The sequence below is a fragment of the Ruegeria marina genome, from assembly GCF_900101475.1.
GTDB classification, from domain to species: Bacteria; Pseudomonadota; Alphaproteobacteria; order Rhodobacterales; family Rhodobacteraceae; genus Ruegeria_B; species Ruegeria_B marina.
Map to the genome: position 1 here is coordinate 1 of NZ_FMZV01000021.1, position 56,986 is coordinate 56,986.

Annotated in this window: 54 protein-coding genes and 2 pseudogenes (1 of these 56 cut by a window edge); 34 read left to right on the top strand and 22 right to left on the bottom strand. The window is 61.8% G+C overall.

Features of this window, described 5'->3' with window-relative positions; genetic code table 11:
* Positions 1-247 (top strand): annotated as a pseudogene (locus BLT75_RS20950) (IS5/IS1182 family transposase); the annotation flags it as partial.
* A gap of 68 nt (positions 248-315) precedes the next feature.
* Here the strand turns inward: BLT75_RS20950 and BLT75_RS20955 are convergent.
* Positions 316-738 carry a MarR family winged helix-turn-helix transcriptional regulator gene (locus BLT75_RS20955; RefSeq protein WP_093036760.1) on the bottom strand — a complete coding sequence of 141 codons (423 nt, stop codon included), beginning with the start codon at positions 736-738 and terminating at the stop codon, positions 316-318.
* A gap of 100 nt (positions 739-838) precedes the next feature.
* Here BLT75_RS20955 and BLT75_RS20960 point away from each other — a divergent pair, with 100 nt between their 5' ends.
* The 8 genes from BLT75_RS20960 (at position 839) to BLT75_RS20995 (ending at position 11,942) form a co-directional block, all read left to right on the top strand.
* Complete coding sequence (locus BLT75_RS20960; RefSeq protein WP_245706606.1) at positions 839-1,960, top strand: substrate-binding domain-containing protein; 1,122 nt, start codon at positions 839-841, stop codon at positions 1,958-1,960.
* Positions 1,961-2,096: 136 nt separating this feature from the next.
* Positions 2,097-3,734, top strand: a complete 1,638-nt coding sequence (locus BLT75_RS20965; protein WP_093036763.1) for a flotillin domain-containing protein — start codon at positions 2,097-2,099, stop codon at positions 3,732-3,734.
* Positions 3,735-3,795: 61 nt separating this feature from the next.
* Positions 3,796-5,019 (top strand): urea ABC transporter substrate-binding protein, encoded by a 1,224-nt coding sequence (locus BLT75_RS20970; RefSeq protein WP_093036766.1) that lies wholly within the window; start codon positions 3,796-3,798, stop codon positions 5,017-5,019.
* Between the two features lie 111 nt (positions 5,020-5,130).
* Positions 5,131-5,997, top strand: a complete 867-nt coding sequence (locus BLT75_RS20975; RefSeq protein ID WP_093036769.1) for an ABC transporter permease subunit — start codon at positions 5,131-5,133, stop codon at positions 5,995-5,997.
* Complete coding sequence (locus tag BLT75_RS20980) at positions 5,997-7,034, top strand: branched-chain amino acid ABC transporter permease (RefSeq protein WP_093036772.1); 1,038 nt, start codon at positions 5,997-5,999, stop codon at positions 7,032-7,034. The genes BLT75_RS20975 and BLT75_RS20980 overlap by 1 nt, the downstream gene beginning before the upstream one ends.
* On the top strand, positions 7,027-7,743 hold the full coding sequence (locus BLT75_RS20985) for an ATP-binding cassette domain-containing protein (protein WP_093036775.1): 717 nt from the start codon (positions 7,027-7,029) through the stop codon (positions 7,741-7,743). The genes BLT75_RS20980 and BLT75_RS20985 overlap by 8 nt, the downstream gene beginning before the upstream one ends.
* Before the next feature lies 1 nt (position 7,744).
* Positions 7,745-10,135 carry an amidase gene (locus BLT75_RS20990; protein WP_093036778.1) on the top strand — a complete coding sequence of 797 codons (2,391 nt, stop codon included), beginning with the start codon at positions 7,745-7,747 and terminating at the stop codon, positions 10,133-10,135.
* Positions 10,136-10,184: 49 nt separating this feature from the next.
* The gene (locus BLT75_RS20995; RefSeq protein WP_093036781.1) at positions 10,185-11,942 is read left to right on the top strand and encodes an AMP-binding protein; all 1,758 of its coding nucleotides are present in this window, start codon (positions 10,185-10,187) and stop codon (positions 11,940-11,942) included.
* 160 nt (positions 11,943-12,102) lie between these two features.
* Here BLT75_RS20995 and BLT75_RS21000 read toward each other — a convergent pair whose 3' ends face one another.
* A complete protein-coding gene (locus BLT75_RS21000) occupies positions 12,103-12,738 on the bottom strand; it encodes a TetR/AcrR family transcriptional regulator (protein WP_245706607.1) in 636 nt (211 codons plus the stop codon).
* A gap of 400 nt (positions 12,739-13,138) precedes the next feature.
* Between BLT75_RS21000 and BLT75_RS21010 the strand changes: the two are divergent.
* A pseudogene (locus BLT75_RS21010) lies at positions 13,139-13,368 on the top strand (ATP-binding protein); the annotation flags it as partial.
* Positions 13,369-13,510: 142 nt separating this feature from the next.
* Here the strand turns inward: BLT75_RS21010 and BLT75_RS24480 are convergent.
* Positions 13,511-13,648, bottom strand: coding sequence for a hypothetical protein (locus BLT75_RS24480; RefSeq protein ID WP_176828157.1), 138 nt, complete (start codon positions 13,646-13,648; stop codon positions 13,511-13,513).
* A gap of 213 nt (positions 13,649-13,861) precedes the next feature.
* A complete protein-coding gene (locus tag BLT75_RS21015; RefSeq protein WP_093036790.1) occupies positions 13,862-14,299 on the bottom strand; it encodes a MarR family winged helix-turn-helix transcriptional regulator in 438 nt (145 codons plus the stop codon).
* Positions 14,300-14,444: 145 nt separating this feature from the next.
* Between BLT75_RS21015 and BLT75_RS21020 the strand changes: the two genes are divergently transcribed.
* Positions 14,445-16,376: an FAD-binding monooxygenase gene (locus BLT75_RS21020; RefSeq protein ID WP_093036793.1), complete on the top strand. Its 1,932-nt coding sequence runs from the start codon at positions 14,445-14,447 to the stop codon at positions 16,374-16,376.
* Positions 16,377-16,892: 516 nt separating this feature from the next.
* Here BLT75_RS21020 and BLT75_RS21030 read toward each other — a convergent pair.
* Positions 16,893-17,366 carry an enoyl-CoA hydratase-related protein gene (locus tag BLT75_RS21030; protein WP_245706608.1) on the bottom strand — a complete coding sequence of 158 codons (474 nt, stop codon included), beginning with the start codon at positions 17,364-17,366 and terminating at the stop codon, positions 16,893-16,895.
* A 144-nt stretch (positions 17,367-17,510) separates the two neighbouring features.
* Here BLT75_RS21030 and BLT75_RS21035 point away from each other — a divergent pair, with 144 nt between their 5' ends.
* From BLT75_RS21035 to BLT75_RS21055, 6 genes are all read left to right on the top strand, one after another.
* The gene (locus BLT75_RS21035) at positions 17,511-17,768 is read left to right on the top strand and encodes an AMP-binding protein (protein WP_093036796.1); all 258 of its coding nucleotides are present in this window, start codon (positions 17,511-17,513) and stop codon (positions 17,766-17,768) included.
* A complete protein-coding gene (locus BLT75_RS21040) occupies positions 17,722-18,030 on the top strand; it encodes an AMP-binding enzyme (protein WP_093036799.1) in 309 nt (102 codons plus the stop codon). Before BLT75_RS21035 ends, BLT75_RS21040 begins: the two co-directional genes overlap by 47 nt.
* 388 nt (positions 18,031-18,418) lie before the next feature.
* Positions 18,419-20,416 carry an NAD-dependent DNA ligase LigA gene (gene ligA / locus BLT75_RS21045; RefSeq protein ID WP_093036802.1) on the top strand — a complete coding sequence of 666 codons (1,998 nt, stop codon included), beginning with the start codon at positions 18,419-18,421 and terminating at the stop codon, positions 20,414-20,416.
* Positions 20,417-20,465: 49 nt separating this feature from the next.
* Positions 20,466-20,834, top strand: coding sequence for an SLC13 family permease (locus BLT75_RS24185; protein ID WP_143028617.1), 369 nt, complete (start codon positions 20,466-20,468; stop codon positions 20,832-20,834).
* A 368-nt stretch (positions 20,835-21,202) separates the two neighbouring features.
* Positions 21,203-21,586: an Hsp20/alpha crystallin family protein gene (locus BLT75_RS21050; protein ID WP_093036805.1), complete on the top strand. Its 384-nt coding sequence runs from the start codon at positions 21,203-21,205 to the stop codon at positions 21,584-21,586.
* Between the two features lie 90 nt (positions 21,587-21,676).
* A complete protein-coding gene (locus BLT75_RS21055) occupies positions 21,677-21,922 on the top strand; it encodes a BON domain-containing protein (RefSeq protein WP_218128985.1) in 246 nt (81 codons plus the stop codon).
* Positions 21,923-22,026: 104 nt separating this feature from the next.
* Here BLT75_RS21055 and BLT75_RS21060 read toward each other — a convergent pair whose 3' ends face one another.
* The 5 genes from BLT75_RS21060 to BLT75_RS21080 all read right to left on the bottom strand — a co-directional run bounded on the left by BLT75_RS21060 (position 22,027) and on the right by BLT75_RS21080 (position 26,569).
* Entirely contained in the window at positions 22,027-23,988 is a 1,962-nt protein-coding gene (locus BLT75_RS21060) for a sensor histidine kinase (RefSeq protein ID WP_093036811.1), read from the bottom strand.
* Positions 23,989-24,132: 144 nt separating this feature from the next.
* Positions 24,133-24,612, bottom strand: a complete 480-nt coding sequence (locus BLT75_RS21065; protein WP_093036814.1) for a DUF6505 family protein — start codon at positions 24,610-24,612, stop codon at positions 24,133-24,135.
* Complete coding sequence (locus tag BLT75_RS21070; protein ID WP_093036816.1) at positions 24,609-25,310, bottom strand: biotin/lipoate--protein ligase family protein; 702 nt, start codon at positions 25,308-25,310, stop codon at positions 24,609-24,611. The genes BLT75_RS21065 and BLT75_RS21070 overlap by 4 nt, the downstream gene beginning before the upstream one ends.
* Positions 25,307-26,374 carry an Mrp/NBP35 family ATP-binding protein gene (locus tag BLT75_RS21075; protein ID WP_093036819.1) on the bottom strand — a complete coding sequence of 356 codons (1,068 nt, stop codon included), beginning with the start codon at positions 26,372-26,374 and terminating at the stop codon, positions 25,307-25,309. Before BLT75_RS21075 ends, BLT75_RS21070 begins: the two co-directional genes overlap by 4 nt.
* Positions 26,375-26,377: 3 nt before the next feature.
* On the bottom strand, positions 26,378-26,569 hold the full coding sequence (locus tag BLT75_RS21080) for a DUF6494 family protein (RefSeq protein WP_093036822.1): 192 nt from the start codon (positions 26,567-26,569) through the stop codon (positions 26,378-26,380).
* Positions 26,570-26,625: 56 nt separating this feature from the next.
* On the opposite strand from BLT75_RS21080, the gene BLT75_RS21085 reads away from it, so the two are divergent.
* Positions 26,626-27,369: a cytochrome c family protein gene (locus BLT75_RS21085; RefSeq protein WP_093036825.1), complete on the top strand. Its 744-nt coding sequence runs from the start codon at positions 26,626-26,628 to the stop codon at positions 27,367-27,369.
* Between the two features lie 18 nt (positions 27,370-27,387).
* Here BLT75_RS21085 and BLT75_RS21090 read toward each other — a convergent pair whose 3' ends face one another.
* A complete protein-coding gene (locus tag BLT75_RS21090; RefSeq protein ID WP_093036942.1) occupies positions 27,388-29,334 on the bottom strand; it encodes a 4Fe-4S binding protein in 1,947 nt (648 codons plus the stop codon).
* Between the two features lie 371 nt (positions 29,335-29,705).
* On the opposite strand from BLT75_RS21090, the gene BLT75_RS21095 reads away from it, so the two are divergent.
* From BLT75_RS21095 to BLT75_RS21135, 10 genes are all read left to right on the top strand, one after another.
* Positions 29,706-30,242 (top strand): DUF3305 domain-containing protein, encoded by a 537-nt coding sequence (locus BLT75_RS21095; RefSeq protein WP_093036828.1) that lies wholly within the window; start codon positions 29,706-29,708, stop codon positions 30,240-30,242.
* The gene (locus BLT75_RS21100) at positions 30,239-30,814 is read left to right on the top strand and encodes a DUF3306 domain-containing protein (RefSeq protein WP_093036831.1); all 576 of its coding nucleotides are present in this window, start codon (positions 30,239-30,241) and stop codon (positions 30,812-30,814) included. Before BLT75_RS21095 ends, BLT75_RS21100 begins: the two co-directional genes overlap by 4 nt.
* A complete protein-coding gene (locus tag BLT75_RS21105) occupies positions 30,811-31,425 on the top strand; it encodes a TorD/DmsD family molecular chaperone (protein WP_093036834.1) in 615 nt (204 codons plus the stop codon). The genes BLT75_RS21100 and BLT75_RS21105 overlap by 4 nt, the downstream gene beginning before the upstream one ends.
* Before the next feature lie 76 nt (positions 31,426-31,501).
* A complete protein-coding gene (locus BLT75_RS21110; RefSeq protein ID WP_093036836.1) occupies positions 31,502-31,687 on the top strand; it encodes a twin-arginine translocation signal domain-containing protein in 186 nt (61 codons plus the stop codon).
* 121 nt (positions 31,688-31,808) lie between these two features.
* Positions 31,809-34,718 (top strand): formate dehydrogenase subunit alpha, encoded by a 2,910-nt coding sequence (locus tag BLT75_RS21115; protein ID WP_093036839.1) that lies wholly within the window; start codon positions 31,809-31,811, stop codon positions 34,716-34,718.
* Positions 34,719-34,733: 15 nt separating this feature from the next.
* Positions 34,734-35,330, top strand: coding sequence for a formate dehydrogenase FDH3 subunit beta (fdh3B, locus tag BLT75_RS21120; RefSeq protein WP_093036842.1), 597 nt, complete (start codon positions 34,734-34,736; stop codon positions 35,328-35,330).
* Positions 35,331-35,463: 133 nt separating this feature from the next.
* Positions 35,464-36,687 (top strand): formate dehydrogenase subunit gamma, encoded by a 1,224-nt coding sequence (locus BLT75_RS21125; RefSeq protein WP_093036845.1) that lies wholly within the window; start codon positions 35,464-35,466, stop codon positions 36,685-36,687.
* A complete protein-coding gene (locus tag BLT75_RS21130) occupies positions 36,684-37,955 on the top strand; it encodes a c-type cytochrome (protein ID WP_093036848.1) in 1,272 nt (423 codons plus the stop codon). Before BLT75_RS21125 ends, BLT75_RS21130 begins: the two co-directional genes overlap by 4 nt.
* A 6-nt stretch (positions 37,956-37,961) precedes the next feature.
* Positions 37,962-38,087: a hypothetical protein gene (locus BLT75_RS25120; protein WP_281243194.1), complete on the top strand. Its 126-nt coding sequence runs from the start codon at positions 37,962-37,964 to the stop codon at positions 38,085-38,087.
* Between the two features lie 7 nt (positions 38,088-38,094).
* Positions 38,095-39,441 carry a sigma-54-dependent transcriptional regulator gene (locus tag BLT75_RS21135; RefSeq protein WP_245706609.1) on the top strand — a complete coding sequence of 449 codons (1,347 nt, stop codon included), beginning with the start codon at positions 38,095-38,097 and terminating at the stop codon, positions 39,439-39,441.
* A 189-nt stretch (positions 39,442-39,630) separates the two neighbouring features.
* Here BLT75_RS21135 and BLT75_RS21140 read toward each other — a convergent pair whose 3' ends face one another.
* Positions 39,631-40,527, bottom strand: coding sequence for a LysR family transcriptional regulator (locus BLT75_RS21140; RefSeq protein ID WP_093036945.1), 897 nt, complete (start codon positions 40,525-40,527; stop codon positions 39,631-39,633).
* Positions 40,528-40,655: 128 nt separating this feature from the next.
* On the opposite strand from BLT75_RS21140, the gene BLT75_RS21145 reads away from it, so the two are divergent.
* The 5 genes from BLT75_RS21145 to BLT75_RS21165 all read left to right on the top strand — a co-directional run bounded on the left by BLT75_RS21145 (position 40,656) and on the right by BLT75_RS21165 (position 45,098).
* Positions 40,656-41,078: a DoxX family protein gene (locus tag BLT75_RS21145; protein WP_093036948.1), complete on the top strand. Its 423-nt coding sequence runs from the start codon at positions 40,656-40,658 to the stop codon at positions 41,076-41,078.
* Positions 41,079-41,138: 60 nt separating this feature from the next.
* A complete protein-coding gene (ygiD, locus tag BLT75_RS21150) occupies positions 41,139-41,960 on the top strand; it encodes a 4,5-DOPA-extradiol-dioxygenase (RefSeq protein WP_093036950.1) in 822 nt (273 codons plus the stop codon).
* A 12-nt stretch (positions 41,961-41,972) separates the two neighbouring features.
* Entirely contained in the window at positions 41,973-42,941 is a 969-nt protein-coding gene (locus BLT75_RS21155; RefSeq protein WP_093036854.1) for a glutathione S-transferase family protein, read from the top strand.
* Between the two features lie 331 nt (positions 42,942-43,272).
* On the top strand, positions 43,273-44,103 hold the full coding sequence (locus BLT75_RS21160; RefSeq protein WP_093036857.1) for a peptidyl-prolyl cis-trans isomerase: 831 nt from the start codon (positions 43,273-43,275) through the stop codon (positions 44,101-44,103).
* Positions 44,100-45,098 (top strand): HupE/UreJ family protein, encoded by a 999-nt coding sequence (locus BLT75_RS21165; protein WP_093036860.1) that lies wholly within the window; start codon positions 44,100-44,102, stop codon positions 45,096-45,098. Before BLT75_RS21160 ends, BLT75_RS21165 begins: the two co-directional genes overlap by 4 nt.
* Positions 45,099-45,298: 200 nt before the next feature.
* Here the strand turns inward: BLT75_RS21165 and BLT75_RS21170 are convergent, their stop codons facing one another.
* Genes BLT75_RS21170 through BLT75_RS21180 form a run of 3 tightly spaced genes read right to left on the bottom strand, consistent with a single transcriptional unit; the run spans position 45,299 to position 48,744 of the window.
* Positions 45,299-46,315: a TAXI family TRAP transporter solute-binding subunit gene (locus tag BLT75_RS21170; protein WP_093036863.1), complete on the bottom strand. Its 1,017-nt coding sequence runs from the start codon at positions 46,313-46,315 to the stop codon at positions 45,299-45,301.
* A 28-nt stretch (positions 46,316-46,343) separates the two neighbouring features.
* Complete coding sequence (locus tag BLT75_RS21175; RefSeq protein ID WP_093036866.1) at positions 46,344-48,239, bottom strand: TRAP transporter permease; 1,896 nt, start codon at positions 48,237-48,239, stop codon at positions 46,344-46,346.
* Positions 48,232-48,744, bottom strand: a complete 513-nt coding sequence (locus tag BLT75_RS21180) for a MarR family winged helix-turn-helix transcriptional regulator (protein WP_176828159.1) — start codon at positions 48,742-48,744, stop codon at positions 48,232-48,234. The genes BLT75_RS21175 and BLT75_RS21180 overlap by 8 nt, the downstream gene beginning before the upstream one ends.
* Positions 48,745-48,815: 71 nt before the next feature.
* Here BLT75_RS21180 and BLT75_RS21185 point away from each other — a divergent pair, with 71 nt between their 5' ends.
* Complete coding sequence (locus tag BLT75_RS21185; protein ID WP_143028618.1) at positions 48,816-50,486, top strand: amidohydrolase; 1,671 nt, start codon at positions 48,816-48,818, stop codon at positions 50,484-50,486.
* A gap of 310 nt (positions 50,487-50,796) precedes the next feature.
* On the opposite strand, the gene BLT75_RS21190 is transcribed toward BLT75_RS21185, so the two are convergent.
* The 7 genes in view from BLT75_RS21190 to BLT75_RS21220 are tightly spaced (at most 14 nt apart) and all read right to left on the bottom strand, a layout consistent with a single transcriptional unit that may run on beyond the window.
* Entirely contained in the window at positions 50,797-51,549 is a 753-nt protein-coding gene (locus BLT75_RS21190; protein WP_093036875.1) for an aspartate/glutamate racemase family protein, read from the bottom strand.
* The gene (locus BLT75_RS21195; protein WP_093036878.1) at positions 51,549-52,202 is read right to left on the bottom strand and encodes a flavin reductase family protein; all 654 of its coding nucleotides are present in this window, start codon (positions 52,200-52,202) and stop codon (positions 51,549-51,551) included. Before BLT75_RS21195 ends, BLT75_RS21190 begins: the two co-directional genes overlap by 1 nt.
* Positions 52,202-53,197, bottom strand: a complete 996-nt coding sequence (locus BLT75_RS21200) for an ABC transporter ATP-binding protein (RefSeq protein WP_093036881.1) — start codon at positions 53,195-53,197, stop codon at positions 52,202-52,204. Before BLT75_RS21200 ends, BLT75_RS21195 begins: the two co-directional genes overlap by 1 nt.
* Positions 53,194-54,213: an ABC transporter ATP-binding protein gene (locus BLT75_RS21205; protein ID WP_245706611.1), complete on the bottom strand. Its 1,020-nt coding sequence runs from the start codon at positions 54,211-54,213 to the stop codon at positions 53,194-53,196. The genes BLT75_RS21200 and BLT75_RS21205 overlap by 4 nt, the downstream gene beginning before the upstream one ends.
* Before the next feature lie 14 nt (positions 54,214-54,227).
* On the bottom strand, positions 54,228-55,712 hold the full coding sequence (locus BLT75_RS21210) for an amidohydrolase family protein (protein ID WP_093036884.1): 1,485 nt from the start codon (positions 55,710-55,712) through the stop codon (positions 54,228-54,230).
* A complete protein-coding gene (locus BLT75_RS21215) occupies positions 55,709-56,905 on the bottom strand; it encodes an amidohydrolase family protein (protein WP_093036887.1) in 1,197 nt (398 codons plus the stop codon). The genes BLT75_RS21210 and BLT75_RS21215 overlap by 4 nt, the downstream gene beginning before the upstream one ends.
* 14 nt (positions 56,906-56,919) lie before the next feature.
* Positions 56,920-56,986 carry the final stretch of an ABC transporter permease gene (locus BLT75_RS21220; RefSeq protein ID WP_093036890.1) on the bottom strand. The gene runs 884 nt beyond the window's last position, so the window shows 67 of its 951 coding nt (coding positions 885-951); the start codon falls outside the window, past its right edge — the gene reads right to left on this strand; its stop codon occupies positions 56,920-56,922.

Here is a 56,986-nt window from a genome sequence, read left to right on the forward strand (position 1 = left end):
CCCGGGCGCCGTCGCACGCAACGAAGCTCTGCGAGCCTCAAAGTACCTGGGTCGCGCTATCTGGCGACGATGGAGCGGTTATCACCGCAGGAGCCGTGTCGAGTCCAGGATGAACTGCATCAAGCTGCTTGGTCAGTCACTGATGGCTCTAGACTTCGATCGCCAGGTCGTGGAATTGCAGGTCCGCATTGCCGTGCTGAACGGCTACACCGCGCTTGGCATACCCGTCACCGTGCCCGTAGAGTAAATCCGTCCGGGGAAAGGGGACGTCCGCCCCTTGGCTGATTTATGCAACAACGCCTATGGTCCTGCGCCTCACGTGATACCTTGCAACAGGCTGATCAGTTTCTGCGAGTCGCTTTCGCCGAGCTGCCGTTGAATGCTGGCATCCTGATCTTCGATCTCACGCCGGATCTGCATCATGCGCTTGCGCCCAAGTGCGGTGGTCAGCACGTTGATCTTGCGATGATCGCTCTGGGCGACCTGGCGATGGACCAAACCGTCCGAGACCATGCGGTCAACCAGTTTGGTCAGCGCCGGCGGGTTCATCAGCACGATCTCGGCCAATTCGCCCATGGTAAAGCGTTGACCCGATTCCAACGCTTCGAGCAGGCGCCACGCCTCGATCTGGATGCCGTGCCCGCGCAGCCGAGCATTGAGAGAGGCATTGATCCTGCGATGCGCGGCAGCCAGCGCATAGGACAACTGGTTGGTCATTGGTCTGTCGGGCTGATCCATGGGGCACTCGCTCGGTCTTTTGCCAGAATTTAATTGACTTGGAAAATAAATTCAAATGCAATGTGCGAATTCCCTGTCCGCGTGGAGGGGCGTGATCGACATGAACAGGTTTGCTGCCGAACTTTTCGTTCCGACCGAGCTGGCCGAGTTACGTGACGGCCCAATGGCCGCCTCACGCAGCAGCTATCGCATCGCCTTGCTGATCCCGCTTTGCGGGGCGGCCGGACTGTGGGCGCCGTCTTGCATCTCCAGCGCCCAGGCGGCGGTTGAGGAACTGAACCGCGGCCACGGGCTGAACGGGCGCAAGGTGCAGCTGATCATGATCGACGCCGCACAGGAATCGAGCCTGCCGATCGAGGAAACCGTCAATGACCTGATCGAAAGCCGGTCGATAGATGCCATCGTGGGGATGCATATCAGCGCGATCCGCCAGCGGCTGAGCAAGGTGGTGCGCCAGCGCATCCCCTATATCTACACGCCGCTTTACGAGGGTGGGGAGACGACCGCCGGGCTGTTTGCCATCGGCGAGACGCCGGACGAACAGCTGGGCCCGTCGATGGAATTGATGCAAAGCCAGTACCGCCCGAAAAGCTGGGCCCTGATCGGCAACGATTATGTCTGGCCACGGATGTCGCATCTGAATGCAAAGGCCAAGCTGAAGCAATTGGCGGTCAACCTCGCCTATGAGAAATACCTGCCCTTTGGGCTGAGCAACATGGCGCGGCATGTCGATGATATCGCCATGTCAGGCGCCGAGGCGGTGCTGATATCGCTGGTCGGACAGGACGCGGTTGCGTTCAACAGGGCCTTTGGCGCGGCCGGACTGCACGACCGGATCGTGCGCCTGTCCTGTGCGGTCGACGAAAACGCTCTGTTGGCCAGTGGTGCGCGCAACAGCAAGCGGATGTTCGTGGCGTCCTCCTATTTCGCATCGCTGCCGACCGAGGCGAATGCCGCCTTCAAAGAGGTTTACTACGGGCTTCACGGCGACCAGGCGCCGGTGCTGAACGCGCTGGGGCAATCGACCTATGAGGGCGTACATTTCCTGGCCGGATTGCTGCAGGAACAGCCTAGGACATGGCAGAACAAAAGCCACGGTGCCATCCCGCCAGTGATTCACCGCAGTGCGCGCCAACGCCAGGGGACAGCCCGCCCGAACCGCGCACAGATCTATCTGGCCAGAGCCGATGGGTTGAAATTTGAGGTCATTAACTCATTCTAAAACAAAATCTTAGGCGAAAACATTTTCCATTTCAATTTTTTACTTGAATTGGAAAATAAAATCTCTCACCGTTCAGGTAACAATTTCCGGCGTCCGTCGTGAGGTCAGGAAAACTGTATAACCGGGGAGAGAAACCGTGCTCTGGATCGCCATTCTGGTGCTTGCCGTACTTGTCCTGCTTGTCGGCATCTGGTTCCTGCAACGCTATTACGCCAAATCGACGCTCGACAGCGCACTGGTGCGCACCGGATTGGGTGGACGGAGGGTGGTGATCGATGGCGGCTGCATCGCGCTGCCGATCCTGCACCGGGTGCAGCGGGTGTCGATGGGAACGCTGAATTTCCGAGTTTCCCGCACCGGCCGCGATGCGGTTCTGACGCGCGACCAGATGCGCGCCGATCTAAGCTTTGATTGCGAATTGCGGGTGGCGCCGACCGAAGAGGGGATCGCCACGGCGGCGCAGGCCCTCGGCCACCGGATTGCCCGTGGGACGGACGGGCTCGAGGATGTGATGTCAGGTACGCTGGTCAATGCGATCCAGAACGCGGCAGCAACGCGCAGCCTTGCTGAGATTCACCTCGATCGGGCGGGGTTTGCCGCCGACGTGGCTGCGGCGATCGAGACACAGGCGGCAAGGCAGGGCCTGATGCTCGTGTCGGTCTCTCTCATTCATGTCGATCAGAGTGATCTGACCCAGTGGAACGAGAACAACGCCTTTAACGCGCAAGGGATGCGGCGTCTGGCCGAACTGGTGGCCGACCAGCGCAAGGCCCGCGTCAAGGTCGAGACCGAGGCTGATATCGCTGTACGTGAAAGCCAGCTCGCGCAGCATCAGCGGGCGCTGGAGCTGAAACGGGCCGAGCGCGAGGCCGAAGTGGCGCAGCAGGAATATCTGGTCAAGCTCGAAGCAGAGGCGAAATCGCGCGAGGAACAGGCCCGCGACGTCGCGCGGCTGGTGGCCGAGACCGCAAGGATCGCAAACGACGGGCGGGTAAAGACCAGCCAGGTCGAAAATGATGAGGCGCTGCGCAAGGCCGAGATGGCGGCGATCCTGTCGCTGGAGGAGGTCAAGATCGCCAACGGCATCCAGCTGGCCCGCAGGCGCGCCGAAGAGGCCGAGGCCAAGGCCGCCGAAGAAGAGGCGCGAGCCAAGGTGCTGCTGGCGGCCGAGCATGTGCAGGCCCAAAAGGAACGCGCCCAGGCCGAACGCGAGCGCGAGATTTCCCGGCTGAAACAGGAAAAGGACAGCGAGTTGGAGGAGGCCCGCGTCAAGCGAGAGGTCGACACCCTGTTGTCGCGCGCTCAGGCCGAGGCGACAGCGGCGACCAAGACGGCCGAGGCCGAGCGGACCCGGATGGAAGCTGAAGCTGCCGGCCGCATGGCGCTGAACTCGGCCGAGAACACGCTGTCGGATGCTGTAATCCGGATGCGGCTGGAAGAACGCAAGCTCGACCGCATGCCCGAGATCATGACCCAGATGATGAAGCCGGTGGAGAAGATCGACTCGATCCGCATCAACCAGATTGGCGGTATGGGTGGAGGCGGAACCGGAGAGGGCGGCGTGGACGGCGCCTTTGGTGCGGCGATGGACCAGATTTTGGGCATGGCGGTGCGGCTGCCTGCGATGAAACAGATGGGCGAGGAAATCGGCCTGGATTTCGACGCCAATCTGGCCGGACGGACGGCGGACTACGCCAACCGGATCAAGGGCAAGACCGGCGAACGCCCGAGCCAGCGCGAAATCGAACGCGACGACCGTGACAACGGCAAATGAAGCAAGGACGCGGAATACATCCGCGCATGACACCAAGACAGACAACACGGAGGTAAATGGGATGACACTTAACAGACGGAAATTCCTGGGCGCGACGGCGGCGATGACGGGTGCGGCAATGTTACCTCGGGCGGTGCTGGCGGCCGACACGATCAAGCTCGGCTCGATCGTCGACACCTCGGGCATCTTCGACGCCTATGGCAAGCCGATGGACATGGCGCTGCGCCTGGCGGTGAACGAGATCAACGGCGCAGGCGGGCTGCTGGGCCGCAAGATCGAGGTGATGGCCTATGACACCCAGTCGGACATGGCGCTGTATTCACAATACGCCCAACAGCTGACCCGTCAGGACAAGGTCGATGTGGTGCATGGCGGCATCCTCAGCGCCTCGCGCGAGGCGATCCGCCAGACCATGCGCAAGACCGGGACGCTCTATTTCTACAACGTCCAGTATGAGGGTGGCGTCTGCGACCGCAACATCTTCTGCAATGGTCTCACCCCCGCGCAGCAGGCCGAGGTGCTAGTGCCTTGGGCGATGAAAGAGGCGGGCGGCAAAAAGGTTTATACGCTGGCCGCCGACTATAACTATGGTCAGATCACCGCGCGGTGGATCGAGAAATACGTGCGCGATGCCGGGGGCGAGGTGCTTTCGACCGATTTCTTCCCGCTTGACGTGGCCGATTTCGGGGCGACCATCGCCAAGATCCAGACCGCCGCGCCCGATCTGGTGATCGCACCGCTGGTGGGCGGCGCGCATCTGAGCTTCTTCCGGCAATGGGCGGCCTCGGGGATGAAGGACAAGATCCCGCTGGCCTCGACCACGCTGGGCGTCGGCAACGAACACAAGGTGCTGACCCCCGAAGAGGGCAATGGCATCATGGTGGCCTATTCCTATAGCCAGGACCTCGACACACCAGCCAACACCGCCTTCAAGGAGCGATGGAGCGCTGCCTATGGCGATCCCAGCGCGCTGCACGAACTGGCAATCTCGACCTATTACGGTGTTCACACCTGGGCCAAGGGCGTGGAGATGGCCGGCTCGGTCGAGCGTGACGCGGTTGTTGCGGCGCTGGAAACGGGCGTGTCGTTTGATGGACCGGCGGGAAAATACACCGTCGATCCCAAGACGCACCACGCCACCGTCGACGTGCATCTGATGAAGTTCAAGGACCAGAAGATGGACGTGGTTGAAACCCTGTCTCAGCGCCCGCCGATTGACACCCAGACGGTGTGCGATCTGGAGGCCAACCCGGACGACAACACCCAATACGAAATCCAGATCTGACGTTTCTGCGGATCTGAGGCGGGGCGGCATGTGCCACCTCGCCCCCTAACTCCCCTCCGGTGCCTGCGCCGGGGGACAGCCCCTGCACGCGCGAAGAGAACGAAAGACAAGATGGACCTTTCATTCGTCATACTGGTGGAGATGCTTTACGCCGTCGCCTCGCTCATCCTCATCGGGGCGGGGCTGGCGGTAGTTTTCGGCATGATGAAGGTGATCAACCTGGCGCATGGCGAATTCATGATGATGGGCGGCTATGCCACCATCACCGCCGTGAACCTAGGCGTGAACGTCTTTGTCGCCATGTTGGTCATCGCGCCGCTGATCGTGGGCCTCATCGGACTGGTTGTCGAGCGACTGGTGATCCGGCACCTATATGGAAGGCTGGTCGACACCATGCTGGCGACATGGGGGCTTAGCCTGTTCTTCATCGGCATGACCACGATGATATTTGGCAATACCACCACCGGGATTTCAACGCCGATCCCCGGTTTCGCGGTCGGCGGTTACCAGATCAACGGCTACAACTTCTTCATCATCGTGGTGTCGGTGCTGCTGCTGATCGGCATTCTTGCCGTACTCAAGACTACCCGCGCCGGGCTGGTGGCGCGGGGGGCAATGCAACGCGCCGATATGGCGGCGTCGCTGGGTTACAGCCCCGACCGGATCTATATGGCGACATTCTTCTGCGGCTCGGCGCTTTCTGGTCTGGCGGGCGCGGTGCTGGCGCCACTGGTCGGCCTGGTGCCGACATCAGGCGGGGCCTATATCGCCAAGGCCTTTATTACCGTCATCGCGGGCGGGCCGTCGCTGGTGGCCGGCCTGCTGTCGAGCGCCGGGTTCTTCGGCATCGTGAGCCAGGTCTTTACCTTTGCCATATCGCCGGTGATCGGCGAGGTCGCGTTGCTGGTGGCGGCTGTCATCCTGCTGCGCCTGCTGCCGCAGGGCATCACCGGGCGCTTCCTGAAGGGGAGGCTGTGATGACCGGCAGCCTGTCGCGCGACGTGATCCTGACGATCCTCGTTTCGGCCATCCTGATCTGGATCATGCCGCTGATGATCGCGACCTATACACTCACGGTGCTGGTGATCTACGGCATGCTGGGTTTGAGCCTGGGGCTGATCTGGGGCTTTGGCGGCATTCTGTGTTTTGGCCAGGCGGCGTTTTTCGGGCTCGGCGCCTATACCTATGCGATTGCCGCGATCAACATCGGCGAAAGCACGGTGCCGATGATCCTGGCCGTGCTGGTGCCTGCGGTCTTTGCCGCCCTGTTGGGCGCGATGATGTTCTATGGGCGGCTCACGGATGTCTATCTGGGTGTGATCACGCTGGTGGTGACGCTCATCCTCTTCAAGTTCATGAACTCTACCGCCGGGCCGCAATACGTGATTGGCAAGGCGCGGATGGGCGGGTTCAACGGCATTCCCGGCTTTCAGACATTGAACGTGCCGGGTGACCCGTCGGCCTTTATCTGGGGCGACGCCTATTTCTATGTCTGCGCGGTGGCGCTGGCGATTGTCTTTGTGCTTGTCTCGGCACTGCTCAGGTCGAGCTTTGGGCGCGTCGCGGTCGGCATCCGCGAGAATGAGACCCGGATCGCGCTGATGGGCTATGACGTGCGGGCGCGCAAGACGGCGCTGTTTGCCGTGGGCGCGGCGATTGCCGGGCTGGCGGGTGCGCTGTTCGCCAACTGGGGCGAGATCGTCACGCCGAATCTCTTTTCCCTGAGCCAATCGGCCGAGATCATCATCTGGTGCATCGTCGGGGGCCTGGGTACCCGGTTGGGGCCGATCCTGGGGGCGGCTGGGTTGGCCTATCTCAAGTTCCTGCTGGGACAGCAAAGCATGATCGACAACACATTGATCATGGGGCTGATCCTGGTTCTCTTCGTGCTGTTCCTGCCGCGCGGGATCGTGCCGGCGCTGGCCTCGCTCTGGCGGATCAGCTTTGGCCGCCGCCCGCTGGGACGCATCCATCAGGTCCGCCGGACCCGCAACCGGGAGCGGCTCAATGGCTGAGATCGTTCTGGAAACCCAGGCGCTGACCATGCGCTTTGGCGGGGTAACCGCCGCCGACAACGTGAATTTCAAGCTGCGCGCGCGCGAACTGCGGTGCCTGATCGGGCCCAATGGCGCGGGCAAATCGACCTTTTTCAAATGCGTGACCGGCCTGCAAACCCCGACCGAAGGTCAGGTGTTCATGCGCGGGCATGAAACCACCCACTGGATGCCGCATCAGATCGCCTCGCTGGGGGTGGGCATCAAGATGCAGACGCCCAGCGTGATGGATAACCTGAATGTCTTCGAGAATATCTGGCTGGCGGCCCGGCGGTTTTATCCCTCCGACGAGGCAGGCCGGAAGACCACCGAGATGATCGAGCGGCTGGCACTGGGATCAATTGCCCGCAGTAACCTGGGCCAGCTTGCGCATGGCGAGCGGCAGCGGGTTGAACTGGGCCTGGTGGCGGTGGCCGACCCGTGGCTTGTGCTGCTCGACGAACCGGCGGCGGGGATGAGCGCCGAGGACGTGGACAGGATGACCGATATCATCCGCGAACTGAACAAGACCGCCGCGATCGTTATCGTCGAGCATGATATGCAATTCATCCGCTCGATCGCGGAACAGGTGACGGTGTTCCACCAGGGCGCGGTGCTGATGGAGGATCATGTGGACCGGGTGATGGCCGATCCACAGGTGCGCAATGTCTATCTGGGAAAGAAGGCCTGAGATGGCGGAAGACGTAACCATGACGCTGGAGGTCAAGGGCTTGTCCGGGGGCTATGGAAAGGTGCCGATCCTGCACGGCATCGACTTTGCCGTCGCCGAGGGCGAGGTGGTAGGCATTCTGGGCCACAACGGCATGGGCAAGACCACGCTCTTGAAAACGCTGATGGGGTTCTTGCCCGCGACGTCGGGCAGCGTGCGGTTCCATGCCGCCGAGATCACTCGCATGGCACCCTATGAACGCGCCGGGCTGGGGTTGGGCTATGTGCCGCAGGGGCGCGGGATTTTCCCGCAGCTTTCGGTGCGCGACAACCTGCGCTTTGCCTGGCACGATTATTCCGGCGCCTCGGAACAGGACGTGATGGAAAGCGTGCTGGCCGATTTCCCGCGCCTGCGCCCGCTGTTGGATCGCGACGGTGGCGCGCTGTCGGGAGGCGAACAGCAGTTGCTGGCGCTGGCGCGCTGCCTCATGGGCGATCCGGATTTCCTGCTATTGGACGAGCCGACCGAGGGCATCCAGCCCTCGATCATCGAGGAAATGGCCGAAACCCTGCTGAAACTGCGCCGCAGTCGGGGCTTTTCGGTGCTGCTTGTGGAACAGAACTTCGATTTCATCGCCGATCTCAGCGACCGGGTTCTGGTGCTGGAACGAGGCCGGATCGCGGGCGAATTGAGCCGCGCCGAACTGAGTGATCAGAGCAAGGTGGATCAGTTCCTTGGCTTTGGTGCAGCCCGGTCGACACGGGCACAGGGTACGGTCACCAGATCCGCCCCGCCATCGTCGCCGCGATCCGTAGCCGAGATGCCCTCGTTCCCGGCTGGCACCGGGCCGCGCCGCGACCCGGCCAAACCACAAACCCATATCACCTCAGCGGGGACCGCAATGAGTATCAGACGCCCTACGCTTGCCCAGATGCGGGCCATGGCAGACCGTTTCCGGATGAGCCTGTCGGATCAGGACCTGATGGAATACACCCAGATCATCGAACCCTATATGCAGGCCTATGACCGGCTCGACGCGATGCCCGATTACTTGCCCGAGGTGCGCTATCCACGGTCTCCCGGGCATTTCCCGGACTTGTCGGAGAACCCGCTGAATGCATGGTATGTGAAGACCGAGGTGCGCGGCGCGCCCGATGGGCCACTGCGCGGCAAGCGGATCGCGATAAAGGATACTATCTGTCTGGCCGGGGTGCCGATGATGAACGGCTCGTCGATCATGGAGGGCTATACGCCCGAGATCGACGCAACCATTGTCACCCGGATGCTGGATGCCGGCGCGGTGATCGCCGGAAAGGCGCATTGCGAGAACTTCTGCCTGTCGGGCGGGTCGCATACCAACGCCAAGGGCCCGGTCCACAACCCGTGGAAGCGCGGCTACATGGCGGGGGGATCATCCAGCGGCTCGGCGGCCTTGGTGGCGGCGGGCGAGGTCGACATGGCCATCGCCGGGGACCAGGGCGGGTCCATCCGCATCCCGTCGTCCAACTGCGGGGTCTATGGCATGAAGCCGACCCATGGGCTGGTGCCCTATACCGGTGCGATGCCGATCGAACAGACGATCGACCACCTTGGCCCGGTAACCAACAACGTGGCGGACAATGCGCTTTTGCTGGAGGTGCTGGCCGGGGAAGACGGGCTTGACCCGCGGCAATACAAGCCAAAGGTCTACCGCTATACCGAGGCACTGGGCCGAGGGGCGCAGGGGATGCGGATCGGCGTGTTGAAAGAGGGCTTTGCCCATCCCAATTCCGAGCTGGACGTGAACCAGAAGGTCATGCAAGCCGCCGAGCGGTTCCGCGAACTGGGCGCACGGGTCGAAGAGGTGTCGATCCCCGAGCACTATACCGCGATGGATGCCTGGACCGCGATCACGCTCGAAGGGCTCCAGGACCTGATGATGTGGGGCAACTCGACCGGCACCAACTATCGCGGCCTGTTCCTGCCATCCATGACGGATCACATGGCGCAATGGCGCAACCGTGCCGACGAGCTGAGCCATTCGCTGAAGGCCTGCATGTTCGTGGGCGAGCATTTCCAGAGCCAGTATCGCGGGCGGTTCTATGGCAAGGGTCAGAATATCATGCGCAAGGTGAACGAGCGCTACCTTGCTGCGCTGAAACAATACGACCTGCTGCTGATGCCGACCCTGCCGATCAAACCGCAGGAGATCCCGCCGCCCGACTGCTCGATCAGCCTTTATGTTCAGCGGGCATTCGAGATGGTTCCCAATACCGCGCCGTTCAATGGCGGCCTGCCCGCTATGAGCGTGCCCTGCGGGCTGAGCGAAGGGCTGCCTATCGGGATGATGCTCGTGGCGGCGAATTACGGCGAGATGAAGATTTATCAGGCGGCACATGCCTTTGAGCAAAGCGGCGATTGGCGTGCCATGTGACCAGACGGGGTGATACTGACTCATCCGGGCCATTCAAGGGAGGCGGAGAATGTCGATCCTGAGCGAAAGTCTATCCAGCCGGATTTCCGGCTGGGATACAACCACCGAAGTGGGGCCTGAAACGCTCGCCCCTCAGGGCGGGATGTCCTATGTCCGGGGGCCGTCGAGCCCGCCGCTGACCTATATCACCATCCCGCAGCTGCTGCGCGAGGCGGTGTCGCGCTTTGGCCCGCGCGAGGCGATGGTGTTTTGCGAGCAGGGCAAAAGGCTGAACTATTACGACCTGGACCGGGCGGTGGATGAACTGGCCTCGGGTCTGCTGGCCCTGGGGCTGGAGAAGGGCGACCGGGTCGGCATCTGGTCGCCTAACCGGTTCGAGTGGGTGCTGACGCAATTCGCCACGGCGCGGATCGGGGCGATCATGGTGAACATCAACCCGGCCTACCGGTTGGCCGAGCTGGAGTATGCGCTCAACAAGGTGGGCTGCAAGGCGCTGATCTGTGCCCGGGCGTTCAAGACATCGGATTACGTGGGCATGGTTCGGCACCTGGCGCCCGAGCTGGAGAGCTGCGCGCCGGGGCGGCTGCATTCGGCCAAGTTGCCACATTTGCGCAGCGTCGTGGTGATGGGCGAGGAGCCGGTTGCCGGCACCTTTTCCTTCGAAGCGCTGCGCCGGTTGGGCGGGCCGGCCCAGCTGTTGCGCCTGCCGACGGTCGACCGGACGCTCAACCCCGACGACGCGATCAACATCCAGTTCACCTCGGGCACCACCGGCAGCCCCAAGGGCGCGACGCTCTCGCACTACAACATCGTCAACAACGCTCGCTTCGTGACCGGGCGGATCAACCTGACCGAGACCGACCGGCTCGCCATTCCGGTGCCGCTTTACCACTGTTTCGGCATGGTCATGGGCGTGATGGGGGCGATCAGCAAGGGGGCCGCCATGGTGTTTCCGGGCGAAGGGTTCGACCCGGTGGCAACGCTCGATGCACTGGAGCGGGAGCACTGCACCGCCGCTTATGGCGTGCCGACAATGTTCGTCGCCATGCTCGAGGCGTTGGAAGCCCGCCCGCGCGATCTGAGCGCGATGCGGACGGGTATCATGGCCGGGGCGCCGTGCCCCATCGAGTTGATGCGGCGGGTCAATTCCAAGATGAACATGAGTGAGGTCACAATCTGTTATGGCATGACCGAAACCTCGCCGGTGTCATTCCAAAGTTTCGTCAACGATCCGATCGACAAGCGTTGCGAAACGGTGGGCCGCGTGCATCCGCATCTCGAGGTCAAGCTGGTCGGGCCGGATGGCGATATCGTTGCCGTGGGCGAAAAGGGAGAGCTGTGCACCCGCGGCTATTCGGTGATGAAAGGGTATTGGGACGATGCGGCCAAGAGCGCCGAGAGCATCACGGACGGCTGGATGCATACCGGCGATCTGGCGGTGTTCGATGACGAGGGGTTCTGCACAATCGTCGGGCGGGTGAAGGACATGATCATCCGCGGAGGCGAGAACATCTATCCGCGCGAGATCGAGGAATTCCTGATCCGCCATCCCAAGGTCAGCGATGTGCAGGTGTTCGGCATCCCCGACGAGAAGTTCGGCGAAGAGGTTTGCGCCTGGGCCACGGCCCGGCCCGGAGAGGCGCTGAATGCCCAAGAGTTGCGGGCGTTCTGCCAGGGCCAGATCGCACACTACAAGATCCCCCGCCATTTCCGCGTGGTCGAGGAGATGCCGATGACGATCACCGGCAAGGTGCAGAAATTCGTGATGCGAGAAAAGACAATGGAGGAACTTCGGCATTCGCGCTAAGACCAGCCCGGTGCGACATTGGACCTCTGAATTGTCGGAAATCGGCGACCCCTCAAGGCCGGGTCGCCAAACACCTTCCCGATAGCACCCTCGGCCCAGGTAACTGATCGGGTCAGTATATGCCGCCATCCGTGCCGGACAACCGAGCCTTGGATGACATTCAGGGATCTATGCAAACCATGCGCATGATGGTTTCGATGTTGAAGGCCAACCGTTCCTCCAATGCCTCTGGTGCCATCAGATCGCGCTGGAAAACGATGGAGCCTGTAAATCGGTTGGTCAGGTAATAATACCCGATGGCCGCGATCGTGATGTTGAGTTGTACGGGATCGATCCCGGGGCGGAATGTGCCTTCCTCCACGCCCCGATCCAGGAGCGCGCCGACCATACCGACAAACCGTTTGAACAGATTCTCGATCTTGTCCGACTTCTTGAGATGGCGCGCTTTGTGGAGGTTCTCGCTGTTTACCAAAGTGATGAACTCAGGGTTTTTCAGGTAGTATTCCCAGGTGAACCTGATCAGCTTTTCAAGTGCCTCGCGGGCAGGAAGGTGCTCCAGCTCCAGGGCCTGTTCAGCGGTTCGGATGTCGGTATAGGCCTCTTCCAGAACGATTCGAAACAAGTCTTCCTTGTTACCGAAGTAGTGATAGATCATCCGCTTGTTGGCTTTAGCCCGGTCGGCGATTTCATCAACGCGGGCTCCACCCAGACCACTCTTGGCAAACTCCTTTTTCGCCGCCGCCAGGATCCGCGCTTGCGTTGCATCGGCATCGCGAACTTTCTTTGTTGTTTTCACTACCATGTCTCCACCGGGCCTTGTGACTTTCTCTATGCTTGATGTCCATTCTCGCCCGGTCAGTCAAAATCCGGTTCTCAAGCAGCACTTTATGCGACGACGCGTCTTTATCATAGGCTTGACGGAGTGATGCACAAAGAAGTAACTAGTTAGTGCGTTATTTGTCTTTTGGTCGCTGTCAGTCGGATTCTAACTGGTTTCAGTTTCCCTGGAACCGCAGGAATTTAGGCGGAGCAAAGCTGACACCACTCGGCCAAACCGTCTGCATCCACGACCGCATCATCGAGCGGTCGCACCACAAACCTGGCAGGGTTATCTATGATTGGCGCCATTATCTGGCGGTGATCCAGCGCAAACCCGGGGCCCTGCGCAATGGCGCGCCGTTCACGGAAATCCCGAAAACGTTGTCCTGATCGGCGGCCCTGGGGCGCGCAAAAGCCACATCCATTGCCCGGCAGGCTTTTGCGCAGCAATCTGCCAGGAGGGGCAACGGTCATCGGCGTTCAGGCTATCGAGCATCACAGATGCAAAGTGCGCTTCAACTCGACCGTGGAACTCGCCGATGCACTGGAACAGGAAAAGGCGCTCGGAAAGGCCGGCAGAATGACCGAGATGCTCACCAAGGTTGACTAGGTCATCCTCGACGAACTCGGCTATTTGCCGTTCAGTTCATCAGGCGGAGGCTCGATGCGTTTCCTGGATGTTGTCAATCGGCACGACGTTGGTAGACGGTGTCATGAAGGATGCGCTCCCATCACCGAAATCGCTTCCCTCACGCAGGACGCGCATTGGCCTGATCTTGAAGATCCATCAGACGCGCCATTAAATCATCGAAAGCGATTGCGTCTGACTCAAGCAATCCCGCTTCCTGCATTTTCCGGTAATCTTGGGCGACCGCCTTGTTCTCCATAGCCCTTGCAGCGACACCCACGGCCTGCAGGCGTTCAAGATCGTACCAGTGACGTGCGTAACGGTCGCCGCCTCGAAACGTGCCCCGCAGCTAATATGCTGGATTCACAAGATGAATCTCTCACAGGATTTGTGGAACAGAGCCGCTGCACATGTCGAGGTCCAATAGAGAAGTTTATTTTAATAATGTGGCTTCTTTGTTGTTTCTGTGTAACTACTGCGGGTCGCGCGAACCAGCGTGGATCGCCTTCGTGGCCAGCATCAGAAACTGTTCTTGTTCCGCCGGTTCGAGACCCGAGAGTATCTCCGACTGCAACTCTGCAACGATCGGCAATAATTCCTCATACGTCTTTCGGCCGTTGTTTGTGAGCCTGACCTCTCTTGCACGCCGGTCGGATTTGCTGACGGACCGCTCGACATAGCCCTTTTGTTCCAACCGGTCGATAACGCCTCCGATTGTCGCCTTGTCATAAGCGATCCTCGCCGCAACGCGCGCTTGGTCCAGTCCTGGATTCGCATGAATGGTGTCGAGTGCAGCGAACTGAACCGGTGTGAGGTCAAATCCCGCTTGCTGCATGCGATGCGTGAACACTTGGGTCGAAAGCTGGTTCAGTCGGCGGATCAAATGTCCTGCCATGCCAGTGACATTCATCTGTGGATACTCCTGAATGCGCGTTCCGATACGGCTATCACATATCGTTAGTACAACCGAAAAGGTATGTATGCATACCTTTTTTGATTCAATATAGTAAGTATATATACTATAGTTCGACGCGACACAGCACTCGGAGAAAACAATGCAGTACTATGTTGACGGGTTCAGACCCGGAGATCCGGATCTCAAGGCCCCCGCCCCCGGTCGAGAGCAACCCCACGGTGGTGCGGTGCCTCAGACAGTCGACGTGCTGATTGCCGGCTGCGGTCCTGCGGGGCTGTGCCTTGCGGCGCAACTTGCGGCCTTTCCCGGGATCACAACGATGATCGTCGAGCCAAAGCATGGCCCCATGGAAAAAGGACAGGCCGATGGCGTGAATGTGCGGTCGATGGAGATGTTCCAGGCCTTTGGCTTTGCCGACAAGGTCAAGCGCGAGGCCTACTGGGTGAACCAGACCACGTTCTGGAAGCCCGATCCCGCGAATACGGACCACATTTGCCGGGTCGGAATCGCGCAGGATGTGGCGGATGATCAGTCCGAGATGCCGCATACCATCGTCAATCAGGCGCGCATTCACCAGCTTTTCCTGGACGTGATGAAGAAATCCCCGACCCGGTTGGAGCCGCATTACGGGCTGCGGGTCGTGGATCTCGAAATCGACACGGGCACCGAAGATCACCCGGTGAGCGTCACGCTGGAACGGGTCAAGGAAGACGGCAGCGCGGGCGAAACGGTGACCGTTCGCGCGAACTACGTCGTTGGCTGCGACGGGGCACGCAGCAACGTGCGCAAGGCGATCGGTGGCAAACTGCATGGCGACGCCGCGCATCAGGCCTGGGGCGTGATGGACATTCTCGCGAATTCGGATTTCCCGGACCTGCGCCGCAAATGCCTGATCCAGTCGGCCCGCGAAGGCAACGTGCTGATCATCCCGCGCGAAGGCGGCTACCTGTTCCGGATGTATGTGGAACTCGATAAGCTCAACCCCGATGAACGCGTCGCGAACCGGAACCTGACGTCCGAACACATCATCGCGGCGGCGAACCGGATTATGCGGCCCTATACCGTGGACGTAAAGGAAGTGGTTTGGTGGTCGATCTACGAGATCGGGCACCGCCTGACGGACAAGTTCGATGACGTGCCGGAAGGCGAGACCACCACACGCAACCCCCGCGTCTTCACCGCGGGCGACGCCTGCCACACCCACAGCCCGAAGGCGGGTCAGGGCATGAACGTCTCGATGGGCGACACCTTCAATCTGGGCTGGAAACTGGCCCATGTGCTGACGGGCCGGTCCGATGCCAGCCTCTTGCACAGCTATTCCGCCGAACGGCTGGAAGAGGCTAAGCGTCTGGTTGAGACCGACCACAAATGGGCCCGTATCATGAGCGCGCCGCCTGGCAAGTCTGAGTTGGACGGCACCGACATGCCGCGCTTTCAGAAGCAGTTTATCGAAAACCTCGAATTCACCGGCGGACTGGCGGTAAAGTACGATCCCTCACGGATCATTGCCGAGCCCACTCATCAGCAGCTCGCGACGGGACAGATCCTTGGGAAACGCTTCCATTCCGCCCCGGTAATTCGGCTCTCAGACGCCAAACCCCTGCACCTTGGTCATGTGGCCGAGGCGGATGGCCGTTGGCGCCTCTATGCCTTTGCCGGGCAATATGACGTGGGCGCCCCCGGCGGGGCAATCGAAAGGCTGTGCGACTGGCTGGAAAACGACCCCGCCTCGCCCGTTCAGCGGTTCACGCGCAAAGATGAAGATATCGACGCCCTGATCGACTTGCGCGCCGTGTTCCAACAAGACTTCAAATCCCTGAACTATGAGGACATGCCCTCGCTGCTGCGACCCGCAAAAGGGCGTTACGGATTGCGTGACTTCGAGAAAGTCTTCTGCGTAGATCACAAGCTGGGCGATGATATCTACGACATGCGCGGAATCGACCGAACGAGCGGGTGCCTGATTGTCGTGCGGCCCGACCAGTATGTCGCACACATTCTGCCGCTGGATGCATTTGATGATCTGACCACGTTCTTTGACGGGATATTCGAACCGCAACACGGCGCATAAGCCGGAAAATAGTCCATTCGCACCGCGCTCTTCCTTGAGCGGGGCGCAATCCATTTTAGACGTTGAGGCGAGACCATGACCGATGTGCTTCTGTTGATGCTGCCCATTTTCACAATGATTGCCATTGGCAGTCTTTTCGTGTGGCGCGGGTGGTTTCCGGCAGAGGGTCTTGGTCGCCGCAACGCCCCTGATCGTGCGGGGGAACTTGGACAACCTGATGGTGGCGGCAGTGCCCGCCGTTGTCGCCGGCTCGACCGGGATCATGCGTGGGTTCTTCAACACAGACGGCGTTAAAGGCAGGTCAAGGATCGTTGCGTTAACCACTGGAGAGGTCATCGGGCGCGGCGTGGCGCAGAGGTTGTCAGAATGGCTGAGCGGGCGAAGCAGTTGAGGGCTTTGTGAGGTTTCCGGTTGCCTAGATCGCTGGATATTTCGAATGAACGCATGGGCAAATCAGTAGCTTATCCGTCGTCAACGATATGACACTAAGAGGCAAAGGTCTCGGCTGAAGACCGCTCACCGATTCCGAAGCTGCGGAATGCGCTTTTCGCTGAATGCAGTCAGACCTTCCTTACGATCTTCCGTCGCGACGGTTGCATAAAGCAAGCGTCGTTCAAGATGGATACCTTTCGCCAGATGAATCTCATAACCCTTGTTGACGGCTTCCTTGGCAAGCGTGACGATAGGAAGGGAGGAACCGGCGATGCGCGCGGCCATTTCGAGCACTGTGGCAATATGCTCGCCATCGGGAACCACACGTGCGACCAATCTTGCCTCACGGGCCTCTTCGGCAGTCGTTGACCGACCGATCAGGATCATATCCATGGCCAGAGCCTTGCTAACGACGCGGGTCCGTGGCTGAGTGCCTCCTGCGCCCGGAATCACGCCGATCGTTGTTTCCGGCAGCGCGATTCTCGCGCATTCGGCAGCAACGATAAGGTCGCACATCATTGCCAGTTCGCAGCCACCCCCAACGGCATGGCCCGACACTGCGGCAATTGTGGGCTTCCGTGCCGAAGCGACACGGATGCGTCCTCGCTGAGGATATTCTTCTGCGCGGGCACGGTCATTCCGGGGCCGGTAGTGGAACGCGCACCGTAGGTTCTGGGTGCACGGGTCATCTCGGCCTGGGGTATGACCGAGAACGGCGCGGTGACCACGGTCAAACTGGACGACCTCGACAACCAATCGGCGATTTCCGACGGCTGTCCGCCGCCCGGTGTCAAGCTTCTAATCCGCGATCCCGACGGCAAGCCCGTCGGGCCGGATATCGAAGGCGATATCTTTGTTCGCGCCTGCTCGGTCTTTGGCGGCTATCTCAAACGGTCCCACCTGAACGGAATGGATACCGAACACTGGTTCGAAACCGGCGACCCAGGCCGAGCTTTATAAGCATCCGGCCGTCGCCGCGGTTGCGGTCGTCGGCGCGCCGGACGAACGTCTCGGAGAGCGCGCCTGCGCCTTCGTCATCCCGAAGCCGGGGCAATCCCTGACCTTCGACGAGATGAAGACCTTTCTTCAGGGCCGCGGCGTGACCAAGAAATACTGGCCATCGCGGCTGGAACTGCGGGACAGCCTGCCGATGACGACCTCGGGCAAGATCCAGAAATTTGCGTTGCGCGAGGAACTACGCAGGGAAGCGGGGCTGCCCTAATAATGCGAGGCCGGCATTGACAGGTGTTAACGCGGGTTCTGCGGCGATGCAGCATGTTACGCGGGTAGGGAAGGGGCATCAAAAGGCACAGGTTTCCTGATGACTCGACATCGTAACGACCGAGGTCCGACATGATCGAAATATTCTGGTTTGGTTCTTCATTTTCCCGCTTATCGTCACCGCATCTGCCCGACCCTCTACCCGGCAAAGATGGATCTATCGCAGAGGCAGCGGATGGCGCGACGTGCCCAGATGCCGACGGTGCGAGTTGAGCCCTCTTCCATGGCGAAGCCCGACGAATGATGCCCCGAACATGGCTGTCTGTCCCGGCGACGGCAGCAAGCCGGGGGCAGCATAGCGTTCGCTAGAAAGGAGGGAGACACCGTACATGCCCGACAAGTCCAACGTCAAGAAACGGGCGGAGACGCTGCGCGAGGAGATTAATCGCCATGACCGGCTGTACTTTGTCGAAAACGAACCCGAGATCTCGGACCAGGAATACGACGCGCTTTTCTCGGAACTCAAGGCGCTGGAGGAGGCGCATCCCGACATCGTGACGCCGGAGTCTCCGACGCAGCGTGTCGGGGCAGCGCCGGAAAGCGAGCTTGGCAAGGTCGAGCACGTCGCTGTGATGCTGAGCCTCGATGCGGTGCGCGACACGGCCGAGATCGCGGATTTCCTCGACCGCGTGCGCAGGGCTGTGGGGCGCGCGGACGCCACGCTGGTGGCAGAGCCGAAATTCGATGGCCTGTCGATTGAAGTGGTCTATGAAGAGGGGAGGTTTTGCCGCGCCTCGACCCGTGGTGACGGGCAGAGAGGAGAGGATATTTCCCATACCTTGAGAACGGTTCGCGCCTTGCCTCTGAAGCTCGGAGATGCGGGAGAGTTGCTCTCGGAACTCGCCGTAAGAGGCGAGGCGATCCTGCCCAGGTCCAGCTTTCAGAAGATCAACAAGGCGCGCGTGGAGCGTGGAGACGAGCCCTTCGCCAACCCGCGCAATGCCGCGGCCGGCATTCTCCGCCGGCTCGACCCGTCGGAGGCAGCGGGCGTTCGCTTTGCCATCACCTTCTACGAGGCCACGGGGATCGATGCGCAAAAGGTTCCTGGCCAGTGGGAGCTGCTGCAGGTGCTGCGCGATCTCGGTCTTCCGGTGATAGGAGACAGGATGCGCTGCGGGACGTTCGAGGATGCCGTAGCCTTCCACGACGATATGCGGGATCGGCGCGAGGATCTAGATTACGAGATCGACGGCATCGTGCTGAAGCTCGATGCGCGCAAGGCGCGCGAAAAGCTCGGACAGCGCAGCCGGAGCCCCCGATGGGCGATCGCGTGGAAATTCCCGCCCAGAACCGGGGAAACACGGATCACGGATATCGTGGTGAGTGTTGGCCGCACCGGTGCCTTGACGCCGGTGGCGCTGCTTGATCCGGTGGATGTAGGCGGCGTGACGGTGGCGCGGGCGACGCTTCACAATATCGAGGAAGTGCACCGCAAGGATCTGCGTGTCGGCGATATGGTCCGGATCGAACGGGCCGGGGACGTGATACCCGAAGTGGCGGAACGTATTCCGAAACCAGGCGTAAAGCGGTCCGACCCCTTCGGGATGCCGCACCACTGCCCGTCCTGCGGGGCCGAAGTGGAGCGGCGGGGGCCGCTCAGCTATTGCCCGGCGGGCATTGCCTGCCCCGCTCAGCTTGCCGCGAAACTGTTCCATTACGGCGCGCGAGGATCCATGGATATCGAGGGGCTCGGGGAAAAAACCGCCGAACAGCTCGTCGAGCGGGGCATGGTTCAGGATGTTGCGGACCTCTATGATCTTTCCGCCGAGGACCTAGCCGCGCTCGACGGTTTCTCCGAGAAATCCGCGTGGGCGCTGCGCGAAGCCATCCATGCGCGCCGCGAGGTTCCACTCGACAGGTTCCTGCGCGCGCTCGGCATCCGTCATGTCGGCGCCGACGCGGCGCGCCGGCTCGCCGTGGCACGGGGTTCTCTCGCGGCGCTGAGAGCCGCGTCGGTGGCGGACCTTGGGGAAATTGGCGGCATCGGCGAGGAAACCGCGCAGAGCGTCGCGACATTCTTTGCCGAAAAGCGGAACCGGGATGCTGTGGCCCGGATACTGGACGCCGGGGTTTCGCCGCAACCCGTCGAACAGCGAAACCAGTCGCTGGGCGGCAAGACATTCGTTCTGACCGGTGCGCTTGAGAGATGGACGCGCGAGGAAGCGGCCGAGGAAATCGAGCGTCGCGGCGGGCGCGTGGCATCCAGCGTCAGCGGCAACACCGACTACATCGTCGTCGGCGCTGAACCCGGATCGAAGTGGGACGAGGCGAGGGAGAATGGTATCGACATGCTCGACGAGGACGCATTCGTAAGAATTCTGGGCTGAGGAGGCGGCTCAAGCAGATCGGGTTCTTCGACCGCTACAGGTATATCGAATGGCGACTTCTGCGCTGATCGCCGCCATGTCGAGTTTTGGCCTTGCGATGGAAGAGAGCGGCGCCGCCTCGTATCTTGCCCGGCATATCGTTTCATTGACCAAACCCTTTGATCCGGTCGTGGCAATGGCCGGTTTCATTCTTCTGACAATCCTGCTCACACAACAAATGTCGAATGCTGCCGCGGCGCTGACGGTGATTCCGGTCGCGTCGGCGGCGGCCTCGGGCTTGACCCGAGGATGCTCGCCATCCTCGTCACGCTCTCGGCCTCGCTGTCATTCATCTCGCCTTTGGAGCCCGCCTGCCTCCTGGTCTATGACGCCGGGCGGTACACGTTTCTGGACTAGATCCGAACGGGAACGCCGTTGACCCTTTTGAGTGTCGTCCTTCTTCTTATCCTGGTGACCCTGATCTGGTCATGATGCGGTCAGGTCGCCGCGGGAATAACGAGTGCTAATGCATGCCCTGCGTCAAGCCGCCACTCTGCTCTTGCAAGACCGCAGGCGAGCGAACCGATAACCGCCTTGCGGGAAGCTGTCGCTTCGCCGGAACCGATCTTGGAAAACTGATGAGAGAAAGGGAAAGAAATCACAGAAACGCGGGCCCAGCCAAATCAAAAGACGGAAATCTCTGCGCCCGTCTATGAAAGGGCATGGACACCGTTCTGGACACTTCGCAACGAAATCGACGGTCCCTTCGATGATTTCTTTCGAACCGGATGGGGTGGATGGTCCCCTGTGGGCCGTCGCGCCTCCGCTCCGGTGGTGCATGCGGCCGCTGCGGTCCCAACGCTCGACGTAATCGACAAGGAAAACGAGGTGAAGCTCATGGCCGATCTGCCGGGACTCACCGAAAAGGACAACGACGTACAGGTCACCGACAGTAGGCTGACGATCAGCGGCGAGAAGAGGGAAGAGATCGAGGAAGGCGGCAAGGAAGGAGAGCGGTATGTCTCCGAACGCCGGTTCGGCAGCTTCATGCGGCGCATTGCACTTCCCGAAGGGATCGATCAGGACAAGATCGATGCCTCGTTCAGGAACGGCGTTCTGACGGTGCATCTTCCGAAGACGCCCGAAGCCCAGCACCCGGCCCGCAAGATCGAGGTCAGGGGCGTCGCGTGACCTGAAGACTTCCGTCGGGACCCTGGACCTTGACGGAGTCCTGCGAAACACCATGAGAAAGGAGATACCGCAATAAGACCCGATGGTGATGTGAAACGCGACCTCCTGTCCGAGTTGCAATGGGAGCCGCGCGTTAGCGAAACGGAAATTGGTGTGGCCGTGCGGGATGGCGCCGTCACCCTTACCGGGCATGTGCCTTCATACCTGGAAAAACTGGCGGCCGTCCGTGCCGCACGCCGGGTGTCCGGCGTGCTCGCCATCGCAGATGTAATCGAGGATGCCGCCTGGAGCACACCGGGCGTCATTGATGTCAGGCACAACCTGCGCTTCGCCTGATATTGACACTATCCGCCGCGCCACGGTTGGCAAGGCGATCTCCTCGTCCCTTATCGGCACGGCATGGAAAGCGGGAGTGAAGACGGAGCAATTGCCGGAAAGCGTTAGTCCCTTTCCTCTCCCCCGGCTGGCAACCAGACGTGGAACAGCGCCCCGCCTTCGGGCCGGTTGCGGGCGGTGATGATCCCGCCCGCCCGCTGGATCAATGTCTGGCTGATCGACAGGCCCAGACCCGTGCCTTCGCCTCTCTTGGTGGTGAAGAACGGATCGAAAAGATGTTCCAATACCGCGTCCGGCAGGCCGGCGCCAGTATCGGCGACCGTAAGCGCGACGCCCGGAATCCCATCGCGGTCTTCCTGTCGAAGCGTCAGCGCAAGCTGGCCTTCCTTGCCCATCGCCTGCACGGCGTTGGTCACGAGGTTGATGACGACCTGCTGCAATTCCCCGGCGGCGATCCGCACCGGAGGTACGGTGCCGAACTGGGTCAGCGCGATGATCTCGGTCCGTGATAAAAGGTGGTCGACCAGCACGAGGCAATCCCTGACCAGCGGCACCGGGTCCACCTGTCCGATCTCGTCGGAGTATTCGTCGGGCCGGGCGAATTGCAGCAGCTTGCCGACAATCTCGCCGATCCGGCCCACCTGCCGGTCGATCAGGTCCAGTTCGGTCTTCAGCGGCGCCGCCGCCTCGCCAAGCGTCATGCGGATCACGTCCACATTGCCTTGGATAACCGCGACGGGGTTGTTGATCTCGTGCGCGACACCGGCTGTGATCTCGCCGATGGAGGCCAGTTTCTCGCTCATCACGAGTTGGCGGAAGGTCTCTTCCAGCTTGGCGTTGGCCTCGCGCAGTTCGCCTGTGCGTTCCTCGACCCGCTGGTTCAGTTCCTCGGCCCAGGCACGCAGGCGGGCGTCCCGGTCCTGCACCTGGTCGAGCAGATCGTCCAGATGACCGGATACCTGCCCGATCTCGTCGCGCCATCCCACGTCCCCGTTGCGCGCGGACAAATCGCCCTCACCCACCTTGCGCATCGTCTGGGTCATGCGCTCCAGCGGCGCGAAGATGCTGCGCGCCTGCCAGAGGAAGACAGGGACCGAGGCCGCCACCACAAGCGCGAAAGCGCCCAGCATCCAAAGGTAGGCGGCGCGCTTCTCGGCGGTGAAGGGCGCCTCGATGAAACCGACATAAAGCATCCCCACGCGTTCGCCGAAACTGTCGGTCAGTGGCAGGTAGCCCGAGATGTACCAGTCGTTCACCACGAATGCCCGGGCGAGCCAGGTCTCCCCTTGTCCGAGTACCGAATTGCGCACCACCGCGGAAACGCGCGTTCCCAAGGCGCGCACATCCTCGAAAAGCCGCACATTGGTCGAGATGCGGACATCGTCGAGAAACAGCGTCGCCGTGCCCTGCCGATCGCCCCCGGTGATGGCGTTGAGGTAGACGAGCGCGTTGACCCTGTCGATGAAATCGAGATTGCGGTTCAGAAGGATGCCCCCGACCAGCACACCGTCAAAGCCATCGAGCCTTACGGGTGCGGCGGAATGCACGACCATGCCGCGATCCTCGACGGCGCGGTCGGTCGGCACGGCGGCATCGGTCGGGATCAACTCGATCCGCGCACGTTCAGCAAGTGTTCCCGGAAGGCCCGTCAATGTCTCGGGATCGAAGATGTCGATCTCGGCCAGGGCGATCCCGTCCAACGCCTGCGCCACCACGGGCCAGCGTATGGCGGTGTCGCGCGCCGCGGTCGCAGGCAGGTAGTAGAGGAAATCGAGCCCAAGCGCCTCCCGCTTCTGGTGGAAGAAAGGCCCGGCCGCGGCCCCTTCATCTGCAAGAACGCGCGCGAATTCCGCCGACTCCGCTACGCCCGCCAGGTCGTCGCGAGTCTCGGTCATCAGGCGGGAAAGGTATTGTTCGGCGATGCGCAGGTCGCTTTCAACGTTGGCGATCAGCAGTTCATCGTAATCCGCCGTCCACCGCGTCATGCCGAGCATCAGCATCAACGGCATGAGGACCGCAAACGGCGCAAGCACCAGGACCAGCAATCGAAGACGAACGGATTTCATCAGCTTTCTCCAAGACACGGCACGGCAATGGGATTCTGTCCGCACCGGAAAGAAAGGGGCAATTGCGGTGCGGAGGCAAAGGGCAGAAACCCATCATGTGCCGGGGACCAGGTCAGCATTCGCGCGCTGCCCGTCACCGTGAGCCTAGTCGTCGAGCGAGCCGTGAATGGCGAATTGTTCCAATCCCGCCGCCTGCGCTTCGATCACCCGATAGCTTTCACGCACTCCAGCCGCGGTCAGGTCGCGCGACACGGCAAGCAGCGTGTTGGACTCGTGCTCGTCGCAAAGATCGGCCATCTGGGCAATCTCCTCGGCGGCCACGGGCCGCGCGGCCTCGCGCGAGGGGGCACCGTAGTAGGTCACGAAATGATCCGCCAGCAGGTCGGTCAATGCCTCGATCTCGGGCGGTTCCACCTGCGTCACAGCGACGAAAGTCACGCGCCCGAAGGTTTCCAGCCCCAGCCAGCCATTGGCAAAGGCTTGCCGCGCTTTGCCGGTCAGGTCGCCTTCGGTCCAGTTCGAAAATTCGAACCCGCCAGAGATGCACCATTCGCCGGTGCGCGCGGGGCTGGCAAAGACATGCCGGTCGCTTTCGTCGAAATGGATCGCACGGGCTAGCTTCATGGAGCCTCCTCAAGGACGTTGGTCAGCGGGATGAGGTGGGTGGTCTTCGCATCGCGCAAGAGCATCCCGAACCGTTCGTCCACGCCGAGAAAGGTACCGTCGAACCCATTCTGGGTGATGTCTTCGCCCAGTCCCCACGCCAGCCCGCGCCATTCGGAATGGAGCGACTTCACGCCCTCGTCCTCCCAGCGGGCGATCCAGTTCAAAGTGTGCCGTGCCCAGCTTTCGACAAGCCGGCCGGGATCGACCTCGGCGCAGCCTTCGGACATCAGCGCGGTGCGGTCGGGGGTCAGGCCGGTCTCCTCGTCCTCGGGCAGGATCGGCAGCGTGAACCCGACCACCAGCCAGTCGGGCACCGTGTCGGGATCATCCGACGCCGCGCAGGCGCGGAAGCGGCCACAAGAGGCACCGTTGACCCGCAGCCCACCATCCCAGTCCAGATGCACCGCGACCTCGGGCGGGGCCAGGGCACCGAGTGCGTTCTGGAAGCCCACGCCGCAAAGCGGAAGCATCGCAATCGCGTCGCGCAAAGGCACCTCGGGCGCTAGCACCAGCGCCGCGCCCACCCGGTCGAGGGCGACGCGATGCGTCACCAGTCCGGCTTCGCAGCCGGTGACAGCGCGCATGACGGCGGTGTCGAACGGATCGCTGCTGACCGCCTCGCCTGTCATGGCCGGGGGAAAGCTGAGCGCCGTCATGCCACCCCCCGCGCAACCAGCGCGCGCGCCACATCCTGAAAGGCGCGGGCCTGCGCGCTGTCGGGCTGACTGACCACGATGGGCGCCCCGCCGTCCGCAGCCACCCGGATCTGCAGGTCGAGCGGCACCTCGGCCAGAAGCGGCACGCCGAGTTTCCTCGCCTCGGCCGCGACGCCGCCGTGGCCGAAAACGTGTTCTTCGTGCCCGCATTGTGAGCAGATATGCGTCGACATGTTCTCGATCATGCCAAGGATCGGAACCTTCAGTTGGTTGAACATGTCGATGCCCTTGCGCGCATCCAGAAGTGCGATGTCCTGCGGGGTCGAGACGATGATCGCCCCGTCCACCTGCGCCTTCTGCGCCAGCGTCATGGACACGTCGCCGGTGCCCGGCGGCAGGTCCACCAGAAGCACATCCAGCGCGCCCCATTGCACCTGCATCATCATCTGCTGCAGCGCCCCCATCAGCATCGGGCCGCGCCAGACCACGGCCTGATCCTCGTTCGTCATCAGGCCGATGGACATCATGGTGACGCCGTGGTTGCGCATCGGCAGGATGATCTTACCGTCGGGCGAGGCCGGTCGCCCCGACACGCCCAGCATCCGCGGCTGCGAGGGCCCATAGACATCGGCATCCAGAAGCCCGACGCGGCGGCCCTGCTGCGCCAGCGCGCAGGCGAGGTTCGCCGAGACGGTGGACTTGCCGACGCCGCCCTTGCCGCTGGCCACGGCGATCAGATGCGCGACGCCGGGAATCGTTTCGGGGCCCTTCGGCTCGGCCTTGCGCTGGGGCTTGAGGTCGGGCGGCGCCTTGTCGGTATGGCCCGTCAGCACGATGGAGACGCCCGTGATGCCGTCGAGCGCGGCCAACGCCGCCTCGGCCTGCGCCTTGACCGCCTGATATGCCGTCGCGGCCGAAGGCGGGATTTCCATCACGAAGCGCACCGCGCCCGCGTCGCTGACATTCAGCGCACGGACGACACCGCTGCCGACGATGTCGCCGCCCGCCACCGGGTCGACGACAGTCTTGAGCGCGTCCAGAACCGTTTCCCGACTTGCCGCCACGGCTTACTCCTGCCCCTTGATCGTGCCGGTGACCTCATGGTTGAGGCCCAGTTCCTCGATGGTGATGACGGCCTTGACCGCGAAGGTCTTGCCCGAGGTCTCGGCGTTGCGCATCGCCTCCTCGATGGCTTGTTGGCTGGTCACTCCGACCTGTTTCAGGAATTTGCGCATCGACATGTTGAAATCGTCGCTCATCGGGTCCTCCTTCGGATGCGTTGACGCGGGCAGGGGCGGGTGCCTAGGATCGGCTTATGCTTACGCGCGTTCTCGTGATCATTACGGCGGCCCTGCTGGCCGCGCTTCCGGTGCAGGCCGACGACCGTCTCGTCTTCCTGCATGCGCCCGAACCGCTTGTCGAGACCGGGCTTATGAAACATATCCTCCCACGGTTCACGCTCAAGACCCGAGTGAAGGTCGAGCTTGTGCCCGAGGCGCAGGCGCAGATCGTGCTGGGTACGCAGGGCAGGGCGCTGTTCGAAGGCGCGGGGCAGGTCTGGCACATGGTGGTGAGGGACGAGGCGCATGCGGGAACCGGGCGCTTTGCCGACTGGCTCGTCTCCGAGGTGGGGCGGAACACCGTAACCAGTTTTGCGCCCGGCGGCGTTGCGCTCTTCACGCTGACGGAGGTACAGGAACAGGTCGAACCCGTGATGGGCTTCGCCGGCGACGCGAAGCTCGGCCTCGCGGTGGCGCTGGCGAAATGCACACGCTGCCATGCGGTCGATGCGGCGACGCGGATGGCGGGCATCGCCTCTACACCCAGCTTTCCCGTTCTGCGCAGCCTGCCCGACTGGGAGGCGCGGTTCTCCGCCTTCTACACGCTGAACCCGCATCCCGCCTTCACCCAGGTCGCGGATGTCACGCCGCCCTTTCCCATCGACCGCCCGTCGCCCATCGCGCCTGTCGAACTCACGTTGGACGACGTGGAGGCGGTGCTTGCCTATGTCGCCACGATGGAGGCCGCCCAGCTTGGCGCGCCCTTGCAGCAGAACTGACCTCGCTTGTGCCATCGTCTAATGGTCCCGCCGCTTGGACAGGTAGTCATCGGTGGTGCGGGGCTTGGGCCTTTCGCCCGCAGCAAAAGGGTTGTTCTCGGCGTGGAACTGCGCGTTGACGCGGCAATCGTCGCACATCTGGATCATGCGCAGCTTGTCGCCCGAGAACATGGCGTGGCTCTGCAGTTTCTCGGTGATCCGGTCGATGGTCGATTTCACCCCGAAGAGCGCGCCGCATTCGATGCAGGCAAAGGGCTCTTCCTCGTTCAGCACGACCTGCCGCAGTGCCTCGTCGGCAAGGTTCAACCGCGGCTCCAGCGTGATCGCCGTCTCGGGGCAGATGGTTGAGCAGATGCCGCATTGCAGGCAGGCATCCTCTTGAAAGCGCAACTCGGGCCGGTCCGGATTCTCTGCAAGGGCGCCCGAGGGGCAGAGCGACACGCAGGACAGGCAGAGCGTGCAGGCACCGGTGTCGACCAGCACGGCGCCATAGGGCGCGCCCTCGGGCAGCGGAAGGCTCGGTGCCTCGGGGTGCAGCGCACGGGCAGCCTGCCGTGTGATCTGGCGCCGCGTGCCCATCGGGCGGACGGGGATCGCAACCGGGGCAGCGGCCTGCCCGCCGTAGAGCGTGTCCGACAGCGCATCGGGATCGGAAGTGTCGAGCAGCGCGACGCGGCCCTCCCCGGCGATGGCCTGGGCCAGGGCGATCTGCGCGGCAAGGGCAGGGCGGTCTGCCCCGGGTCCGGGCAGGATCGTGACCTGTGCAAAACCGGCCGCCAGTGCGGCCACCGCCTCGGCATGGCCAAAGGCGCCGATGGCAGACATCTCGAGCGGGATCGCATCGGCTGGCAACCCGCGCCCGTATCGCGCGGCAAGGCGGATCATCTCGGCTCCGTGCGCGTCATGCGCCAGCAGGCGCGGCGCCGATCCGCCCGCGTCGAGGAACGCTTTGGCCAGCGTCTGCACCCGGCGCATGGTCAGGTCCACCGGCGGCGCGTCGTAGCTGATGGCGCCGGATGGGCAGACCGAGGAACAGGCACCACAGCCCGCGCAGATCATCGGATCCACGGTGACGTGATCCCCGTCCGGCGTGATCGCACCCGTGGGGCAGAGGTCGAGACAGCGGGTGCAGCCGGTCTTCTCGGCCCGCGAATGGGCGCAGAGCAGCGGCTCGGTCCGGACGTAGAGCGGTTTCTCGAAGGTGCCGACAAGGTGTGAGGCCGCCATGACCGCTGCGGCGACGGCCGGGGCGTGACCCGGCTCGGCGCGCAGATAGCCCTCGCGCTTCTCATGCGCCGGGAACAGCGGCGTTCCGCCGCGCAGGTCGAGAATGATGTCGCACTGCGACCGTCCGCCGTCGCGTGGTTCGGTCAGGCTGAAGCCTCCGCGCCCGCCGGGTTCGACCTGCTGCAAGGCGTCAATGGTCACATCGAACTGACCAAGCGCGCCAGTCGCATTCCGCAACTTCCCGACAATGACGTCATAGGCGCGACTGTCGGGCAGGGCGGCGGTGTCCGAAAGCAATACCGTGACGCCGAGATGGTTACAGAGCCTTTCTGCGGCGTCGAGAGCCACATCGGCGGACCCGAGGATCAGGCAAAGCCCTTCGGACACGACATCGACCGCGCGGACGGTTGCGGCGGGCAGCAAGGCCTCGGCCACCAATGCGGACATTTTGGGTAGTGTCGGGGTCGAATCTGCAGTCCAACCCGCCCGGTCGCGCAGGTCGAGAAGGGGGGGGATGGATGTGCCAAGTTCGTCGGCCAAGGCCTCGAAGGTGCGGACCTCCTGCATGCAGCAGATTACGGTGTCCTCCGCCTTCATCGCCTCGGCCGCGCGATTGATCTGGGTGGTGCAAAGCGCCTTGCAGGGTGGAAGGACCTGCAATCCGGTGGCCTTGGCAAGGCCTTCGGCGTCGATGGTCTGACTGCCCATACAATCGCAAGTTATCAATGACTTGACCATGATTTTCCCTTCCTTGCGAGAGCCGGTTTCCGGCCCCGCGATACCCTTCGGCGAGGCAACGCTACACATGATTCGCAAGCCGCGACAAGCCGATTTCTCTTGACGTGTGCCCTGGCAAGGGACGCCGAATCGCCCCGGAGCGCGAGGTTGGCACGGCGGTTCGCTGACCGCCTAATTCCCGAGCAAAAAAGTCAAAATAGACCAATTGTCCATAGGGCGCGCTACCGCGCGAACGGCATGCCCAAATTGTCCGATTTTGAATTCAGGATACCGTCGTGTACGAATTTCTCTTTGAGTGAACCTCCCTTGCATGCGAGCGTGACGCAAGAGGAGGACCGATCGTGTTTCATAACCCCAACTCGTATCGGACGATGCCGCTTGGGATTGTGGTCAGGCGTACGCCCGGCGTGACCCGGTGGGCTGCGTACGCGTGGCGTGCTGCAGCGATCCTTCCAGGCGCCCGCGACGCGGACTGGGTGGAATTGCGGCGCGAAGGCGAGGCGGTGGAATTCCACGCCGCGACGCTTACCCTTGAACTGCATGGCTCCGACACCGAGGCCTATGCCCACGGACTCGCCGCGCGGGTTCCGAGCGTTTACGTCGTGATGCGCCAGCCAGAGGACGGAGAGCGGCCGCTTGACATGGTGCTGGTCACGGCTTCGCCCTACGAGGCTCAGGACTACTGCGACAATGGCGAGGATATCGTCGAGAAGGTGCCGATGACGACCGGGCTTGTGGCCTGGGTTCAGGACTTTGTCGATGCCTTCCACAAGGAAGAGGAATTCGTCAAGCGCCAGCGCGACAAGACGCGCGTGGACCTCAAGCAGGATGGCATCGGCGATCCGCGTGTCGCGAAACCTGCCGATATCTATGCCTCGCCGCGGTTGAAGCGGGAAAGGCTCATATGAGCGATTTCTGGAGTCGCAGACGCGCTGCGGTCGAGGCCGAAGAACGAGCCGAGGAGGCCGCGGCGCAATCGGCGATCGCGGCGGCGGAAGAGGCTCGGCTGGCCGAACGCGAAGACGCCGAACTTCTGGAAGAAGCCGGGTTGCCCGATCCCGATACGCTTGAAACATCCGAACAGGTTCAGGCATTCCTGCGCTCGGCCCTGCCGCAGCGGCTCAAGCAGCGGGCGCTGCGGCGGCTCTGGCGAATGAACCCGGTGCTGGCCTGTCTCGACGGGCTGAACGACTATGACGGCGATTTCACCGATGCCGCGCATGTCCGTGCGAACCTTCAGACGGCCTACCAGGTCGGCCGCGGCATCCTGCGCGAGATAGTGGCCGAACCTGTACCCGAGGCGGTGGCCGAAGCGGCTGCCGAGCCGGAGCCCGCACCGGAGCAGGCGGCCGAGCAAGCGCCCGTTCTGGCCGACGTGCCGCACGCGGACCCTGATACAGGACCCGAACCGCAACCCGAAACAGCGCACAGCCCGCGCAGGATGCGCTTTTCTTTCGAGACAGACCCGAGGACGACATGAAGAACGCCATGGCCGCAATGCAGGACATCGCCGAGGAAGACCGCCTCCGTGCCGATCTTTACAACTTCTTGGGAGTGATCCTGGCCGGGCCACCGGACCAAATGCTGCTGGCCCAGACCGCCGGTTTGCAGGGCGATGCAAGCGAATTGGGGCAGGCGATCACGACGCTGGCCAAGCTGGCCAAGCTGACACGACCGGCCGCGGTGGAAAGCGAATACAACCGGCTGTTCATCGGGCTGGGCCGGGGCGAACTCTTGCCCTATGCCAGCTATTACCTGACGGGTTTCCTGAACGAGAAGCCGCTTGCGAGCCTGCGTCGGGACATGCTGGCGCGGGGCATAAGCCGGGCGGAGTCGGTATTCGAGCCGGAGGACAACATCGCCAGCCTCATGGAGATGATGGGGGCGCTGATCGTCGGGCGTTTCGGACCGCCGGCCACGATCGAAGACCAGAAGACGTTCTTCGCAAAGCATATCGGCCCCTGGGCGGGGCATTTCTATTCGGATCTGGAGAAAGCCAAGGGTTCGGTCTTCTACGCCCCCGTCGGAACGGTCGGGCGGCTTTTCATGGAGATCGAGGCCGAGGCTTTTCGGATGAGCCGCACGGGGTAGCACCCCCTGTGCAATCGAGCGGCGGGCAACCGCCGGAACGGGCGGGAAACCCGCCCACCATCGAGGAGGAGCCAAGATGGACAAGGAAACGAAGGCCTCGCGCCGCGATTTCCTGAAGCTGGCAGGAACCGCGGCGCCGGTTGCGGCGGTCGTGGTTGCGACGGCAGGGACGGAGGCGCAAGCCGCCGAACCAGACCTGACACGGGACACCATGCAGGACACCGCGCATACGCGCGCCTACTACGCGTCCGCCCGTTTCTGATCGAAGCGGACGGCGGTTAGCGGGTCACGGCGACTGGTAGCGAGACGCCCGACAGCCAAGACCCATGTCGCAGCCAAGCAAGCGAGGCCCGCAGGGCCGGAGCGAGCAAGGGAGAGAAACCATGTTGAGGAAAAAGACCAACGGGGTAGCGAGACGCCCCCAGCGGACTTCGATCCTGTCCGAGGTGGCGAACACCTCGGTTGACCGCCGCGCTTTCCTGCGCGGGTCCGGTCTGGCGATCGGCGGGCTTGCCGCAATCGCCGCCACGGGAGGAACCGTGACGCAGGCAAGCGCGAACACCGCCGCCGCCGCTGCCGTGGAACTGAAGAAATCCGTCTGCACCCATTGTTCGGTGGGCTGCACGGTCGTCGCCGAAGTGGCCGACGGCGTCTGGATCGGTCAGGAACCCGGCTGGGACAGCCCGTTCAACCTGGGCGCCCATTGTGCCAAAGGCGCGTCGGTGCGTGAACACGCGCATGGCGAACGCCGCCTCAAGTACCCGATGAAGAAAGAGGGCGGCGAGTGGAAGCGGATCAGCTGGGAACAGGCGATCGACGAGATCGGCGACGGCATGATGAAGATCCGCGAGGAAAGCGGCCCTGACAGCGTCTACTGGCTCGGCTCGGCCAAGCACAGCAACGAACAGGCCTACCTGTTCCGCAAGTTCGCCGCCTATTGGGGTACGAACAACGTGGACCACCAGGCCCGCATCTGTCACTCGACCACGGTCGCCGGTGTTGCCAACACCTGGGGCTACGGTGCGATGACGAACAGCTACAACGATATCCACAATTCCAGGGCCATCTTCATCATCGGCGGCAACCCGGCCGAGGCGCATCCCGTCTCGCTGCTGCATGTCCTGAAGGCCAAGGAACAGAACAACGCCCCGCTCATCGTCTGCGACCCGCGCTTCACGCGCACCGCGGCGCATGCGGACGAATATGTCCGCTTCCGGCCCGGCAGCGACGTGGCGCTGGTCTGGGGGATCCTGTGGCACATCTTCGAGAACGGCTGGGAGGACAAGGAGTTCATCCGCACCCGTGTCTGGGGGATGGACCAGATCAGGACCGAAGTCGCCAAATGGACCCCCGAAGAGGTCGAGCGCGTGACCGGCGCCCCTGGTTCGCAGCTGCGCCGCGTGGCGATGACACTGGCCAATAACCGTCCCGGCACCGTGATCTGGTGCATGGGAGGCACCCAGCACACCAACGGCAACAACAACACCCGCGCCTATTGCATCCTGCAGCTTGCGCTGGGGAACATGGGCACCGCCGGTGGCGGCACTAACATCTTCCGCGGCCATGACAACGTGCAGGGTGCAACCGACCTCGGCGTTCTCGCCGACACGCTGCCGGGCTACTACGGCCTCTCTGCAGGGTCCTGGGCCCATTGGGCGCGCGTCTGGGAGGAGGATCTCGACTGGCTGAAGGGCCGTTTCGCCACGATGAAGGGCGCGGACGGCAAGGACAAGGCCATGATGAACGTGTCCGGCATCACGGTCAGCCGCTGGATCGACGGCGTGCTCGAGGACAAGGAAAACCTCGAACAGCCCGACAACACGCGGGCCATGGTTCTGTGGGGCCACGCGCCCAACTCGCAGACCCGCATGGTCGAGATGAAGACGGCGATGGAAAAGCTCGACATGCTGGTCGTGGTCGATCCGTTCCCGACGGTCTCGGCGGTGCTGCATGACCGGACGGACGGCGTATACCTGCTGCCTGCCACCACGCAGTTCGAGACCCGCGGCTCGGTCACGGCCTCGAACCGGTCGCTGCAATGGCGCGAGCAGGTGATCCAGCCGTTGTTCGAATCGAAGCCCGACCACGTCATCATCGCCAAGTTCGCGAAGAAGTTCGGGTTCGAGGACCGGCTGTTCCGCAACATCGCCATGGATGGCGAGGACGAGCCGAATGTCGAGGACATCACCCGCGAGTTCAACCGCGGCATGTGGACGATCGGCTACACCGGCCAGTCGCCCGAGCGGATGAAGCTGCACATGGCCAACCAGCACACCTTCGACCGTACCAGCCTGCGCGCGGTGGGCGGCCCGGCGGATGGCGATTTCTACGGGATGCCGTGGCCCTGCTGGGGCACGCCCGAGATGAACCATCCCGGTTCGGCCAACCTTTACGACATGTCGATCCCGGTTGCCGAAGGCGGCATGGGTTTCCGCGCGCGTTTCGGCGTGGAGCGGGATGGCGACAACCTGCTGGCCGAGGGTGTCTACCCGGTGGGATCGGAAATCCAGGACGGATATCCCGAATTCACCATGCAGATGCTGATGGATCTGGGCTGGGACGGTGACCTGACGGCCGAAGAACGCGCTGCGATCGAAAAGGTGGCCGGCTCGACGGAGAAGCTCGGCGAGGTGAACTGGAAGACAGACCTTTCGGGCGGCATCCAACGCGTCGCGATCGCCCATGGCTGCGCGCCCTACGGCAACGCCAAGGCCCGCGCCGTGGTCTGGACCTTCCCGGATCCGATCCCGTTGCACCGCGAGCCGCTCTACACCAACCGGCGCGACCTGGTGGCCGATTACCCGACCTACGAGGACCGGCATTTCTGGCGGGTGCCGACGCTTTATGCGTCGATCCAGAAGAACGACTTCAGCCAGGACTATCCGATCATCCTGACCTCCGGGCGCCTCGTGGAATACGAGGGCGGCGGTGACGAGACGCGGTCGAATCCATGGCTGGCCGAGTTGCAGCAGGACATGTTCGTCGAGATCAACCCGCGCGACGCCAACAATCTCGGCGTGCGTGACGGGGCGCAGGTCTGGGTCGAAGGTCCGGAGGGCGGCAAGGTCAAGGTCATGGCGATGGTGACCGAACGGGTGGGCGAGGGCGTGGCCTTCATGCCCTTCCACTTCGGCGGCCATTTCCAGGGCGAGGACCAGCGGTCCAAATACCCCGAAGGAGCCGATCCCTATGTCCTGGGCGAATCCACCAACACCGCCCAGACCTATGGATATGACAGCGTGACGATGATGCAGGAGACGAAAGCGACTCTCTGCAAGATCATGCCAGCGTAAGGAGGAGAATGAACGATGGCTGCAAGAGCTAAGTTCCTGTGTGACGCCGAGCGCTGCATCGAGTGCAACGCCTGCGTCACCGCCTGCAAGAACGAGCACGAGGTGCCGTGGGGGATCAACCGCCGCCGGGTGGTGACGATCCAGGACGGCAAGCCGGGCGAACGTTCGATTTCGGTGGCCTGCATGCACTGTTCAGACGCGCCCTGCATGGCGGTCTGCCCGGTGGATTGCTTCTACCAGACCGAGGAAGGCGTCGTGCTGCACAGCAAGGACCTGTGCATCGGTTGCGGATACTGCTTCTACGCCTGCCCCTTTGGCGCGCCGCAGTTCCCGCAAGCGGGCAATTTCGGGTCCCGCGGCAAGATGGACAAGTGCACCTTCTGCGCCGGTGGCCCGGAAGAGACGCACTCGACCGCCGAGTTCGCCAAGTACGGGCGTAACCGGATCGCCGAAGGCAAGCTGCCGATCTGCGCCGAGATGTGCTCGACCAAGGCCCTGCTGGCCGGGGATGGCGACGTCGTCTCCGCCATCTACCGCGAACGCGTGGTCGCCCGCGGCTTCGGCTCGGGCGCCTGGGGCTGGGGCACCGCATACGACCAGAAGGGCGGCTGAGCCGTTCGTAGGCCAGGCCGGGATCACCCTGGCCTGACCCTCCGTCGCGATGGATCGGAAAACATCCCGTGCCAGCCGGTGCGGGATGGGTTTGCGATCCATCGCTCACGACGTGACAACAGGGAGCAAGACCATGTTTCGCCATTTCATGGCCCTATTACTGGTGACGCTGCTTGCCGCGCCGATCATGGCACAGGCGCAGGAAACCGCTGACCCGGCCGCAGCCGTGCAAACCGATCGCACCGCGACCGGTGGCGCGCAGACGCTTGAGGACATCCTGCGCCGCCAGCAGGGACTGTCGGTCGACGACAGTTTCCGCCGCCAGTTCGGTGATCCGAATTCCGCTGCCGGCATTACCGAACAGCTTGGAACGCTGGGTGGTGCCTCGGATCCCGATCTCTGGCGCGCGCTCCGCTTCAACGCAGCCGACATCAAGGTCTCGGCAGGCGGAGATGTGGCCAAGGTGCTGGTGCAGGATGGCGGCATGGCCTGGTACCAGTTCCGCTCCGGCCCGCTGTCCACCTATGGCGGCTGGCTGCTGCTTGGCACGATCGTTGCGCTGGCGGTCTTCTACCTGTTGCGCGGACGTATCCGCATCGACGAGCCGATGACCGGGCGCACCGTTACGCGATTTCAGTTCATCGAGCGGTTCGCCCACTGGATGCTGGCGGGCAGCTTCATCCTGCTGGGCCTGACCGGGCTTTTCGTCAAATACGGCCGCGACTACATCGCGCCCACCCTCGGGAAGGAGTTCAACGCGACCCTGCTGGTGGCTTCGAAATTCGTGCACAACAATGTGGCCTGGGCCTTCATGCTGGCGCTGGTCATGGTCTTCTTCATGTGGGTCATGCACAACATCCCGAACCGCACAGATATCACCTGGTTCGCGCAGGCGGGCGGCATCATCGGCAAGAAGCACCCCCCCGCCAAGAAGTTCAACGCGGGCCAGAAGATCATCTTCTGGTCGGTGATCCTGCTCGGCGGGTCGATCTCGGTCTCGGGCCTGTCGCTGCTCTTCCCGTTCGAGTTGCCGCTTTTCGCCAAGACCTTCACCATCCTGAACGACATCGGTATTCCGGGATGGTTCGGCTATGGCCCGCTGCCCGTGGATCTTACACCGCAGGAAGAGATGCAGTTCACACAGGCCTGGCACGCCATCGTCAGCTTCGTGCTGATGGCGATCATCATCGCGCATATCTACATCGGCTCCATCGGGATGGAGGGCGCCTATGACGCGATGGGTTCGGGCGAGGTGGACGAGGCCTGGGCGCATCAGCACCATTCCCTCTGGCTCGACGAACTGAAGGAGAAGGAGCGCGGTGGCCCTGCATCGGGCAAGGCGACGCCAGCGGAATGATGCGCACCGTTCTCGCGCTTGCGCTTGCGTTCGCCGGGGCCGCGCAGGCGCAGAACTTCACCACTCTCAAGGGGCATGGCGGGCCGGTCATGGCACTGGACCTTTCGCCCCTCGGACAGGTGGCCAGCGCCAGTTTCGACAACTCCGTGGGGCTGTGGGACGGGCGTGATCCGCAATGGCTGGAGGGCCACGCGGCAGCAGTTGTTGCCCTGGCCTGGGGGCCGGACGGGGTGCTCTATTCCGGCGGAGACGATTTCACCGTCCGCGCCTGGGCGGACGCTCCGCGTGAAATGGGCCGCCACGAGGGAAAAATCACGACGCTGGACGTCTCGCCGGATGGTACCTGGCTCGCAAGCGGAAGCTGGGACGGTTCCGTTCGGCTCTGGCCGCTGCCCGATGGTGCCCCGGTCGAGTTGCCTTATCCCGGCGCAGGGGTGAACGCGGTCGCCTGGGGACCGGAAGGGCGGTTTCTCTACGCAGGAACCTCGCAAGGCAGGCTGCTGCGCTACGAACCGGCGACCGGCGAGGCACCGCTGCGACTGATCGAACATGGCTTTGGCATCAACGAGATCGTCGTGACGGCGGATTGGATCGCCTATGGCGCCGTGGATGGCGGAACAAGGGTGATCGACCCTGAAGGCGGGGCCATCGCGGATTTCACGCTCGACCGTCGCCCGATCCTCGCCATGGACCACCACCCGAAAACGGGCCAGATCGCGGTGGGCGACGGGCATGGCTACATCATGATCCTCGACACGGCCGACTGGCGCATCGTCCGGGACTTCCAGGCAACGCGGCAAGGTCCGGTCTGGGCGCTGGCCTTCTCTCCAGACGGCGCGGTGATCCATGCCGGCGGTCTTGACGATGTGATATATGCCTGGCCCGTGGCGCTGCTCGACGCGTTCGACCCGGGGATTTCCGGCGAACGCTCGTTTCTGCGCGCGCCCGAGACGATGTCGAATGGCGAACGGCAATTCATGCGAAAATGTTCGATCTGCCACGCGCTCGACAACGGGCCCTCGCGCAAGGCAGGGCCGACGTTGCACGGGCTTTTCGGACGTGCGGCGGGCTCCGTGCCGGGCTATTCCTATTCCGACACACTGGCCGGATCGGGTATCGTCTGGTCCGAGGAAAGCGTGGACGCCCTTTTCGACGAAGGCCCGGACCACTACATTCCGGGGTCCAAGATGCCGATGCAGGTGATCGCCGGCAAGGACGACCGGGCCGACCTGATAACCTTCCTGAAACAGGCCACAAGAGGGGAGTGAGCCAAGATGAAAGCCATGCTGGCAGGATTTGCCGCGATGATCGTAATTGGCCTGGGGGCCTGGTATGTATTGGGGGAAATGGGGTTCGCCTCGGCCGAACGCATGTCGGGACCCAGTGTCCGTCTGGACTGACGCCCGCGTGAACGAAGCAGACGCATATGGACCACAGCTCGCCTCTGCGCAGGTGTTGGTCGTGGATGACGAACCGGGAATGCGGAACTTCCTGGCCAAGACGTTCGGCCCGAGGGTCAAGCGACTGGAAGAGGCGGCTTCGCCGCGCGAAGCCTCGGCGAAACTGGATCAAGCGCATTTCGATCTGGTGATCCTGGACAACCTCATGGTGGGAGGCAAGGGGCTCGACTGGTTGAACGAGCAGCGCCGCAAGGGCTTCTTTGCCGACACGATCCTGATCACGGCCTATGCCGATCTTGACACCGCCATCGCGGCGTTGCGCGCGGGGGTCTCGGATTTCGTGCTGAAGCCATTTCGCGCCAATCAGATTTTGGGCGCCGCGGCGCGTACGCTGGATCGGAAAAACCTGCGGCGTGACAACACGCTCCTGCGGCACGCCCTGCACAAGGGTGGCACGCATGGGCCGCTGCTGGGCCGTTCGCTCCGCATGACAGAGGTGCGCGCGCTGATCGACAAGGTTGCGCCGCTGCCGACACCGGTGCTTTTCACCGGTGGTACAGGAACCGGAAAGGAACTGGCCGCGCGCCATCTGCACCTGCGTTCGGACCGCGCCGCGCGGCCTTTCGTGGCGGTGAACTGCGCCACCATTCCGCCCGACCGCCTGGCCGAAGAGTTGTTCGGTCGCGTGGACGCTTCGGGCACACTCAAGCCGGGGCTATTCCTGCTGGCCGACGGGGGCACACTGTTTTTCGACGAGGTCGCCCAGATGTCCGAGCCAACGCAGGCCGCGCTCTTACGGGTTCTGGAGGATATGCGGATCCGGCCACTGGGGGCTGAGCGCGAGATGCCGCTGGACCTGCGGCTCTGCTTTGCGACGAATGCCGATCTGCCTGGACTGGTCGGTTCCGGCCGTTTCCGCGTAGACCTGTGGCACCGGATCAATGTCATGCAGATTGCCATGCCGCCGCTCAAGGGACGCTCCGAGGACATTGTTGAACTCACGGCGCATTTCATGAAGCATTTCTCTGGCGCGCTCGGCCTGCCGTCGCTCGCGCTTGATGACGAGACGCTGATGAACCTTAGCCGGTACGACTGGCCCGGAAACGTACGCGAACTTCGTAATCTGATCGAGCGATCCGTCATCCTTGGCACCTTCCCGCCGGATTTTTCGGGGCACGGCGAGGTGACGGGGGCGCCCGCGCTGGAGAACCTCGACCAGGTGACCCAGCGTCATATCCAGCGCGTTCTCGACGCCTGTGATGGCAATCGGGCCGAGGCCGCGCGCCGTCTTGGCGTGTCGCGCAAGACGGTGGACCGCAAGATGTCCGCCTGGACCGGGACCGGAAGACGATAGATCTGGCCGGTCGCAGTCGCGAATGCGCAGGAGATCGCGGCGCACTATGCCTCGGATACAGGAGCCGGTGCGGTCGCATATGGCCGTGAACCGGTTGAATAAACCCCTGAGATTTCTCGGCAGCTCAATTGAAGTTCATGTGCCTTTTGATCGGCTCCTTGCATTGCTATGAAAATAGAGGGGTCGGTATCACAACAGATTGGCAGTTCCGATGTCCGCGACCGCAAAATCGATCAGCGTGCGTACCTTGCGGGGAAGGGTGCGGCCTTCTAGATACACGGCGCCGATATCGCCGCTTTCGCCGGTATAGCTGTCAAGCAACCGAACCAGGGCACCGCTGTCGATCGCACTGCGCAAGGCAAAGCTTGGAACATAGGCGATCCCAATTCCACTGCGCGCAAGATCGACTGCGGCGCTTGCGGAATTCACGTGAATTCGGCCATCGATCTGCACCGTATTTTCGATGCCGTCACGTTTGAAAGCCCAGCGTCGCGGGTTCCGGCGGTTGGTGTCGACAATGCAGCTGTGTCTTGAAAGATCACCAGGCGTGTCAGGTTGTCCCGCTCTTGCGAGATAGGCCGGGCTGGCGACAGCCAGGCTCTGGAACGCGCCCATTCGCCGGACCTTGAGTGAGGCCATTTGGAAACGGCCAATTCGAAAGGCGAGGTCGATGCCCTCGGCAGCGAGATCACTGAAGGCATCAGTCAGCCTCAAGTCGATGGTGATGCCGGGGTGTTGCCCGGCGAAACGCGCGAGCATTCCGGCGATGTAGACCTCGCCGAATGTTATGGGAGCGGAAATCCTCACAACACCGGACAAACCCTTCGAGGAATCCGAGACATCGGCCAGCAGGTGGTCCAGATCGTCCAGCAGGGCAGGGGCGCGGGACAAAAGATCGGTCCCGGCCGGGGTCAAGCCAACCTTTCGGGTCGTGCGTTGAAAGAGACGCACGCCAAGGCGCTGCTCAAGTTCCGCCACGTATTTCGAGGTCAACCGGTTCGAAATACCCAACTGGGTCGCGGCACCCGTGAAGGATCCCGATTGGGCGGTCGCGACAAATGCACGAAGTTGATCAAAGAGGTCCATCTCAATATTCAGAACATTTCGTGGATAGTCATTCATGATCTTCGCCATTTCGGGGGTGAACTGCAAGACGTATGTTTTTCACACAGTCTTGCTGCCGCGAGGGCAGCTCCGGAAACAAAGAGATCGACATGACCACGTATGCAAAATCTGACTACGCCGCCTTTGCGCTTCGCGTTGCAAGCGGTTCGCTTTTTCTCGCCCATGGCTGGCTGAAGATCAGCGTCTTCACCGTCGCCGGAACCGTCGGCTTTTTCGAGAGCCTCGGTTTGCCCGGATTTCTGGCTTATCTCACGATTTTTGCCGAGATCGTCGGCGGCATCGCCCTGATCCTCGGCGTTGGAACGCGCCTTGTCTCGCTGGCGCTGATCCCGGTGCTTCTGGGTGCAACCTGGGTCCACGCCGGCAATGGCTGGCTGTTCTCCGCTGAAGGCGGCGGCTGGGAGTTTCCGATCTTCTGGGCAGTCGTACAGGGTGCGGTCGCAGCGCTCGGCAGCGGGGCGTTTGCCCTGAAAGTCCCGGCGCTGCAAAGGGCGCTTGGTCAATTCGCCTGAGAACCTGGAAAATGCCGGGCGGTCATGCGGTCGCTCGGTCACCAACGAAAGGGCCCAACCATGCAGACACTCAGCTTACAAGGGCTCAAGGACCGTTTCGCGCCCTCCGACCGCATGCCGGTCGTCTTTCTCGGGCACGGCAGCCCGATGCATGCGATCGAAGACGGACCATTTGGCCGATCCTGGGCCGCGCTTGGCCAGAGACTGCCACGACCCGAAGCGATCCTCGTCGTCTCGGCGCATTGGATGAGCAATGGAGCAACGCTTGTGGATGTCTCGGCCATGCCACGCACGATCCACGATTTCTACGGATTCCCGGAGGTACTTTATCGAGAGCACTATCCGGCACCCGGGCAACCTGATCTGGCACGCGAGGTGGTGTCGCTTTTGCACAGTCACCGCGCCGCCGGGGATGACACCTGGGGGCTCGACCACGGTGCCTGGGCTGTCCTGAAGTATCTTTATCCCAAGGCCGATATTCCGGTTTTTCAGATCTCGATCGACATGGGTCGGGGGTTGGAGCATCAACTGGCGATTGGTCGGGTGCTTTCGGACTTGCGGGACCTGGGCGTCCTGATCCTCGGCTCGGGCAATGTCGTCCACAACCTGCGCGCCATGCGCCGGGGTGGCAAACCGCAGGAATTCGCGCAGGAATTCGATGCACTTTTTGCCGGTCGTCTCGCGGACCGGGATTTCGCCGCACTCGCGGATGCGGAAAGGCTGGGTGCGCTTCTGCCCGCGGCGCATCCGACCGTGGATCATTACTTGCCAGCGCTTACGATCGCTGGCGCATCAGACGCGCGCGACGATCTGACCTTCATGACCGATGCCATAGAACTCGGATCAATTTCGATGCGATCGTTCATATTCCACGCGAATTGAGGAGACCGGATCATGCTTGTCGACGGAAAATGGATGGAAAACTGGCAGCCGGTGCAGAAGGCGGACGAAAAGGGTCGCTTCGTCCGGCAGGTTTCCAGCTTTCGCAATTGGATCACGCCGGACGGCCGTCCCGGGCCGACAGGGGAGGGTGGGTTCGAGGCCGAGCCCGGGCGCTACCGTCTTTATGTCGCGCTGATCTGCCCCTGGGCGTCGCGAGCTCTGATTGCACGCAAGCTGAAGGGGCTTGAAAGCATGATTCCGGTGACCGTAGTGAACCCGATCCTGACGGATCAGGGCTGGCGGTTTGGTGGCTTTCCAGGTGCAGACGAAGACCCGCTGTTTGGCGCGCAATATATGCACGAACTCTATACCCGCGCCGATCCACAGTTCACAGGTCGCGCCACGGTTCCGGTGCTGTGGGACATGAAGCGGAACGTGATGGTGAGCAACGAAAGCGCCGACATTCTCCGCATGTTCGACAGGGCCTTCGAACAACGCGTCCCGTCCGATATCCGCCTAGTCCCGGACGCACATGCGGCGGAGATCGAAGCAATCAACCCGCGCATTTACGATCTCTTGAATAATGGAGTCTACAAGGCAGGTTTCGCCACATCCCAGAGTGCCTATGACGAAGCGATGGACGGAATTTTTTCTACCCTCGACGAGCTGGAAGAGCAGGTGACGCGCGAGTTTCTGTTTGGCGATACGCTCACGGAGACAGATATCCGGGTCTTTGTGACGCTGATCCGGTTCGATGCGGCTTATCACGGGCTCTTCAAGACCAACCGCCGCCAGATTCGCGACTATCTACGACTTTCGGGGTATTTGGAGCGCATCCTGCAATTTCCCGGAGTTCGCGATACAGTGAACATGGATCACATTCTGCAGGGCTACTACTCGATCAAGGCGCTCAACCCTCTGGGCGTGGTGCCGAAAGCGCCTGAACATGTGCAGCGGCTTCTAGAGGCTTGTGATCAATAATTGAACGCGGAAATTCTCGGCGCGAACCAGGGCCTACGGAACGCTTGAGTTGCAGGAACGCGCCTACACCTCCCCGAATTGATACAAGCCGGGTGGCTGAAGAAAGGCGGGCCGAAGCAAAACGTTTTTCGGATTGGCTGCTGCTTCGGGGCGCGCTGGACTTGATCCAGAACCTTCCGGGGCGTCTTGACAGGGGCCGTCGAAGGAACATGGGTATTGGTAATCGGATCAATAACCGCTGCGTTACCCTCTTTTGCGCCGCAGGTCCGTCCATCTCCGGGTCAATGCGCCGGACCTTGCAGGCGCATGAAAACTTTCTCATGGTTCTTCCATGATATCTCAAAAGATTCTTCTTTCGCCGCTTCTCCATTTTTTCGTGCTCGGCGCGGGAATTTTTGCTTTCTTCGCAGTTCTCGACAGTGAGCCAGCAGTGCCGCGGTCCGATGCCATTGTCCTGACGCAGGAGGAGGCCGGGCGTCTTGTGCAGCAATTCACAGCCACGTGGAACCGACCGCCAACAGAGCTGGAACTTGAGGGCATGATGCAGTCGTGGGCGCTGGAGGAAGCAAACGTCCGGGAGGCGCTGGCGCTCGGGCTGGACCGAGGCGACACAATAATTCGCCAGCGGCTGAACCAGAAAATGCAATTCCTTGCGGAATCGGGCGCCGCCATTCTTCAACCGGATGATGCTGAATTGCAGAGATTCATCGAGGCGAACCCGGACCGGTTCACGCGGCCCGCCCATGTTGCTTTCGAGCAGGTAATGCTGCCACCAGATCAGGACGCATCGGATATCCTGAAGCTACTCGAAACCGGTGCCGACCCGTCAACGCTGGGAACCGCAAGTCTTCTGCCTGAATCGTTGCCCTTGATGCCCGCGCCGGTGATCGACCGCACCTTTGGTGAGGGTTTCCACACAAACCTGCTCGATGCACCGATAGGAGAATGGCGAGGCCCCGTTCAAAGCGGCTATGGACCGCACGTCGTGCGCGTGACGGGCAGATCGGAGGCTATCATGCCTCCACTGTCGGAAATTCGTGACCGTGTCGTATCTCAATGGCGCGCCGCACGAATGGAAAAAATGCGCGAAAGCTTCGGGCACGCAATGCTCGAACGCTACTCCGTGACCTTGCCGGATGCACGAGTGGTGCTGGGCCAATGATGCGATGGCTGCTGGCGCTTCTGATCGTGGTCTGCACGTCGCTGCCGGCCTCTCTTTCGGCACACGCGCTCGATCCGGGATACCTCGATCTTGTGTCGATAGGTCAGGACCGCTGGCGGGTGTTCTGGCGCGCGCCGGATGTGAGCGGTCGGCCAATGCCAATCGAGGCCAGACTGCCGGAAAACTGTTCCTTTGATGCACCGCCGCCGTCGGTCTTCGACGGACGCGCCTGGACGACCGGTTGGGTCGCTACTTGCCCGGGCGGCCTGGAAGGGAGGGTGATCGAAATTGCAGGGCTCGATCAGACAAGAACGGACACGCTCGTTCGCTACGAATTGCAACCCGGAAAGACGCAGGTTCATCGCCTGACGTCAGCCGAAACCGCCTTCACCGTTCCGGTCAATCCCGGCCTTGTCGAGATCGTGTCGAGCTATGTCGGGCTGGGCATCACGCACATTCTCGAAGGTGTGGACCACCTCCTGTTCGTCTTTGCACTACTGCTCCTGATCCGAAATCGCGCACGGCTCCTGTGGGCCATCACGGCGTTCACGATCGCCCATAGCATCACGCTGGCCGCGGCCTCACTCGGCTGGCTGAACATCCCGCCACCGCCGGTCGAGGCGGTCATCGCGCTTTCCATCGTGTTCCTGGCCTACGAACTGTCTCTTCCACCCCACGCCCGCGATCCCGTGGCCGAACGCTTTCCGTGGGTCGTGTCCTTCGCCTTTGGATTGATCCACGGCCTGGGTTTTGCCGGCGCGCTCCGCGAGATCGGGCTGCCGGACGGAGACATTCCTCTGGCATTGTTCGCATTCAACGTCGGCGTCGAAATTGGCCAGATCCTGTTCATTCTGCTGGTGTTGGCCGCAGGAGCGACAGCCAGGCGTCTCTACCCGCAAATCTCTGCGCAAACCGCTACGCTTACCAGAGTTGCAACTTACGGAATCGGCAGTCTGGGCGCCTTTTGGGTAATCGATCGAATTGCGGGCTTCTGAAACTGACATGAAAACTTCTCGCACCAGCGCGGCGAACTCTCGATTTTTCAGCACCTGACGCTCATTTGTGGTCCCGCGGGTCCTCGGTGGCCATGATGGGGGTCAGGACCTCGGCATCGACGACGACAGTTGTACGAGGCTGCGCGATTCAATTGGGCGTCGCGAAACCGCGACGCCCATATTGACTTATGAAGTCCGGATCAGTTCTGAGGCGTGATGACCTGTGCTTCCGGGATGTCCCAGCCGGCTTCGCGATAATACCGCTCCGCCCCCGGGTGAAGTCGTCCGACGATCAGTTCAAGCGCCGTATCCTTCCGAATGGTGCTTTTCATCCATTCAGCGGTGCCGTGAATTTCATCCAGGTTTTCCCAGATGGCCTTGGTCACCTGGTAAACCACTTCTTCGTCAACATGCATGCCGGCACTGAAATTCACGATCGCTCCGTGGGTTGTCACATCGGAACCAATGTGGTTCTTCCCATACGTGCCTGCCGCGATGGTGTTCAAAGTACCTCCAAGGGCCTTGTTCATCAGCACCTTCGACACATCGAAGTCAATCAGCCGAATTTCCTTGGTCAGAGCGAATTGTTGCACGAGAGGGCTTGGGATGTTGGTGGGTAACACAATCACGTCGATCTTGTCGTCCTGAAACGCCTGGGCCGCAGCATCGAAGCCGAAGGTCTGGACTTCGAAATCATCGGCCGTCAAACCGGTGACAGGCTTGATCACATTGTTCAGTACAACATTGCTGGCAGCGCCGCCGGGAGGGCCGACAAACACTTTTTTGCCCTTGATGTCTGCGAGAGTCTCGATGCCTGAATCCGCGCGTGTGATGTAGTGATATGGGCCCATCTGATAGGAAAAAATCATCCCGATATTCTTTTCCAGATCCGGCGCCGACTCCATTTCCTTGAATGGTCCGATCTTGTTGACCATCAGCCAATTGATCGTGGGCGAGCCGAACAGGAAATCGACCTTTCCGTTGGCCGCATCGACCATGTGTTTTGTTGCGGCACCGGTAGCACGTACCTGAAATTCGACACCGTCGACATGTTCGTTGACCACTTTTGAAATCGCGGTGTTCACGATGAAGGGAGACATCCCCGGCGCGATCGACGTAACCTTGTAGAGTTCGGCCTGGCTCGCAGTGGCCAGGAACATCGCCGCGGCAAGGCCTGCGGCGAGCGGATTTCTGAGTGTGCTAAAGTAGTTTTTCATCGGTTTCTCCTATTGGACCATTGAAGCTTCATGTGGCGGCTTGGGGTTGTAAACGCGGGCTGAATAGACCGACGGCAAGAGTGGCGAGAACTGCTGGCGCCCAGACAAACCAAACCGGAATCATCGCGGCCGCACCTATCGCCAGACGCAGGACGCGTTGACCCTTGCCAAGGCGCCCCAGCCTTGGGTCTGCGCTTCCGAGCGCGGTGGCCAGCATCCAGACTGCAGCAAGAAGGCGCAGGATGGTAAAACCAAGCTCGGTCCAGCTGAATTCGCCCGCGACCAGCAACAGGGACGGCGAGAACACAAAGACATAGGGCACAAGCAGTCCTACGACCGAAATTCGGAGCGCAACAAATGAGGTTTTCAACGGATTGCCCCCGGCAATCGGAGCAGCGACATAGCAACCGTAGGCGATAGGCGGCACAATCGAAGAATAGACTGCGAAATAGAGGACAAACATGTGTGCTGCCAGCGGCAGTACCCCGGCCTTGATGATCGCCGGCGCGATCATGATCGCGATGATCAGGTAGGCCGGCAGCGTGGGCAGGCCCATGCCAAGAATCAAGGCTCCGAACATGGCGAGAATTAACGCCATGATCAGGCTGCTTTCACCAACCGAGGCAATCGACGTGGCAAAGCGGATCGCGATGCCGGTTTCATTGACCACCGCCATGACGATGCCGATAACGCCGACGGCCAACATGATCTGGGCCGAACTGATCCCGCCGTCGGCCAGAGCCCGAAGGATGCGCTGAGGCTCGCGACGGAAGTCGGGGTTCAAGGCGAGCCCCGTTACGATAGCAGTTACCACGCCAACCAGTCCGGCCATTGCCGGACTCTTGCCCGAGATGAAGGCCACCATGAGGGCCGCGATGGGCAAGAATACAAGTGCGGAGTTCAGCCAGTCGCGCCCGGTCAACTGAGGGATCTGGTCTTTCGGCAGAGCCTTGATATCGAGGCGCACGGCTTCGGCATAGACCTGTGCGAAGAGGCCGATGTATTTGAAAAGAGCGGGAAGGGCCGCGGCAAGGATGACCATTGCAAAGGGCATCCCGACCAGATCGGCCATCACGAACACGGCCGCCGCCATGATCGGCGGCGTTAATTGCCCACCCGAAGAGGCGGCGGTTTCGACGGCGGCGGCAAAGTTCGCAGAGAAGCCCTGTCGCTTGATCATCGGAATTGTAAAGACGCCGGTGCCCGCGATGTTCGCGGCAACGCTTCCGCTCATCATGCCGAAAATAGCGCTGGCCACGATAGCTGCATGGGCGGCGCCGCCACGAATGCGGGCGGTGAGCGCTGTCGATATCTGGATCAGGCTTTCCCCGGCACCCGTGCGTTCAAGAACTGCACCGAAAATAAGGAAGATCAGAACATTGTCGGCAACCAGCCCGGTGATGCGTCCGAATACACCGTCGAAGGAGTACCAGGCGATCTGCATGAAATCGGCCAGTTCCATGCCGAAATGTTCGAGGATGGCGGGCAGGTAGGGGCCTGCGAAACCAAACACAGCAAAGCCGATCGCCATGACAACAAGCGACCACCCCCAGGATCGAACCGACAGCGCGACAAGCGAGAGCATCCCAACAATTCCGGCGGTGATGTTTTCCGGTGTGGCCATGTAGAAGCCGGTGTAAAGTTCCGACTTCACCTGAAAGAACCAGATTGCGGAATAGAAGAAGGCGGCTAGTAGACCAAGGTCGATCAGCCAGCCGAACTTGCCCAGTCGGGCATTGAGCGCTGCCGGTTTGGTTAGAGCGACGATGGCTACGCTGATCGCGAGTGCACCGAAGCGCGCATTTGCTTCGTCCAACACGAAAAAGCCGATGACAGTTATGATGATGAACGAGAAGACCAGCGCCAATCCGCGCCCTGCGGTCTGTGTCACAGTCATCAGTGTATTTGTATGAGGGTCAGTCATCGGTCATTCCTTTTGCCACCAGCAGGCTCTGGTTGTGGTCAATGAGCTTGCTGAGCAGGTGGTCGAATGTGGCCCATTCGGCATCGGTCAGGACCGCGCCCATGGCCGCGTTTCGTTCAATGGTAAATGCAAGAACCTTGTCGTGCAGAACCTGTCCCGCCGCGGTGATCTGCAACTCGATCTGGCGGGCATCGGAGTCGGATTTTCGGGTATTGATCAGGCCGCGCTTGCAAAGCGACTTAATTGTTCGGCTGAGCTGCCCTTTGTCGAGCAGCAGGAGGTCGCGCAACTCGGAAAACTGAATGCCTCGTTTTGCTGCTGTCACACCGAGGATGCGCCACTCGCTGAGGCTGAGATCGAATTCTGATTTGAAGTAGTGCCCGCCCGCCCTTTCGTTGATCGCAGCAAGTCGCGATATGCGAAAACTCAATGCATCCAACAATGTCTTGATTGGCCGAAATTCGGCTTGCTGCGGTTCCAAGTTCTGCGGTTTCAGGCTGGTCATGGGCTCCTCCGGGGAAAAGGGATTAACCATTTCGTTGACAAAATCAACATTATTCAACACGATTGCACAAAATGCAGAAGGACACCGTCGTGACAAAACCTGAAAAAATATATGTAAATGGCAAGTTTATGACATTGAACATTGATGCTCCGCAGGTGGAGGCAATAGCGGTGACACAAGGTCGAATCACTGCGATGGGTTCGACGACCGAGATCGAATCATTGGCCGGTGAAATGACAGAGCGGCATGACCTTGGTGGTCAGTTTGCCATGCCGGGACTGATCGAAAGTCATACTCATGCACTCTGGGGAGCATGCCGTGACCTTTTCCTAGTCTATGTTGGCTATTCCGCGAGCGCAGAACAACTGGCCGATGCTATCCGCGCCCGAGCTGCAACACTTCCCAAGGGAGATTGGATCACGGGTGGACCGTGGAGGCTCGACATGCGCCCAAAGCTTGGCATGACGCCACGAGCCTGGCTGGATGCGATCGCACCGGACCATCCGGTGGCAGTTACCGACACCTCGCAGCACGCTATGTGGTGCAACAGCCTCGCGCTCTCGCTGGCCGGGCTGGACGCCTCAACCCCGGAGATACCTGGCGGCGTGGTCGAGCGTGACGAGACCGGGCAACTGAACGGCTTCCTGGCCGAAGCCGGTTGCGCACCGGTGCGCCGGATGTTGACCTGGTCCAACGCGCAACTGATAGAAGCGAGCAAATATTTCATACGTTATTTCAATAGCCTCGGCTATACAGCCTTCAAGGAGCCGATGGCGGACGAGTCCCTTCTTGCCGCGTATGCAGCAGCCCACGACCGCGGCGATCTAACTTTGCACATGGCGGCCCATATCACGGCGTTTTCACCTATTGCCGGGGATATTGTTCCAATCGACGAAATAGATCGTTTGCGAGACAAATATTCCAGAAAAGGGATCGACCTTCGCTTTGCCAAACTGTTTCTCGATGGAGTCGCCCCGGCGCGCACAGCAGCTTTTCTGGCGCCCTATGAGCCTGCGCCGGGCTACGATCCGGACAAGCATGATCCCGATGCTGCTTTGCTTCTGGCGCCAGACATACTGAACCAGACAGTGACGGCCCTCGATGCGGCTGGCTATGTGGTCAAGATGCACGCCGTCGGAGACAACGCGGCGCGCAAAGCGCTGGACGCGATCGAAGCAGCGCGCGGTGCCAATGGAGCTTCCGGACTGCGCCATGAAATTGCGCACTCCACATTCATCTCGGACAGTGATCTGCCCCGCTTTTCCTCACTCGAAGCTGTGGCCGAGGTCTCGCCGAAGCTCTGGGCACCGAATGCTGGAACAGCCGCTCAGCGCGAGGTGTTGGGCGAAGCGCGGCTGAGCCAGGTTCATCGGATCCGTTCGTTGCTGGACGCGGGGGCGGAAGTCATCTTCGGCACCGATTGGCCGGCTTCAGCTCCGGATGCAAACCCCTGGACGGGGCTGGCCGGAATGATCAGTCGTAGGGATCCTGCCGGACAATATCCCGGAACCGTTGCTGCCGATCAGGCTATTACGCTCGACCAGGCCTTGCCGTTATTCACGACCAACGCCGCCCGCGCGATGGGCAAGGCTGGCGAAATCGGCCAGCTTGCACCGGGTGCATGGGCCGATTTCATCGTGCTGCCCGGCGACATCCGGCAGATGTCCTACACCGAAATCGGTGCTATCGAAATCCGTGAAACATTCTGGAAAGGACAAAGTGTTTACCAGGCAAACGCTTGACGCTCGGATCACTTTCGGAACATTTCGCAGCATCATGCCCACGTTTCCAATGGCTGGGTCATACCACCATTGAAGGTTGCCCGGACCATTGGATTCGATGCTTGCAGAGATCCCGAGGTTCTTTTCGGGCTCGATCCCAATACAGCGGACAATGTTGTCTACTTGGAACAGACCGAGCGAGAGTTGCACTTATCTTAGTTTGCCATTCATCCTTTTGATAAGTGCGAACTTGTCCCTTGGTGCTCCCATTCATTCCGAAAAACGGGCTGCACCATCGCGTCCTTGACATGGGTAGCCAGGAGAACCCGTTTCACGCTTCAACCGTTTTCCTTCCCGCGCAGTCCCGAGTGAAATTGAACCCGCCAGTTTTGATCAAAGGAGATGCATAGCCCCCTAGCTTGGACGTCGAATATCCTATTCCGGCAAGGGCTTCCGCAAAACGGACGGCGGCACTTAAACCGTCGATGACTGGAACACCGGTTTCAACGCTCAACCGTTTGCAAAGGCTGCTCATTCCCGCACAGCCAAGAATGATTGCCTCGGCCCCTTCTATTCGGCGCGCGGCCATGATCTCGGTCGCGAGGCGCGTTGCGGTTGCGTCCACATCTTCATCCAGGGCCAGAACCGGCATATCGACGGCACGAACCCCTCGGCATCGGTGGCCAGCGCCGTAACCTTCGACAAGTCTTTCGATGATTGGCACAGAACGCGCCAATGTGGTCACAACTGAAAAACGGCACGACAGCAGAAGGGCGACATGCACCGAGGCTTCGCATATCCCGATAACGGGTTTGGCGGCGACTTCGCGGGCGGCGCCGATACCGGGATCGTCGAAACAGGCGATGACATGCCCATCGGCGCCGCGCAGTTCGGCCGCATGTATCTCGTCCAGCAAGGGGGGGACGCAGAGCGCCTCGTCTGCATGGCCTTCGATCGACGCAGGAGCGGTCGCGCATCGAGTCAGGTCGATAACGGTGCCTGGCGATGCGAACTGACGAGCGACTTTGCCAATCTGTTCCGTCATACCAACATTGGAATTGGGATTTACGACGTGAATTCGCATCAGCGGGTCTCCATATGTGCGGGCTGCACGTGGCCGACTTCCAGCGGCTCGAGATGGGCGGGTTTTTTCAGCTCGAATTGGCGGTCGCTGACGATATAGTTGTCGGCATGCAGCCGGGCGATCGGTTGGTAGGCAGCAGGATCGACATATCTACCAGCAGCATCCAGACAGTCATCGCGTACATGCATTTCCAGGACCCGGCCCATGACGATGGCCCGGCCCGGATAGTCGATGATCTGCTCGACACGGGTTTCCATGGCACAGGGCGTGGTCGCAATGCGCGCCGCGTCGATCTTCCGGCAGGGGGCCGCGACCAGGCCCGCGAACTCCAATTCGTCCACGTCCGAGTTGAAGTTCACACCGCATAGGATCATCTGTTCGGCGAGTTCCATATCGACCATGTTCACGCAAAACTCTTTCGTACGCCGAATATTGGTAAGCGTGTCCTTTTCGCTGCCATTCGGACGGGCGCTGAACCCGATGATCACAATCGGTGGCTCGTGGGCGAAGACGTTGAAGAAGCTCATGGGGGCAGCATTGTCATGTCCCCCCGGCGAACGGGTGGTGACAAGCGCAATCGGCCGGGGGCCGATGAAATTGGTCAGCAAACGATAACGGTCCGCCGGCGGCAATTTGGTGAAATCGAACTGCATCAGTCTTGTCTCCTCGCAGGGATCGTAGCAAGGCCCTTCTGCACGGCATGGCAACTGACCATGGACCTTCCTGCCGCACGAAGCTGCGGGGCCTCCTTGCTGCATCTTTCGGTCGCCAATGGGCAGCGGGGATGAAACGCGCATCCCGTCGGCGGGCTCAGCGGGCTGGGTGGTTCGCCGTTTTGCACCTCCCGGTCGCGATTTGGGACATGAATGTCCGGGATCGTGCCCAGAAGCAGCTTGGAATACGGGTGTTGCGGATCCGTGAACAGCTTCTCGGCCGGAGCCATCTCCACGATGCGTCCCAGATACATGACCGCGATCATGTCCGACATGTGCCGCACAACGCTCAGGTCGTGGCTGATGAAGAGATAAGTCAGCCCGAGTTCCAACTGCAGCCGTCGCATCAGGTTCAGGATCTGCGCCTGTACCGAGACATCGAGGGCCGAGGTTGGCTCGTCGCAGACCAGCAACTCGGGTTCCGACGCCAGGGCGCGGGCGATGGAAATCCGCTGGCGCTGTCCGCCTGAAAATTCATGCGGGTATTTCGTGGCGTCATCGGCGGCCAATCCGACGATCCGCAGCAATTCCTCGACCCGATCGCGGGTTTCGTCAGCGGTCTTGCGCAGCTTCATCTCGCGGATCGGCTCCGCGATGATGTCCCCAACGCGCCAGCGCGGGTTCAGGCTGGATTGCGGATCCTGAAAGATCATCTGGACACGGACGGGGCGGCCCGCGTCGCCTCGTCCAAAGGTGATCTGTCCGCCGGAGGTGGAATAGAGACCGGTCACCAGTCGCGCGACCGTGGACTTGCCGCACCCGGACTCGCCCACGATGCTGAAGCAACTGCCGCGCGGGATCGAGAAGCTGACGTCGTCTACGGCCTTGACGAACAGTTTCGGCTTTCGTTCCAGCATACGGTTCAGCCACGGGGCCGAAACGTCGAACTCCTTGGAAACATGATCAATCGAGAGAATGAGGTCAGCTTGGGTCATTGTGTTCCACCTTCATGCAGGAAACAGGCCGCAAGGCTCGGGCCCGCAGTAACCAGGTCGGGCCGGTCCCGGCGACAGCGCGGACCGGCATTCGGGCAGCGCGGATTGAAGGCGCAGCCGTCGGGCCGGGCATTCAGCCGGGGCATCGACCCGTCGATTTGGGTCAGCGTCTCCACCCGGTCATGCAGGCTGGGAATTGCCGCCATCAACCCGCGAGTATAGGGGTGCTGCGGGTTGTGGATCACATCTTCGACCCGTCCGGTTTCGACCACGCGCCCCGAATACATCACCGCGACACGGTCGGCCGTTTCGGCAATCACCCCCATGTCATGCGTGACCAGCATGATGCCGGTGCGATGCTCCTTGCAAAGGCGGCGCAGGAGTGCGGTGATCTGAGCCTGGATCGAAACGTCCAGCGCGGTGGTGGGCTCATCCGCGATGATCAGGCCCGGTTCTGCGGCAAGCGCCAGTGCGATGACCACGCGCTGCCTCATACCCCCTGAAAACTGGTGCGGATATTGCTTCAAGCGCTCATCCGGAGCGGGAATACCGACCTCGCGCAGCAGTTGCAGGGCCCGCGCCCTGGCGGCCTCTTTGCCCAGATCGGTATGCCGGCGGATCGTTTCGACCAGCTGGGCCCCGATCGAAAACAGCGGGTTGAGTGCGGTCAGCGGATCCTGGAAGATTGCGCCCATCTCTCGGCCACGAACCTTGGTCAGTTCATCTTCGCCGAGTGTATCTACGCGCCGTCCCCCGACATGTATCTTGCCGCCTGTAATGCGACCGGGGCTTTCAAGCAGTCCCAGGACAGCCAGTCCGGTGATCGATTTGCCCGCACCGGACTCACCCACGACGCCCAGGATTTCTCCAGGCTCTATACGCATCGAGACATCGTCAATGGCCGTCAGTACGCCGCGCTTGGTGGGGAATTCGACGGTGAGATTTGAAACCTCCAGCGCAGGCGCCGGTGCCGGAGCGGTGCCGGGACTATCCATGGAAATCACGGGTTGCAGCATCATCTTGTGTTCCTTCACGTCGTGCCCCCATCCAGAAGCGGATAGGTGGGAGGAAAGATTGTTGCGAGCGGCGGATGGCTCGCGGTTCGGTCGGGGTATTTTGAGAGCAGACCGTCGAATTGCGCCTGCGCCTGCTTTCGAGCGGCGACCATGTCGATACCGGCCACTTCTCCGTCGCGCATCGAGATGCGGCCATCAACGATGGTAGCGCGTGTCACACGTCCCGTGGCGCCCAGGATAAGCGTCTGCACCGGGTCGATCGTAGGGGCCATGCCCGGATCGGACAGATCAAACACAGCCAGGTCGGCTTTGCCGCCCACTCGCAAAACACCGATGTCGTCGCGGCCCAGTGCGTGTGCACCATGCAGTGTGGCGGCGTCCAGAAAGTCGGCCGACTTGCAGGCGGTGATATCTCCCTCGACCACTCGGGCCAGCATCATGCCGGTAGCCATGTTGAGCACCATGTCGGGCGGTGCCGTATCGGTCCCCAGGGCGACACGGATGCCCATGGCGCGCAATCTGGCAAAGGAACGGAGCGCCCCCCCGTGCCGCGCAGCGACCAGCGGACAGTGAATCACCGTGACACCGTTGTCGGCATAGCGTTGCAGATCGTCGTCCGTGGCCACAGTGGCATGTGGGGCAAGAAGGCGATCGTTCAGCAACCCTAACCCATCCAGCCATTCAGGCGAGGTCGTGCCATGCAGGGCCGCGACAGTATCGCGCTCCATTTTCCCTTGTGCCATGTGCAGGCGGACAGGGCACCCGAGATCCTCGGCGGCCTTCATCGTGCGACGCAGAATCGTGGCCGTGCAGGTCTCGACCCGGTCAGGGGCCAACATCGGGCTGACCAGATCGTTGCCCTGCCATTTTCCCGCGAAGGCGATAGCCTGTTCGAGGCCGGCAATACCGCGGTCCTCGTCGAACTCGGCCACGATGCTTCCGTCCGGTTCGACCACCATGCCGCCCGACCGGTAAGCGGGCCCAAGCCATACACGCAGGCCAAGCTCTTGCGCGGCCTGTGCCGCGGCGTCGAATTCGGCGGTTGTCTCGCCCCATTCGCGGTAGAAGAGCGAGGCGATGGGCGCTGCACTGGTGATGCCGTTGAGGAGGAGTTGCGCAAAGGCAAACTGCTTCTGGAAGGCCAGTTCCTCGGGCGAGTACATCTCGTAGGGGCCACGCTGGACATAGGAGCGCGGCCAGACACGGCCCTTTCTTTCGCCGGGCCAGTTGTCGAAGGCCAGAAGCGTGGTGTCGAGATCGGAGAGCGCATCGAGATCGACGAACCCCGGCGCGATCAACACCTCGCCCATCGCGTAACGGGCCGTTACTTCCCCCACGAAGGGGGCGCCGACATGGATCACGCGGTCATCCTCGATCACCACCTCGCCGTCGCGGACGAGACGGCGCCCTTGCGGCGTATCGGCAATGATCCAGCGGGCGGAAATCGCCCAGCGACCGCGCGGGCGGGTGCCAAGGGGGATGTCGGAAAACCGGGTCACGGAGCCTGCACCACTGTCTGTCCGTCGCGCGCAGTGACACGGCCACCCTTGACCACCAGCTTGCGGGGGGCATGTGTCACAACGGCCTGAACCACGGCCTCGCCTTCGACCAGGACAAGATCTCCCGGGGCGCCTGTCGCCAGTTCCCGGCGCTGTTTTCCCATGGCTTCGGCACCGCCGCCAGCGCAGATGTCAAGCGCGCGCTTGACCTCGGTGTCCATGCGCAGATTGTTCCGCAAGCCCACGAACTTTGCGCGTTCCAGCATGTCGCCATTGCCATAGGGGCCCCAGGTGTCCTGGATCCCGTCATTGCCGGCGCCGATCCGGATGCCATGTGCATCGAGTCGCTTGACCATCGGCGCGGGGGCCGAAGCGGGCGCGGTTGTCATGATGGACACATCCAGAGAAGCAAGGCGCTCCAGCATCGCTTCGACACGTGGAAAGTCCGGCATCCCGAGGCAGAAGGCGTGGCTGATGGTCAGCATGCCTTTCATGTCGAGCGCCTGGGCGCGCTCCAGGATCATGTCCATCGAAAAAAGGCCCAGCTCTCCAAATTCATGAAGGTGGATGTCGATACCTTTTCCATGTTTTTCGGCAAGACCGAAGATGATGTCCAGGTGCCCCTTGGGGTCGCGGTCCACGCCGCAGGGATCCAGCCCGCCAACAAGGTCGGCGCCCATCGCAAGGGCCTGGTCCATCAGTTCCGCCGTGCCTTCGCGGATGGTCAGGCCGGATTGCGGGAAGGCGACGGTTTCGATCTCGACCACGTCGGCCAGCGCTTCGGCTGTCTGCATCACGCCTTCGAGGGCGCGAAGGCCGCCTTGTGTGTCGATATCAACATGGCTGCGGATCAAAGTCGCGCCATAGGCGACGGTCTTGAGCGCGTGACGCATGGACTGAACGTGCGGATCCAGGCCGAGGCGTCGTTTCATCTCGCGCTCATTCTCGATCATCGCCATGAGGTTGGCGCCGCCCACATCGTTCTTGTACCAGGGCCAGCCCAGCAGGGACTTGTCGAGATGCGTATGGGCGTCTACCAGACCCGGCAGAGCGATCAGGCCCGTCCCATCCTCGACCGGGACACCAGGGGCGTCGAGCTGCGCGGCAATCTTGGAGATGGTGCCGGCCTGGATCAGGATGTCGGCCGGATCATCGTCCAGGATACGGACATTCTTGATGAGAAGATCGGTCATGCAAGTGTCTTTCTTCAACGAAGTTTCGGGTTCAGCGCATCGCGCAGCCAGTCACCCAGCATGTTCACCGCGACGACGAGA

Bases quoted from the DNA above. Each gene is read 5' to 3' on its own strand.
- BLT75_RS21205 (WP_245706611.1), bottom strand. From the start codon at position 54,213: ATGCTGCAACCCGTGATTTCCATGGATAGTCCCGGCACCGCTCCGGCA.
- BLT75_RS21105 (WP_093036834.1), top strand. From the start codon at position 30,811: ATGAAGAACGCCATGGCCGCAATGCAGGACATCGCCGAGGAAGACCGC.
- BLT75_RS20995 (WP_093036781.1), top strand. From the start codon at position 10,185: ATGTCGATCCTGAGCGAAAGTCTATCCAGCCGGATTTCCGGCTGGGAT.
- BLT75_RS21090 (WP_093036942.1), bottom strand. From the start codon at position 29,334: ATGGTCAAGTCATTGATAACTTGCGATTGTATGGGCAGTCAGACCATC.
- BLT75_RS21190 (WP_093036875.1), bottom strand. From the start codon at position 51,549: ATGCGAATTCACGTCGTAAATCCCAATTCCAATGTTGGTATGACGGAA.
- BLT75_RS21170 (WP_093036863.1), bottom strand. From the start codon at position 46,315: ATGAAAAACTACTTTAGCACACTCAGAAATCCGCTCGCCGCAGGCCTT.
- BLT75_RS21035 (WP_093036796.1), top strand. From the start codon at position 17,511: ATGACCGAGAACGGCGCGGTGACCACGGTCAAACTGGACGACCTCGAC.
- BLT75_RS21060 (WP_093036811.1), bottom strand. From the start codon at position 23,988: ATGAAATCCGTTCGTCTTCGATTGCTGGTCCTGGTGCTTGCGCCGTTT.
- fdh3B (WP_093036842.1), top strand. From the start codon at position 34,734: ATGGCTGCAAGAGCTAAGTTCCTGTGTGACGCCGAGCGCTGCATCGAG.
- BLT75_RS20960 (WP_245706606.1), top strand. From the start codon at position 839: ATGAACAGGTTTGCTGCCGAACTTTTCGTTCCGACCGAGCTGGCCGAG.
- BLT75_RS21215 (WP_093036887.1), bottom strand. From the start codon at position 56,905: ATGACCGATCTTCTCATCAAGAATGTCCGTATCCTGGACGATGATCCG.
- BLT75_RS21160 (WP_093036857.1), top strand. From the start codon at position 43,273: ATGATATCTCAAAAGATTCTTCTTTCGCCGCTTCTCCATTTTTTCGTG.
- BLT75_RS21145 (WP_093036948.1), top strand. From the start codon at position 40,656: ATGACCACGTATGCAAAATCTGACTACGCCGCCTTTGCGCTTCGCGTT.
- BLT75_RS21115 (WP_093036839.1), top strand. From the start codon at position 31,809: ATGTTGAGGAAAAAGACCAACGGGGTAGCGAGACGCCCCCAGCGGACT.
- BLT75_RS20975 (WP_093036769.1), top strand. From the start codon at position 5,131: ATGGACCTTTCATTCGTCATACTGGTGGAGATGCTTTACGCCGTCGCC.
- BLT75_RS21080 (WP_093036822.1), bottom strand. From the start codon at position 26,569: ATGAGCGACGATTTCAACATGTCGATGCGCAAATTCCTGAAACAGGTC.
- BLT75_RS21195 (WP_093036878.1), bottom strand. From the start codon at position 52,202: ATGCAGTTCGATTTCACCAAATTGCCGCCGGCGGACCGTTATCGTTTG.
- BLT75_RS21200 (WP_093036881.1), bottom strand. From the start codon at position 53,197: ATGACCCAAGCTGACCTCATTCTCTCGATTGATCATGTTTCCAAGGAG.
- BLT75_RS21095 (WP_093036828.1), top strand. From the start codon at position 29,706: ATGCCGCTTGGGATTGTGGTCAGGCGTACGCCCGGCGTGACCCGGTGG.
- BLT75_RS21110 (WP_093036836.1), top strand. From the start codon at position 31,502: ATGGACAAGGAAACGAAGGCCTCGCGCCGCGATTTCCTGAAGCTGGCA.
- BLT75_RS21085 (WP_093036825.1), top strand. From the start codon at position 26,626: ATGCTTACGCGCGTTCTCGTGATCATTACGGCGGCCCTGCTGGCCGCG.
- BLT75_RS21130 (WP_093036848.1), top strand. From the start codon at position 36,684: ATGATGCGCACCGTTCTCGCGCTTGCGCTTGCGTTCGCCGGGGCCGCG.
- BLT75_RS20985 (WP_093036775.1), top strand. From the start codon at position 7,027: ATGGCTGAGATCGTTCTGGAAACCCAGGCGCTGACCATGCGCTTTGGC.
- BLT75_RS25120 (WP_281243194.1), top strand. From the start codon at position 37,962: ATGAAAGCCATGCTGGCAGGATTTGCCGCGATGATCGTAATTGGCCTG.
- ligA (WP_093036802.1), top strand. From the start codon at position 18,419: ATGCCCGACAAGTCCAACGTCAAGAAACGGGCGGAGACGCTGCGCGAG.
- BLT75_RS24185 (WP_143028617.1), top strand. From the start codon at position 20,466: ATGGCGACTTCTGCGCTGATCGCCGCCATGTCGAGTTTTGGCCTTGCG.
- BLT75_RS21155 (WP_093036854.1), top strand. From the start codon at position 41,973: ATGCTTGTCGACGGAAAATGGATGGAAAACTGGCAGCCGGTGCAGAAG.
- BLT75_RS21020 (WP_093036793.1), top strand. From the start codon at position 14,445: ATGCAGTACTATGTTGACGGGTTCAGACCCGGAGATCCGGATCTCAAG.
- ygiD (WP_093036950.1), top strand. From the start codon at position 41,139: ATGCAGACACTCAGCTTACAAGGGCTCAAGGACCGTTTCGCGCCCTCC.
- BLT75_RS24480 (WP_176828157.1), bottom strand. From the start codon at position 13,648: ATGGAGAACAAGGCGGTCGCCCAAGATTACCGGAAAATGCAGGAAGCG.
- BLT75_RS21185 (WP_143028618.1), top strand. From the start codon at position 48,816: ATGCAGAAGGACACCGTCGTGACAAAACCTGAAAAAATATATGTAAAT.
- BLT75_RS21125 (WP_093036845.1), top strand. From the start codon at position 35,464: ATGTTTCGCCATTTCATGGCCCTATTACTGGTGACGCTGCTTGCCGCG.
- BLT75_RS20970 (WP_093036766.1), top strand. From the start codon at position 3,796: ATGACACTTAACAGACGGAAATTCCTGGGCGCGACGGCGGCGATGACG.
- BLT75_RS21100 (WP_093036831.1), top strand. From the start codon at position 30,239: ATGAGCGATTTCTGGAGTCGCAGACGCGCTGCGGTCGAGGCCGAAGAA.
- BLT75_RS21070 (WP_093036816.1), bottom strand. From the start codon at position 25,310: ATGACGGCGCTCAGCTTTCCCCCGGCCATGACAGGCGAGGCGGTCAGC.
- BLT75_RS20990 (WP_093036778.1), top strand. From the start codon at position 7,745: ATGGCGGAAGACGTAACCATGACGCTGGAGGTCAAGGGCTTGTCCGGG.
- BLT75_RS21015 (WP_093036790.1), bottom strand. From the start codon at position 14,299: ATGAATGTCACTGGCATGGCAGGACATTTGATCCGCCGACTGAACCAG.
- BLT75_RS21165 (WP_093036860.1), top strand. From the start codon at position 44,100: ATGATGCGATGGCTGCTGGCGCTTCTGATCGTGGTCTGCACGTCGCTG.
- BLT75_RS21140 (WP_093036945.1), bottom strand. From the start codon at position 40,527: ATGGACCTCTTTGATCAACTTCGTGCATTTGTCGCGACCGCCCAATCG.
- BLT75_RS20980 (WP_093036772.1), top strand. From the start codon at position 5,997: ATGACCGGCAGCCTGTCGCGCGACGTGATCCTGACGATCCTCGTTTCG.
- BLT75_RS21065 (WP_093036814.1), bottom strand. From the start codon at position 24,612: ATGAAGCTAGCCCGTGCGATCCATTTCGACGAAAGCGACCGGCATGTC.
- BLT75_RS21175 (WP_093036866.1), bottom strand. From the start codon at position 48,239: ATGACTGACCCTCATACAAATACACTGATGACTGTGACACAGACCGCA.
- BLT75_RS21180 (WP_176828159.1), bottom strand. From the start codon at position 48,744: ATGACCAGCCTGAAACCGCAGAACTTGGAACCGCAGCAAGCCGAATTT.
- BLT75_RS20955 (WP_093036760.1), bottom strand. From the start codon at position 738: ATGGATCAGCCCGACAGACCAATGACCAACCAGTTGTCCTATGCGCTG.